This is a genomic window from Aeromonas sp. FDAARGOS 1402 (genome assembly GCF_019046925.1).
Taxonomy (GTDB): domain Bacteria; phylum Pseudomonadota; class Gammaproteobacteria; order Enterobacterales; family Aeromonadaceae; genus Aeromonas; species Aeromonas caviae.
The window spans coordinates 3,233,409-3,291,079 of record NZ_CP077201.1 but is presented as its reverse complement, the minus strand read 5'-3'; the positions used below and the strand labels follow the sequence as shown (position 1 = coordinate 3,291,079).

Sequence of the window (57,671 nt, the reverse complement as noted above, 5' to 3'; positions counted from 1 at the left end):
CCACTGGGACAAGCCATGACCCCCTGCTAAAATGCGCGGCTTCTACCTCAATCACTGTTCAACCAAGGTTCAATCATGCTGGAATGGATTGCGGACCCCTCCGCCTGGGTCGCGCTCGCCACCCTGACCCTGCTCGAGATCGTGCTCGGCATCGACAACATCATTTTCATCTCCATCCTGGTGGGTCGTCTGCCGGAAGCCCAGCGCCAGAAAGCGCGCATCCTGGGGCTGGGGCTCGCCATGGGCACCCGCATCCTGCTGCTGCTCTCCTTGGCCTGGGTGATGCGCCTCACCGAGCCCCTCTTCACCGTGCTGGGGGAAGCCATCTCGGGACGGGATCTCATCCTGCTGGTGGGGGGTCTGTTCCTCATCGCCAAGAGCACCCACGAGATCCACCAGAGCCTGGAAGGGGCTGCCGAAGAGGCGGGTGTGGTGAGCAAGACCGTGGGCTTCCTGTCCACTCTGGTGCAGATCGCCATCCTCGACATCATCTTCAGCCTGGACTCCGTCATCACCGCCGTGGGCATGGCGGATCATGTCCCTGTCATGGTGCTGGCCATCATCATCGCCGTCGGCGTCATGATGTTTGCCGCCAAGGCCATCGGCGACTTCGTCGATACCCACCCCACCATCAAGATGCTGGCCCTCTCCTTCCTTATTCTGGTCGGGGTCGCCCTGATGGCCGAAGGGCTGGATCTGCACATTCCCAAGGGTTACATCTACTTCGCCATGGCCTTCTCGCTGGTGGTGGAGATGATCAACATCCGCCTGCGCGGCCACCAGGAGCGGGCCAAGTAAACCGCGACCTGCCGAGAGATGGCCAAACAAAAAGCGCGACCCAGGGTCGCGCTTTTTTATTGCCCCGCCAACGGGGCGCCTTGGGCTCAGAGGGCGTTGCGAGCGGCCACGGCGTCCGCCAGGTTGCGCAGCAGCACCTCGGTATCGGCCCAGCCAATGCAGGCGTCGGTGATGCTCTGGCCGAAGGTGAGCTCGCACCCGTCCACCAGATCCTGACGCCCTTCCACCAGGTGACTCTCCACCATGACGCCGAACACCGCCTTGCTGCCGGCACGCAGCTGACCGGCCACGTCCTCGGCCACCAGCATCTGGTTCTTGAACTGCTTGCTGCTGTTGGCGTGGCTGAAGTCGATCATCACTTTCTGGGGCAGACCGGCCTTGTCCAGACCACTCACCACCTCATCCACGTGACGGGCGCTGTAGTTGGGCTCGCGGCCACCGCGCAGGATGATGTGACAGTCCGGGTTGCCAGCGGTCGAGACGATGGCGGAGTGGCCGTACTTGGTCACCGACAGGAAGTGGTGCGGGGCGCTGGCGGCGCCGATGGCGTCAATGGCCACCTTGATGGTGCCGTCGGTGCCGTTCTTGAAGCCCACCGGGCAGGAGAGACCGGAGGCCAGCTCGCGGTGTACCTGGGATTCGGTGGTACGAGCGCCGATGGCACCCCAGCTCATCAGATCCGCCACGTATTGCGGGGTGATCATGTCGAGGAACTCGGAGGCGGTCGGCAGCCCCATGTCGTTGAGATCCAGCAAGAGCTTGCGACCCAGGCGCAGGCCGTCATTGATCTGGCAGCTGTTGTCGAGGTAGGGATCGTTGATCAGCCCCTTCCAGCCCACTGTGGTACGGGGTTTTTCGAAGTAGACCCGCATCACGATCTCCAGCTGATCTTTCAGCTCGTCGCGCAGCACCTTGAGGCGCTTGCCGTATTCCAGGGCGGCGACCGGATCGTGGATGGAGCAGGGGCCGATCACCACCAGCAGACGATCATCGTCGCCGGCCAGGATGTTGTGGATGGCCTGACGGGATTCAAACACGGTGGCCGAGGCGGTGTCGGTCGCCGGAAACTTCTCAAGCACCGCAACCGGGGGCAATAACTCTTTGATTTCACTGATACGAACGTCGTCGGTTTGATGCTGCATGACCAAGTTTCCTGCTAGATGACTGCGATAAAGAGATCTCAATCTAGCCCTGTGCCGGGTCGGTGTAAATAGAAAATTACATTCTTCGACAAGGAATTTTATTATCGCACCTTGCAAGTTTGCATAATGCTGCTAGGAGGCATGAAAAAAGCGGGGGCCAGAGATGAAAAGGCCCGCACGAAGCGGGCCGAAAGGGCTCAGGCCTGACTGACGCTGGCCAGCTTGTCGAAGTAGTCCGGGAAGGTCTTGGAGGTGCAACCCGGATCATTGATGGTGACCGGCGTATCGGAGAGCGCCACCAGGGAGAAGCACATGGCGATGCGGTGATCGTTGTAGGTGTCGATGGCCGCGTGGGTCAGCTGTGCGGGCGGGATCACGGTGATGAAGTCGTGCCCCTCCTCCACTTCCACGCCCAGCTTGCGCAGCTCGGTCGCCATGGCGTGCAGTCGGTCGGTCTCCTTCACCCGCCAGTTGTAGATGTTGCGGATGGTGGTGGTGCCCTCGGCAAACAGCGCCGTGGTGGCGATGGTCATGGCCGCATCCGGGATGTGGTTCATGTCCATGTCGATGCCCCTGAGCGGCCCCTGCTCGGCCTCGATGAAATCATCGCCCCAGGTGATGCGGGCCCCCATCTTCTCCAGTACGTCGGCGAAGTGGATGTCCCCCTGGATGCTGTGCTTGCCGATGCCGGTAACCCGCACCTTGCCCTTGATGGCGCCCGCCGCGAGGAAGTAGGAGGCGCTGGAGGCATCCCCTTCCACCAGGAAGTCCCCCGGGCTGACATAGGTCTGGTTGCCCTTGATGTAGAACACCTTGTAGTCGTCGTGCTCGATGACCACCCCGAACTGCTTCATGATGTGCAGGGTGATGTCGATGTAGGGCTTGGAGACCAGCTCCCCCTTGATGTGGATGCGGGTGTCGCCGGCCGCCATGGGGGCCGCCATCAAGAACGCCGTCAGGAACTGGCTGGAAACGGAGCCGTCGATGTGGACATCGCCACCCCAGAGCCCCTTGGCATCCACCACCAGGGGCGGATAGCCATCTTTCTTCAGGTACTGAATGTGGGCACCCGCTTCGCGCAGGGCATCCACCAGGTGGCCGATGGGGCGCTCTTCCATGCGCGGCTCGCCGCCCAGGGTGTACTCGCCGGAGCCCAGGCACAGGGCGGCGCACAGAGGGCGCATGGCAGTACCGGCATTGCCGAGGAACAGGTTGACCGGCGCCGAGACCGCGAAGCTGCGACCCAGACCGTGCACGGTACACTCGGTCTTGTCGGCGGAGAGCTTGTACTTGACGCCGAGCTGGGTCAGCGCCGCCAGCATGTGGCGGATGTCATCGCTGTCGAGCAGGTTGGTCAGCCGGGTGGTGCCCCGGGCCAGGGCCGCCAGCAGCAGGGCCCGGTTAGAGACACTCTTGGAGCCGGGCAGATTGACCACCCCGGCCACGCTAGAAATGGGTTCCAAACGCAACGAATTCATAGACTTCCTGTTCGATCTCAATTAAATCACCTGACCGGACGTTAACAGCCCGCGTCCCCCGCGGCAAGTTCGACAGTGGCACGACCGCGGGAGAGGGTAGCCTGGGTCAGGATGGGTCTGAAAAACAGACGCCGGGGAGTCCCCGGCGTCTGGCAATGGGGAGACACGCCTCAACCGTGGCGTTTGGCAAAGTCATCCATAAAGCTGACCAGGGCCTTGACCCCTTCCAGGGGCATGGCGTTGTAGAGGCTGGCGCGCATGCCACCGACGATGCGGTGTCCCTTGAGGGCCAGCAGACCGGCCGCTTCCGACTCCGCCAGGAACAGCTTGTCCAGGGCCTCGTTTTTCAGCTGGAAGGGCACGTTCATGCGGGAGCGGCAGGCCACATCCACCTTGTTGCCATAGAAGCTCGACTGATCGAGGTAGCCGTAGAGGAAGTCGGCCTTCTCCTTGTTGCGTGCTTCCATCGCCGCCAGGCCACCCTGCTCCTTGAGCCACTCGAACACCAGACCGGCCAGGTACCAGGCGTAGGTGGGGGGCGTGTTGAACATGGAGTCGTTCTTGGCGGTGAGCTGGTAGTCGAAGATGGACGGCACATCGGCGCGGGCCTGGTTCAGCAGGTCATCGCGCACGATGGCGATGGCCAGACCAGAGGGGCCTATGTTCTTCTGGGCACCGGCGTAGAGGATGCCGAAGCGGCTCACGTCGAGGGGACGGGAGAGGATGGTGGAGGAGAGATCCGCCACCAGGGGCACATCGCCGGTGGCCGGGATGTCGAACATCTCGATGCCATCGATGGTTTCGTTCGGGCAGTAGTGCACATAGGCGGCATCCGCGCGAAACGCCGGCGTCGGCAGCAGGTGGGAGACCCCCTGCTCGTTCTTGGCTACCCCCTGGAAGGTCTGGATGTCACCGTATTTCTGGGCTTCATCCACGGCGCTCTGGGCCCAGACGCCGGTCACCAGGTAATCTGCCTTCTTGTTGGCGCCACCCAGCAGGTTCATGGGCACGGCGGAGAACTGGCCGCGGCCACCGCCGTGCATGAAGAGCACCTTGTAGTTGTCCGGCACCGCCAGCAGGTCGCGCAGGTCCGCTTCGGCCTTCTCGGCGACCGCCATATAGGGCTTGCCGCGATGGGAAAGCTCCATGACCGAGGCTCCCAGCCCCTGGAAATTACAAAATTCGCGCTGGGCGCGCTCCATGACTTCAACCGGCAACATGGCGGGGCCGGCGCAGAAGTTGTAAATCTGTTTGCTCATGACGCTTTCCGTGAATGGATGTGTGTGATCGGTGACTCGAACGTTTTTACACGACAGCCCCCGTGGGGGCAAAGGCTTTTTGGGATCCAGCGCAACCTTTTGCCCCGGCGCCACCGGGCACCCATCAGACAAAAGCCCTGAACGGGCCAGGGCTTGCAGAGAATATGCATGGAAACGGGGGCGAGACAGCACGGACGGCTTTGTTCGCCCCTTTGTGGCAAATTTACAGCTTGGCGGTGAGCTCCGGCAGCAGGGTGAAGAGATCCCCCACCAGACCGTAGTCCGCCACCTGGAAGATGGGGGCCTCCGCGTCCTTGTTGATGGCGACGATCACCTTGGACTCCTTCATCCCCGCCAGATGCTGGATGGCGCCCGAGATGCCCACCGCGATGTAGAGCTCGGGGGCCACCACCTTGCCTGTCTGCCCCACCTGCAGGTCGTTGGAGACATAACCCGCATCCACGGCGGCCCGCGATGCCCCGACGGCAGCCCCCAGCTTGTCCGCCAGTGCGTCGATGAGGGCAAAGTGCTCTTTCGAGCCGAGCGCCCGCCCGCCGGAGACCACCACCCGGGCCGCCCCGAGCTCGGGTCTGGCGGAGCGCACCGCACGCCGCTCGATGAGCCGGGTACGGCAGCGCACCTCGGCCACCGGCAGCGATTCCATCACGGCACGCTCCTCCCCGGACCCGGCCTTGGCGAACGCGGTGGGCCGCACGGTGAGCACCTTGACGGGGGCGCTGCTCGCCACCCGGGCGATGGCGTTGCCCGCATAGATGGGACGCAGGAAAGTGTCGGGCCCCTCGATGCCGGTCACCTCGGCGATCATCTCCACCCCGAGCCTGGCCGCCACCCGCGGCAGCAGATCCTTGCCCTGGCTGCTGGCCGCCATCAGGCAGTGCTGGTAATCCCTGGCCACCTCGGCGAGCAGTCTGTCTACCCCGTCGTTGAGCCCCTCCGCCAGCATGGGATGTTCCGCCAGCAGCACCCGGTTTACCCCCGTGAGGGCGGCGGCCTGCTCCCCCGCCTCCGTCAGCCCCTGCCCCAGCAGCAAGAGATGCACCTCGCCCCCCAGGCGCCCCGCCGCCGTGACCAGCTGGGCCAGGTTGTCGGCGATCCGCCCCTGATGATGTTCCGCAATCACAAGTACGCTCATGGCAGCACCTTCATGTCATCCATTGATCCCTTGCTCCCCCGGGCCGTTGCCCCATGCATGGCGCTCACGCCTGCGGGAGGCATCCCTCTCATGCCCCTGCCCATCAGAGCACCCGGGCTTCGTGCTTGAGCTTGTCCAGCAGCTCGTCCACCGAGCCCACCCTGATGCCGGCGCTGCGCACCAGCGGCGCCATCACCCCGAGCTGCCGTGTCTGGCCGGCCGGCACCACCCCGAGGGCGGCGAACGGCTGGCTCTCCAGCGGCTTGCGCTTGGCCTTCATGATGTTGGGGAGGGAGGCGAAGCGCGGCTCGTTGAGGCGCAAGTCCACGGTCACCACGGCGGGCAGCGCCATGCCGAGGGTCTCGAGGCCACCGTCTATCTCGCGGGTCACCTGCAATTCCCCCTCCACCAGCCTGATGGCGGAGGCGAAAGTGGCAAGCGGCCAGTCATTGAGGGCGGCGAGCATCTGCCCTACCTGATTGTTGTCGGAATCGATGGACTGTTTGCCGAGCAGCACCAGATCGGGCTGCTCCTGCCCGCACACCGTTTGCAGGGCCCGGGCCACGGTGAGCGGGGTCAGGGTCTCGCCGGTAACATAGTGCAGCGCCCGATCCGCCCCCAGCGCCAGGGCATGGCGCAACTGCTCGGCCGCCGCCTCGGGGCCGAAGGTCACCACCACCAGCTCGGATGCCACGCCGGCTTCCCGCAGCCTGACCACCTCCTCCACCGCGATTTCACAAAACGGGTTGATGCCCATCTTCACATTGGCGAGCTCCACATCGGAGCCATCCCCCTTGACCCGGATCCTGACGTTGTAATCAACGACCCGTTTGACTGCGACCAGCAGCTTCATGGCGGTCATCCCTCATACCTGTTGTGTGGGTCCACCTTGTCGTCACTCACTTTTCTGCTGACAAAGTGGTTTACGTTTACGTAAACTACCAGCACTACCCTAGGCCAAGTCGAGCGCAGAGGCAAGATGGAACGCGAAGCAATGGAATTTGATGTCGTCATCGTCGGTGGCGGCCCGGCAGGCCTGAGCGCCGCCATCGCATTGAAGCAGCAGGCCCCGGCCCTCTCGGTCTGCCTGCTGGAGAAGGGTGCCGAGATAGGCGCCCACCTCATCTCCGGCGCCCTGCTCGATCCCGTCGCCCTCAGGGAGCTGCTGCCAGAGAGCTGGCAGGAGGCCCCCCTCGGCGTGCCGGTGACGGATGATCAGGTCCATCTGCTGCAAAGCGACAGCCGCTCCCTGCAACTGCCCCACTGGGCGGTGCCACCCCGCATGCACAACAACGGCAGCCACATCATCAGCCTCGGCACCCTCTGCCGCTGGCTCGGCAAGCAGGCCGAGGCCCTCGGTGTCGAGATCTACCCGGGCTTTGCGGCGAGCACCCTCATCGTGGAAGAGGGCCGGGTACGCGGGGTGGTGACCGGCGATCTTGGTCTCGACAAGGAGGGCAACCCCAAGCCGGATCACGTGCCCGGCATGGCCCTGTATGGCCGCTATACCCTGTTTGCCGAAGGGGCGCGCGGCCACCTCGGCAAACAGCTGATCGCCCGATTCCATCTGGAAAATAGCGCCCAGCCGCAGCATTACGCCATCGGCTTCAAGGAGGTGTGGCAGCTCCCTCCCGGCCAGGGCAAACCGGGCCGAGTGCTGCACGGCAGCGGCTGGCCCCTTGGTGAGAGAAAGGGCAACAAGAGTCAGGGGGGCTTTTATCTCTATCATCTGGCCCAGGATCAGGTGGCGGTCGGCCTTATCGTCGATCTCAACTACCAGAATCCCTGGCTCAGCCCCTTTGACGAATTCCAGCGTCTCAAGCACCACCCCCTCATCGCGGCAACGTTGCAGGGGGGCGAGCGCATCAGCTACGGCGCACGGGCCATCACCAAGGGAGGCTGGCACTCATTGCCGCGCATGCACTTTCCCGGCGGCCTGCTCATCGGCTGTGACGCGGGCACCCTGGACTTCTCCCGCATCAAGGGGATCCACACCGCCATGAAGTCCGGCATGGTGGCGGCCGCGACGGTCGCCATGGCACTGCGAGGAGGGGATGAAGGGGGACGGGATCTGGCCGAGTTTCAGGACGCGCTGCAGCAAAGCTGGCTGACCCGGGAACTGAAGAGGGCCCGCAACGTTGGGGCCGCCCTGCACCGCTTCGGCCCCTGGCTCGGCGGCGCCTTCAACTGGCTGGAGCAGCGACTCTTTGCCCTGACTTCTCCTTTTACTCTGCTGGACAAGGAGCCGGATTACCGCCAGCTGCGCCTGGCCAGCCGTTGCCAGCCCATCGACTACCCCAAACCCGACGGCAAGCTCAGCTTCGACAAGCTCTCCTCCGTCTATCTGGCCAGCACCAGCCACGACGAGGATCAACCCTGTCACCTGACCCTTCAGGACGCGCGCATTCCGGTCGAGGTCAACCTGCCCACCTGGGCCGAACCCGCCCAGCGCTACTGCCCGGCGGGGGTGTTCGAGATCCTGGATGGGGATACCCGGCCAAGGCTGCAGATCAACGCCGCCAACTGCATTCACTGCAAAACCTGCGACATCAAGGATCCCAGCCAGAATATCGTCTGGACGCCGCCCCAGGGCGGCTCGGGCCCCAACTACCCCAATCTGTAACAGGCTTGCCCACGCACACCAGAGCAGATAACAAGGAGACGCAGCCCCGGAACACCGCCCGGAGACCGTTTCCTGCGCTTGGCCGGGGGCTGTCGCAGGGCGACCAGCAACCCGCCATTCCCGCCGGTGAGCCCGGGCCCTCCCCCACACCAGGGCGAACAAAGGAGGCGACGTCGGGATCGCCCGTTTCGAGGTCGCCACGGCTGATCCGACCTCGCCGATTTTTTGAGCGAACAGGCTGAACCCCTGATGAATAGGCCCTGACAAGCGGGTCCCGCCCCTGTATAGTTCGCCGCATTCAGGTTGTCCATCGGCCTCGTTATGCTATTTCATGGGATCGCTTTCCGTGCGATCTAAGGCCGCATGAACCTGTGCAACCATCCCTGATTACCCATGACTTCTTAAGGGGGGACAGATGATCACCGCCTACATTCTCAACAACAAGGTGCTGGACATAGTCACGCTCGGGCCGGATGACATCGTTCCCGACAACACCGTCTGGCTGGATGCCTACAAGCCGGACACTGCGGAGCGAGAATGGTTGACGGGCCTGTTCCTGGAGGAGGTGCCGGACAAGGAGGAGCTCGATGACATCGAGGCATCCGCCCGCTTCTACTGGGACACCGACGGTCTGCACATCCACTCCCTGTTTCCCCAGCGCATCGGTCGCGACACCAAGGGTGTGCACGTCTCTTTTACCTTGCGCAACAACCTGCTGATCAGCATCCGCGAGGATGACATCGGCCTGGTGCGTCTGCTGCGCCACTACATGCGCCAGGACAGGCTGGAGGTCGAAGACGCCCTCGACATCCTGCTGGAGGTGCAGAACCTCAAGGTGGAGTATCTCTCGGATCTCATCGAGGATGGGTACAAGACCCTGGAGAACACCGCCGATCAGATCTTCGAGCCGGACCAGATCAACCCCATGCTCAAGGAGCTGATGGCCCAGGAAGAGGCCAACGGCCAGATCCGTCTCTCCCTGCACGATACCCGCCGCGCCCTGCGCTTCCTCAAACGCAGTCTGCGCCAGCGCATGACAGGGGAGCAGAACAAGTGGATCGACGAGATGCTGCACGACGTGGAATCCCTGCTGCCCCATACCCAGTTCCTGTTCGACAAGATCAACTTCCAGCTGGAGGCCTCCATGGGGGTGACCAATCTGGAGCAGAACAAGGTGATCAAGATCTTCTCGGTAGCCGCGGTCATCTTCCTGCCGCCGACGCTTATCGCCAGCATCTACGGCATGAACTTCGGCCGCATGCCGGAGCTCGCCTGGGAATACGGCTACCCCCTCTCCCTGGTGCTGATGGTGATGTCATCGCTGGGCACCGGTCTCTTCTTCAAGCGAAAAGGCTGGCTGTGACGCCGGAACCCGGCAACTAAAGACTGCGGATTGGGGGGCATGGTCCCCCGATTAATTCCCGGCCGTTGCTGACCTTGCAATGGCCTGCCCTGTGCCCCATATCCCCTTCATCACTCGCACTGCATGAATGGATACCGGGCCACCATGACCCTCTACCCCGAACACCGTTACGACGATCACGGCCAGTTGCGCCCCCCGCTCTGGTTCTGGCCCATCGCCCTCTTGCTGACCCGCTCGGTCTGGCTGTTTCTGATGGCGGGGGTCACCCGGGAGAGTGGCAGCGCCATCCTGACTCTCTTCTACCCGGACAAGCTCACCCTCTATGTCAGCCTGCTGACGGACGTGCCCGCCATGCTGGCGCTGCTCGCCTGCGGCGGCACCCATCGCCAGACCCACAGTGCCAGAGCCTGGCTCAGACGCCACAGCCCCTTGCTGCTGCTCTGCTCTGCCGTCAGCGGCCTTCTGATGCAACTGCACAGCCTCAATCTGCAGCAGTGGTCGTTCAACTGGTCCACCGCCCTGGTGCTCATCGCCAGCCTCTGGGCGCTCTGGTATCTGCTGAGAAGCCGCCAGTTGCGGGATTACGCCCTGGATCAACCCCACTGACAGGCTGGTTCACTGGCGCGTGACCCGGATCTGCAAAGTCTGGCGTTCGCTGCCGCTGGCTCCGCCCATGCCTGATGGATTGGCGATCGCGGCCTCCCGGCTGCCTTGGGTTGTGGAAAGCTCCCCCACCGTCAGCCACTGGCCCGGGGCGCCGCTCACCTCGGTGGCACTCTGGCCGGTGTGTATGTTGCCTCGCTCCACTCTTGCCTGTTCACTGCTGAGGGCCACCTGCACCCTGTCCCCTATCAGGGTCGCGGTGGCGTAGAGACCGTTCATCAGCGGCATCATGCCCACCACCCTTCCCCCCTGCCACTGGTAAAAGGTGACCGGCTGATAGGACCCCATCTGCAACAACACGGGCCGCCCGGAGAGGCCACGCACCTGCCAGTTGTCACTCTGGCTGCGTTCATAGTGCCGGGCATCCCCCTCCAGCAGCCACTGCCGTTTGGCATCCAGGCCCAGCCCCACTCCGGCCTGCTGACTGCTGGAGGCGCCATCCACCCGCCACTCGATGAGCAGGCTTTGGGGCGGCTGGTTCACTTGCGCCAGGGTACGCTCGGCCTCCTGCAACTGGGCGGGGGTTCCGCTCAGTACCAGCTGGTTGCCCATGGCGCTCACCCCGAGATCCGGGTAGATCTCCTTGAGCGTCTGCACCGCGGCATCCGCCTCGAATACCGGTATGACCTTCACTTCGGCCCTCAGGGGCAATGCCAGCAACAGGCAGCACCCCAGCCCCCAATACCCTGATCCAGCGCGCATCTTCTCCTCCCGGCGTTCACCGCCACCCTCTCGCTTCCTGCCAGCATGGTCCATGGCGCCCCGATTGCAACGGGCCTGGTATGCAACCCCACACAGAGGCACCTGATAAAGACTCGTTAAGATACCAATCAATACAAATAAAAATGGTTATCATTTGTTGTCACAACAAAAACCCTCGGATACAATTCGGACTCATTTTTTCGAGTCAGCCTCTGATGAAGCCAGAATCCGTCGCATCCACCCCTGCCGCCATCCACCTGGCGCTGCTCATCAACATGCTCTCCATGGGCTGCATGATGATGGTGATGCCCCTTGGCCCGGAACTGGTAACCCGTCTGGGGATGCTGCCGGAGCAGACAGGTTACTTCAGCGGCGGCGCCACCCTGGGAGCCGCCCTGCTGGGTCTCCTGGCCGCCCCCTGGCTCGATCGGGTCAACCGCAAACCCGCCCTGCTGGTACTGCTGGTCCTGCGCTTCCTGCTCTTGATGGCTTGCGCCCTGGCCGAGGATAGCCAGACCCTGCTGCTGATCTTTATCCTGTCCGGCTGCGTGGCCGGCCCCCTGGGGGCCATCCTGATGGCGGCGGTGCTGGATCTGGTACCGCCCGCCGAGCGGGGCCGCCGTCTCGCCTACGTGGGCATGGCGTTTTCCCTGGCCGCCATTCTGATCGTGCCCGCGGCCCTCGTGCTGGCCCAGTGGTCTGGCTGGCAGAGCCCCTTCCTCTTGTTTGGTGCAGGCGGCCTGCTGCTGGCCCTGCTGTGTGCCATCTGGCTGCCGTCCCTGCCGGTCAACCGGGCCCCGGCAGGCCAGGGGATGCGCCAGTTGCTGGGGTCACCGCTCTGCCAGGGAGCCCTCTTCATCCTCTGCCTGCAGATGTTCGGCCACTTCCTGCTCATTCCGCACTTTGCCAACTACTTCCAGTTCAACCTGGGTTTCCCGCGCGAGCAGATCGCCAGCCTCTATCTGTGCGGCGGCCTTGCCAGCATGGCCACCATGCGCCTGTGCGGCGGCTGGATCGATCAGGGCCGCGCCCAGGGCGCCATCCTGCTCACCAGCCTGGCCCTGGCCCTGATCACCCTGGTGGGCTTTGCCTTGCCGGCAGGCCTGCCTCTCTATCTGCTGTTCACCCTCTTCATGGCCCTGAGCTCCGCCCGTGCCAGCACCACCCTCGCGGTCACGGCGGCCATTCCGGCCCCCCACCAGCGCGCCGCCTTCATGTCTTTCCAGGGCTCGGTCACCAATGTGGCCGCGGGCCTCGGCAGCCTGTTCTCCGCCAGATATCTGGTCTCCGACGAGGGGGGCGCCCTGCACGGTTTCCCCACCCTGGCCTGGATCAACATTGCGTGCACCCTGGTGGCCTGCGCCGGTGTCTGGTTCCTCATCCGGGGCCTGAAGCGCACAAGAGATAACAATAATCCTGCCTCTGGCACCGCCAGACAAGGAAGTCAGTGAGCACCGGATCAGAAGAATCCGGACCCCATAACCTCAGTTATATCCATGGAGTTTTTGACAATGCAGTTGCAGCACGGCCTCTTTAAACTGAACCCCATTCTGCTCTCCCTTGGTCTGCTGGCCGTACCGGGCCTGGCCCAGGCCGAGTCCGTCAAGGCCAACGAGACGGTGGTGGTCACCGCCACCCAGACCAAGCACACCGAGCTGACCGCCCCGGCCAGCGTCTCCGTGGTCACCCGCGCCGATCTGGACAAGATGAACGTCAACAACATCGGCGATGCCCTCAAGCACGTGCCCGGTGTCAACATCATCGGCACCAACCCCACGGGTCGCAACGAGATCAAGATCCGCGGCATGGGCGGTGACTACACCCTGCTGCTGGTCAACGGTAAGCGGGTCAACGCCCGCGAGACCCTGGGCAGCTCCTTTGGCAACGACTTCGACTTAAGCTCCATCCCCATGGCCGCCATCGAGCGCATCGAAGTGATACGCGGTCCCGTCTCCTCCCTGTACGGGGCCGATGCCCTCGGCGGCGTGGTCAACGTGATCCTGCGCCAGGCCAAGGAGAACACCGAAGCGGCCGTCGGCTACACCCACACCATGCCCACCAAGGGAGATGGCGGGGATGCCAACCAGGGTAGCGCCTTCGTCTCCGGCGCCCTCATCGACAACAAGCTGCTGGGCAGCGTGGTGGTGGAAGGCTATCAGCGGGATCGCTGGAAGAGCGATCAGTCCAATAACCCGGATGCCGACGCCCTGGAGAAACGGGAAGTGGTCAACGTGCTCTCCAGCCTGAAGTGGCTGGTGGCCGACAACCAGGACATCGACTTCGATCTGGGTTACAACCAGAACGACATGGACAGCTACTTCAACAACGTGCCCCGTGCCCCGACCGCACCGGCCACCCCCCACAACGTGCAGAAACTCGATCGCCTGAGCCTGGGGCTGACCCATAACGGCCGTTGGGAACACTTCGACAGCCGCGCTCGTTACTACTTCGAGCAGACCGATCTGATGGATGACTCCCAGCTCAACGGTGGTGCCGCCGACATCACCCAGACCAACAACACGGTGGATGGCCAGTTGAGCGGCTACCTCGGGGATCACCTGCTGACCTCGGGTGCAGAGTTCCGCAAGACCGAGCTGGAGCACAGCCGCAGCATCCAGAACGGCAGCGTGGATGCGAGCCAGAGCGCCCTCTACCTGCAAGACGAGTTCGGCTTTGGGGATCTGGCCCTGACGCTCTCCGGCCGTCTGGATCACCACGAGACCTATGGCAACGAGTTCAGCCCCCGTGCCTACGCCCTCTACTCCCTGAGTGACGAGTGGGTGATCAAGGGCGGCGCTGGCAAGGCGTTCAAGGCCCCGACCCTGGCCCAGTCCAGCGAAGGATTCGCCACCACCGCCTGCCGCGGCGCCTGCAAGGTGATAGGCAACCCGGATCTGAAGCCGGAAACCTCCGTCAGCTACGAGCTTGGCACCGCCTACAACGCCGATCGCTTCGGTGCAGGCGTGACTGGCTTCCACAACGAGATCGAGGATCTGATCCAGAGCGATCAGTGGGGCCCGGGCTACCGTCCAACCGTCATGACCTACCTCAACGTCAAGAAGGCCCGCATCAAGGGGCTGGAGCTGACCGGCTGGTTCGACGTGCTGGACAACGTACAGCTGACCGGCAACCTGACCCTGCTGGACTCCGAAGACAAGAGCACGGGTGACGATCTGGCCAAGACCCCGGATCACACCGGCAACATCGGCCTGGACTGGAAGGCGAGCGACGTGGTCAGCGCCAACCTGGCCTGGCAGTATGTCGGCAGCCAGGTGATCAAGGTGCCGGCCCGCAACGCCCAGGCATTCACCTCCAAGCACTACCAGACCCTGGACGTGAACACCAAGTGGACCGTCACGCCGGCCCTGGACTTCAAGCTCGGCATCACCAACCTCACCAACACCCAGCGTGACGAGGTGGCGACCGACGCCGACTTCATCCTGGAAGGTCGCACCGTCTACGCAGGGGTCGATTACAAGCTGTAATCCATCCTGTATGCGGGAGCCCCGGTCGCGGGGTTCCCTTTTTGCGTTTCTGCCTCCCCGAATTCAAGGAGTCATTGAGTGCTCAGATACCAAGCTCGGCTGTTCTGGCTCGGCGTGCTGCTCCTCTTCCTGCTGATTTGTCTGTCACTGGCCACCGGGGCCGGTGTCTATGGTGGCCGCGAGGTCGCCGGTTTCCTGATGGGCGATCCCACCTTCGTGGCCGATGAAAAGCTCGCCATGATAGTCCATACCCTGCGCCTGCCCCGCACCCTGGCAGCCCTGGTGGTGGGGGCATCACTCTCCCTGGCGGCCTCCATGCTGCAAAGTGCCACCCGCAACCCTCTGGCCGAACCCGGCCTGCTCGGGGTCAATGCCGGCGCCGTCTTTGCCCTGGTGATCGGCCTCACCTGGTTTGGCGTCGAATCCGCCTACGGGTATCTGCTCTGGTCCGGCATGGGGGCCCTGCTCGGCAACCTCATCGTGCTGGGCCTCGGCCTCATGGTGGGGCGCTCCAACCCCCTCAAGCTCATCCTGGTGGGGGTCGCCCTCTCCGCCACCTTCGGCGGTCTTTCCAACTTCCTGCTGCTCTCCAACCGGGTGGTGCTGGAGCAGTTCCGCTTCTGGAACTTAGGGTCCCTTGCCGCCTCCAGTCTGGAAGCGGTACTCACCGTGGTCCCCTTCGCCCTGGCCGCCCTGCTGCTGACCCTGGCGCTCTGTCGCCCTCTCACCCTGATGCAGATGGGGGATCACCAGTCCAAGGCCCTCGGCATCCGCCCCACCCGGGTGCGGATCGGCGTGCTCTTGGCCGCAACGCTCTTCACCGCCTGCGCCATCGCCATCGCCGGTCCCATCGGCTTTGTCGGCTTCCTCGCCGCCTACTGCGCCCGCCTGGTGGAGCCGCTTCGCCTCGCCATCCAGGTTCGCTTCTCCGCCCTGTTCGGGGTGCTCTTTCTGCTCGGTGCCGATGTGCTGGCCCGCTGGCTGATCCAGCCCTACGAGCTGCCCAACGGCGTCATTCTGGCGCTCATCGGGGCGCCCGTGCTCATCCTGGTGGTGCGCAGCGGCGGCTTCCGCTCCCTGCTGGCCGTCAAATAAGGTGCCACGCCCATGAAGAACTCTCTCTCACTCCCGAGCGGCACCCTCTGCCTTCATCTTGGCAGCCACACCCTGTTGCTGCACCGCCGCGCCTGGCTCATTACCCTGGGGCTCCTGGTCGCCCTCACCCTGCTCTCCCTGCTGGCCCTCACCTTGGGTTCCGGCAAGATCACCATGATGGGGGTGATCCAGACCCTGCTCGGGGAGGGAAGCCGACTCGATCAGGTAACCGTCTTCAAGATCCGACTGCCGCGCCTGTTGGCGGTGCTGGTAGCCGGCGCCGCCATGGGACTCTCGGGCTGCCTGGTGCAGACCCTGGTGCGAAACCGCCTCGCCACCCCGGACATGATCGGGGTCAACGAGGGGGCATCCCTGGCCATCATCATCTTCTCCCTCTATCTGACCCTGGGCACCTGGCCCTGGTGGGCCGCCCCCTTCGGCGCCCTGTTTGCCGCCGTCGTGCTCTATGCCCTGTGCAACAAGCCGGGGGAGCAGGGCTACCTGTTCGTGGTGATCGGCATCGGGGTCTCGGAGCTGATGAACGCCCTCGGCCAGTTCGTCATGTCCACCCAGTCCCTGGTGCACCTCACCAGCCTCTATCTGTGGAACATGGGCAACTTCGTCGGTCAGGGCTATGGCACCTTGCTGCCGGTAAGCCTGCTGCTCCTGCTCATCTGCCCCTGGACCGTCTGTCTCTCCCGCTCCCTCGGCGTGCTGCGCCTGGGACCGGTCACCGCCCGTACTCTCGGGGTCAACGTGAACCGGGTCCAGCTCGGGGTGCTGGCCCAGGCCATCATCGTCGCAGCCCTTGGCACCGCCATCGGCGGCCCCGTGGTTTTCATCGCCATGGCGGCACCCATCCTTGCCTCCTGGCTCAGCCGGGATCGCATCGTGCCGCTCTGGATTGCCGCCCTGTGCGGCGCCCTGATGCTGCTCGCCAGCGACACCCTGGTGCGGGTGCTGGCCAGCCCCCACGAAGTGGCCACCGGCATCATGACCCGCATTCTCGGCGGCCTGCTGCTGCTCTTCATCCTGCTCAAAGATCGCCAGAAGGCCGACTGACCATGGCATTCATCCATTTTCAATACAGACCGAGGGCCGCCCGATGACGCTCACCGTGAACCGACTCCAGTTCGGCTACCCGCAAAAGACCATCTTCAAGGAGATCTCCTTCTCCCTCCCCCGGGGCAAGCTGGTGGGGATCGTCGGCCCCAACGGCGGCGGCAAATCCACGCTGCTCAAGCTCCTTGCGGGACAGGAGCAGCCCCGGTCCGGGGAGATCCTGCTCAAGGAGAAGCCACTCGGTGCCTATGGCGCCAAAGCCCTGGCTCGGGAACTCGCCTATCTGCCCCAGCGCCCCCTGGTCCCCCCGGGTATCCTGGTGGAGCAGCTGGTGCAATATGGCCGCCATCCCCATCAGGGCTGGTTCAATCAGTGGAGCGAGGAAGATGCCCGCATGGTGGACTGGGCCCGGGAGCGGATGCAGCTCGATGCCATCTGGCACCAGAGCGCCAGTTCGCTGTCCGGCGGTCAGGCCCAGCGGGTGTGGCTCGCCATGGTGCTGGCCCAGGATGCGGACATCATCTTGCTGGACGAGCCCACCAGCGCGCTGGACATCGGCCACCAGACCGAGGTGATGGAAGCCATCCATCGGGTCGCCGCCGAGGGCAAGACGGTGCTTATCGTCATCCACGATCTCGCCACCGCCGCCCGCTACTGCGACGAGCTGATTGCCCTGGGGGATGGCGCCATCCAGGCCATGGGCCCGGCCCGGGAGGTGGTGACCAAGCCCCTCATCGATCGCCTCTACCAGACCGATGTGGACATACTGCACGCCCCCGGCGACGGGGCCCCTGTCATCGTGCCCCGCCGACGCGCTGACGAAGCGCCTCGCCTGCGCGCCGACCATGGCGTGTCGGCCTGAGCCATACCCTGTGCCAGAGAAAGAAACCGCCTGATGGCGGTTTCTTTCTCTGGGCTTTGCGTGGGCGTTATCCGGGCGCTGGCATCGTGCTCACAGCAGCAAGACGGTGAGCACGCCCCCCGGCAGGGCTTGCCAGTGCAGGGTGACGCGCCAGCCGGCGGGCAGGGTCGGTGTCAGCGGGCATTTGAGCTCCAGGGTGAGAGTCTGCGCCGTCATGGCGAGCCAGCGGGCATCGAGAAAGTCAAAGTAGCGCCCCACCCGGGGATAGAGCCCCTTGAAGAGGCTCTCCTTGGCGGAAAACACCAGGGTCACGCCCTCTGCCAGGCTCAGCTGGGTGTCGTGAACCCCCGCCTCCAGCCGCCCCCACTCCTCCCCATCCATGATGCCGGGCCAGAGCTGCGCCCCTTGGTCGCCATCGAGCCAGGCCTCCAGATCCAGCCCTATTCCCTCCTGGCCCAGGCGCACCGCACACAGGGCCACCCCCTCTCCCGCCAGCCGGCTGTGGCTGATGCTCCCCTCCACCCCTTCAGGCCAGAGTGGCTCCCGGGCCGCTCCGATGGCCACGCTGCATCCTGCAAGACCGAAGGGACGCAGGGCCTCACGGGCTGCGAGACGCCCCGCCAGAAACTCCCCGAGGCGCTTGGGGGCAGCCCCCTGCAATGAAGCAGGCAGGATGATGCCCTGGGCCCCAAAGCACTCCGGCGAGAAGGCGGCGGGATCAAAACTGACCCGATGAAGAGACAGCGTCTCCAGGCCCGGCAGGTACAAGGCATCGAATTGACGGACAAAGGATCCATCGAGTGAGGGACAACGAGGCAACATGCAAGGCTCCTGACAGGGGCCTGCGATGGTACCAAAGCAAGCCGAGGCCATGCCACAAATACAAATAACAACGCTTCTCACTTGCTTTGTGGTAGCATGTCCCCGCCCATTCGGGGCTGGCCGGGCGGCTCTCAGGCACTTTCCACAGACTCCGGCCCACCGATTTCACCCATAAGGATGTCACCATGAAGATCTTCTCCCCGCTGGCCACCTTGCTCATGCTGGCCAGCCTGACGGGCTTCCAGGCCCAGGCGGGCAGCCGCCAGGTCATCGATGCCAATGGCCAGCCCCAGAGCGTCCCCGATGCGCCCCGGCGGATCGTCGTGTTGAGCGAACTCGATCTCGACAGCGCCCTGACTCTGGGGGTGCAGCCGGTAGGCACCGTCAATGGGCGCGGCCAGTCCACCCTGCCCCGCTATCTGCTGGACAAGGCGGGCAAGGAGATCGCCGTGGTCGGGGATCTGGACAACCCCAATCTGGAGACCCTCATCGATCTGGAGCCGGACCTCATCCTCACCGGCCAGACCAAGCCCGAGCTCCTCGCCCTGCTCAAGGAGATCGCCCCCACCGTCGTCACCGGCAACTGGGGCGAGCCCTGGAAAACAGTATTCGGTCGCAGCGCCGACGCGATGAACCGGGGGGCCGAGGCCAAGGCGTTCCTCACCCGGTATGAGGCCCGCCTGGCAGAGGCCCGCAGCAAGCTCGCCCAGCATCAGGGGGAACAGATGAGCATAGTGCGCTGGAACCCCAAGGGGCCGAGCTACATGCACGGCGGCACCTTTGCCAGCAGCGTGGTCACCGAGATGGGGCTCACCCGCCCCTCCCACCAGATCGGTGACAAGAGCCCCCACTCCCCGGCCCTGAGCCTCGAATCCCTCAACCTGCTGGACGGTGACTGGCTGGTGATCGGCACCCTCAGCACCAGCGGGGATGCGGTGGATGCCATGAAGCAGGCCGAGCAGACCCCGGCCTTCCAGCAGCTCGGCGCCATCAAGGGCAAGCGCTTCGGCGCCGTCGACGGGTCACTCTGGACCTCCACCGGCGGCCCCCAGGCGGCCCTCAAGGTGATCGACGACGTCGAGCGCCTGCTCACCAAACCGGATGCCGCCCCCATCGCTCACTAAGCCCCCTCGGTTGACGGCCAACAAGAAGCCCGCATGATGCGGGCTTCTTTTTTATCCATCGTTCTTACCGTCCGGCAAGGCCGCCTACTCGGGCAATGGCAGCGCCTTTCTGTCGAGCTTGCCGCTGCCGGTCTTGGGCAGGGCATCCAGCAGGATGAGCCGCGCCGGCACCATGTAGTGCGGCAGCGTCGCCTGCAGCCCCTTGCGCAGGGCGAGGCGATTAAGGGTCACCCCGCTTTTCGCCTCCACGTAGCCCACCAGCATGGCCTCGTTCCCCTCGCCCACCAGGCGCACAGCCGCCTCCTGCACCCCGGCCTGGCGGCGCAGTCCCGCCTCCACCTCGCCGAGCTCGATGCGAAAGCCCCGCAGCTTGACCTGATCGTCGCGCCGTCCCAGATAGAGGAAGCGGTCCGCCCCAAGGAGGCGCACCCGATCGCCAGTGCGATAGAGGCGATGGGTGGCAAGGCGCAGGAAGGCGGCGCTGGTCAAGGCCGGCTTGCGCCAGTACCCCTCGCACAGGGCCGGACTCTCGATGCAGAGCTCGCCGCACTCCCCCTCTGCCACCGGCTGCCCCGCCTCGTCCAGCACCCAGTGCCGATAGCCGGGCAGGCTGTGGCTGATGGTGATCTGCCCGCCAACCGGCGGCCAGCGCACCTCGCTCACCAGGGACCAGACGGTAGCCTCGGTCGGCCCATAGCAGTTCCACAGCCGCCGGGTGCGGGCACAGAGCTGCTCGGCCAACCCTGAGTCCAGCGCCTCGCCACCGCACAGGGCGGTGAGGGTATTGCGCTCCTGCCAGCCAGCCTTGAGCAACATACGCCAGCAGGCCGGGGTGGCCTGCAGCCAGTTGATGGAGGAGTCGGCCTCGAGCAGGGCCAGCATCCCCAGGGGATCCTTGTTGTGCTCACCGCCGGCCACCGTCAGCCGGCCACCGCCCCAGAGCGGCCCCAGCATCTCCAGCAGTGAGATATCGAAAGCCGGGGTGGTGATGAAGAGCCAGTGGCAGCCAGGTGAAAGCCCGAGCCGCTCACGGATCCCGTCGAGGAAGCAGAGCAGGGCCCGCCGGCTGATGACCACCCCCTTGGGCTCGCCGGTGGAGCCCGAGGTGAACATCATGTAGGCAGCCAGGGCGTCATCCACCTGAGGCCAGGAGACCGGCCCTGCCGCTGCCGGCCCGTCGAGGGTACGCAGCGGACAACCGAAAGCGGGCACCGATCGATTGCCGTCGCAGATCACCGCCGACAGGCGCGCCTGGCGGGCGATCCCCTGCAGCCGCTCCACCGGAAAGTCCGGCTCGAGCGGCACGAAGGTGAGACCGAGGCGCAGGCAGGCCAGCAGGCTGGCCACCAGATCGGGGCTGCGGGGGAGATAGAGGCCGACCCGCTCCCCCACCGCCAGCCCCTGCAATCGGGCGGCAATCTCGCCGACTCTGGCATTGAGCGCGCCGTAGCTAAGCCACTGCTCATCTGATCCGCCCTCACTGATGCCCTCCCCGCCCATGCGAATGGCGGGGGCGAGCGGGCTGGCGGCCAGACAGGCCGCCAGCCGCGCACCCAGGTTGGCCGCGCCCTCACGGGGGGCAGGCCGGGTTTGCACGAGCGGAGCCTTATGCTTGATGGTCACCGTCATAGCGCGGCCTCCGTTTGGCGCACCAGCCAGTGCCGATAGAGCCGGCTGGGGGATGGGTGGGCTTTGAGCGTCTGCAGGGTAAGTGGCGCCCGCTCCTGCGCGAACGCCTCGTTGAGGGCCGCCAGCAGGGCGAGTTGCTGCACCGAATCTACCCCCAGATCCATCAGGGTTTGTTGCCAAATGCCGGGCACGCCGCACTGGCGCTCCCACAGGGCCACCAGCACGCGGGCCTCGGCCGGCGGCTGAGCCAGGCTGGGCTCCGCCCTGGTGGCTACCACCTGCGGCATCACCGGGGACTGTACCGCCGCCACGCTGGCCGGCTGGCTCAGATCCGCCTGCGCCAGCCAGTCGAGCTCGACCAGCCAGTCAGCCAGCACCGCCTCTGCCCGTGCCTCGGGGATCTGCTCGCCATCGAACTCGAGGCGCAGCTGGAGCGTCTCACCCCGGCTGCTGACCACCAAGGAGAGCGGCAGCTCCACCTTCTCCACCACGGTGCCAAAGCGTGGCACCAGCTGGTGGGGTTCGGGGGCGGCAGGGGTTGCCGGCATGGGATAGTTCTCGAACACGAACAGGCTCTGGAACAGACGCGACCGGCCTTTGGTCAGTGCCGCCAGCGACTGGGTGCCGTGCTCATTGAGCGCCATCAGATCGGCCTGCAACCGGGCGATATGCTCAGCCAGGGTCAGCTCGGTGCGCCACGCCAGGGCCAACGGCAGGCTGTTGATATAGAGCCCGACGCTCGCGGTGATCCCCTCAATGGGATAGTCCCGGCCCGGGGTCACGTTGCCCACCAGGGTGACGGCATCGTCAGAGCGGCGTGCCAGCAGACGATGCCAGGCATATTGGGCCAACAGGCCCGCAGTCACGCCCAGGTCGCGGGCACGATGGGCGAGCAAGGTCGCCACCTCGACCGGCAACGCCGTGGCGCACACCGCCGGCCGCTGCTGGGTATGGCGCCCGCTTGCGCTAGCGTCCAGCGTCACCCCGAACAGACAGGCGAGATCGTTAGGCTTTGTTAGCAGCTCGCCCCGCCCCTGCCAGTAAGCCTCGGCGCTGCGGGTTTGGCTGGCGATATGGCGGCCAAACTCGAGCCAGGCGGTATCCGGCTCGCGCTGCGGCAACAGGCCGTTCATCAGCGCCTGATAGCCGCGATGCAAGGAACCCAGCAACACGGGGCCGCTCCAGCCATCCAGCACGCCGTGATGGGCGCTGAAGATCACCTTGTGGTGATCGGGAGCCAATTTGAAGCAGACAAGGCGCAGCAGGGGCGCCTGCTCCAGCGGGATCGGGCGGGCCAGATCCTGCTCGCGGTAGGCCTGGACCCGTGTCTCTGCATGTTCCACTTCAGACAAATCCTCATAGTGGAACGGCAACTCGGCGCGCTTGAGGATGCGCTGCAGCGCCACCCCGTCTGCCAGCACCAGTTCGCTGCGAAGGGCTGGCCAGCGGGCGATCTGCCCCTGCCAAGCCTGACGGTAGACCGCCACGTCCAGCGGCTGGTGATAGTCCATCTCGGTCTGCAGGTGATAGGCGTGATCTCGGGGCAGCAACGCCCTGTGATGGAACATGCTCTGCTGAAGCGAGGTCATGGGCAGCAGGGTCTCCACTTCGCGTCCGCTCAGCACCCCATCGAGCGCGGCTTGCGAGAGGTCAAGCCCCGGGAAGTCGCTCGGGGTGTGACGCGGAGCCTTCACCGTGCAGCAGTGATCCACCAGCGCCGTCAGGTTGTCCGCCAGCCGAGCCATCAGGGCGTCGCTCGCCTGCTGGTTGAGGGCGCCCACCTGGCGCAGGGTGAGGCGGCCATCAAACACGCCCCCGTGCAGACTGACCAGCTCTCGCGGCAGGTTATCAGGGGAACTAGGTGCCCCCGGCGCCAGCGGCAGGGGCTGCCAGGGCTGAGCGGCCTCGCCCTGATGGCTGACCCCCAGGTAGTTGAAGACGACAAGGGCTTGCGGTAACTCCTGCCCACGGGGATGGTGCAGGCGCAGGGCGTTGAAGCCCACCCCCTTGTCCGGCACGGCGCGCAGCTGCTCCTTGGTGGCGCAGACCAGCGCATCCCACGCATCGGCATCCGCCAGTGCCAGCGGGTAGGTGCTGGTGAACCAGCCCAGGGTACGGCTCACGTCCAGTTCAGCATCGATGGCCTCACGGCCGTGCCCTTCCAGCATAACGCAGTGACGGCTGCCGTAACCCTGCTCGCTCAAGGTACGAGTCAGTGCCGCCAGCAGCAGGTCTGGCACCCGGGTGAAGTAGGCCTGGTTGGCGGTGTCGATGAGACGGGCAGTGGTCTCCTGACTCAGTTGCAGCAGGCTGGCGGCGGCGCGGCCATCGACGGAACGCGCCGCTTCCAGCAGGTGACCCTGGCTGCCTTCCCCCTGCGCCAGCCAGAAGCCAAGCTGATCCTCTTCCCGTTTGGCATAGGCCGCGAGCCCCTCGCCCCACTGGCGATAGCTGCTGCCCTTGGCGGGCAGCGGCTCACCCCTGCTCACCCGGGCCAGATCCTCGGCCAGGATGCGCCAGGAGACCGCATCGATGACCAGGTGGTGGAAGGCAAGGAAGAGCCCCTCCACCGTCTCGCCCTCCCGATCCCCCTCCAAGGAGAGATTGCGCAGGCGGGCCCAGGCCAGGGTGTGGCCGCTGGCAGGATCCAGATCTCCCTGCAGCTCGGTCAGGCGGGCTTGCAGCTCAGTCTCATCGAGATTGGCGGCATCCAGGGTCGGCAGCGGCGGCAATGCCAGCTCGGCCAGGTAGCGCTGGCCGGTCGGGGTCACCGCCAAGCGCAGGGCATCGTGGTGCTGGCGCAGGGCATTCAGCCAGCCGCGCAGGGCCTCATCGTCCACCCCGGCCGGCAGGCGCAGGATCACCCCCTGGTTCCAGTGACCGGATTTGGCAAAGCCCTGCTCGAAGAACCAGTGCTGGATGGGGTGGAGCGGGAACTCGCCCGTCAGGCTGCCCTGCTCGCTCCTGTGGCTGACCGCCTGCTGCTGGCCGAGCTGGCGGCAGAGGCGGCGCACCGTCTTGGCTTCGAACACGTCCTTCACGCTGCAGTGCAATCCCGCATCCCGCAACCGGGTGGTGAGCTGGATGCTGAGGATGGAGTCACCGCCCAACCGGAAGAAATCATCCTCCACCCCGAGCGGTTGCTTGAGCACCCCTTGCCAGATGGCGAGCACGGTCTGCTCCAGTTCGTTTTGTGGCTCGCCCTTGCTCTGCTGCCAGACGATGGCGGGCAGTCGGCGCAAGTCCAGCTTGCCGTTGGGGGTGAGTGGCATCTCGGGCAGCCAGCAGAGGCGCGCCGGCACCATGTATTCGGGCAGGCACTCGCCGGCCCGCTGCAGCAGGGCATCGCCGTCGGGCTCCCTTGCCCCGGCCTGCAAACAGGCGTAAGCGAGCAGGCGCCCCTCCTGCACCACCACCTTGATCTGGCGGATGGCCGGGCACAATTCGGCAAGCCGGGTCTCTATCTCACCCGGCTCGATGCGATAGCCGCGCAGCTTGATCTGCTCGTCTATCCGGCCCAGATACTGGATGTTGCCGTCGCGGCGCAGCAGGGCCCGATCGCCGGTGCGATAGAGGCGATGGGTTCGTGCCGCCAGCGCCAGCTCGATAAAGGCCTCCTGGGTACGCTGTGGCAGATTGAGGTAGCCGCGGGCCAGCCCCAGCCCCGCCAGGCAGAGCTCGCCGGGCACCCCCACCGGGCAGGGGTTGCCCGCCTCGTCCAGGATCAGCGCCTTCAGGTTGTTGACGGGTCGACCGATTGTGATGGGCACCCCCGGAGTGAGCCGCGCGCAGAGCGCGGTGACGGTGCACTCGGTCGGGCCGTACATGTTGAACAGCGCCACCCGCTCCCCCCAGCGCTCCACCAGGCTGCTCGGGCACGCCTCGCCGCCAAAGCCGATGGCCTTGAGGGAACCGAGATCCGTCGGTGGCAGCAGGTTGGCGAGCAGGGCGGTCGGCAAAATCATGTGGCTGGCGCCGCAAGCGATCGCGGCACTGATCACCCCCTCGCCCGGCTCGCCAAAGTGCAGGGCCGCGCCGCAGTAGAGCGGCAGTAAGCTGGTCATGTTGCCTGCATCGAACGAGAGGGACATGCAGTTGAACATGGCCCCATCCTGATCAAGGGCGATGCGCTCGCCGTGATCCGCCATCAGGTTGACCAGGCTGCCCTGCTCCACCATGACCCCCTTGGGCAGGCCGGTGCTGCCGGAGGTGTAGATGATCTGGGCCAGCATGGCGGCGTCCCGAGGCAGTGCAGGCGTGCTGGCTGGCATCTTGTCCAGCGCCAGCTGGTGCAGATCGTGATATTCGGCCGTCGTGCCCGCCAGCGCCTCGCCAAGCCGCGGATCCGGCACGCCACCCAGCACCAGGCTGATGGATGCATCGCCAAGGATATGGGCCAGCCGCTCGGCGGGATAGGCAGGATCCAGCGGTACATAGGCCGCCCCAGCCTTCCAGCAGGCGAGCAGGGCGATGACGAAGGCCACATCGCGCCTGGCCTGGATGCCGATGGCGGCGCCCGGGGTGACGCCCTGAGCCAGCAGCCAGTGGGCCAGCCGGTTGGCACGCGTTTCCAGCTCGCCATAGGTCAACGATTGCGCGCCGTCGCTGACCGCCAGCGCGTCCGGTAACTGAATAGCGCGCCGCTCGATATGACAGAGCAGGGTGTCGCGGCTCGGGTAGTCCGGCGGCAGGTCGGCAAGCTGTGCGGCCAGCGCGGCCTGGTCGGTGCCCGCCTCCAGCGGCAACTGCCAGATGTCGGTCTCGGGGGCCGCCACCACGGCGCGCATCAGGTGCAGCAGGCGATCGGCAAGAGCCTGGATGGTCTCTCGCTCGAACAGGGCGGTGGCAAACAGCCAGTCCACCCTGACGGAGTCCATCAGCTCGGTCACCTTGACCGAGATGTCGGTCTTGGCCGGCAGCACAGGCGAGGTCTCCTCCACCAGCTGGCAGCCGGGGATGAGATCGTTGAAGTCCACCTTGGCCTGATAGACCAGCATGATCTGGAAGATGGGGTTGATGGCGGTGGTGCGATCGGCGCCGATGGCCTCGGCCAGCGCCTCGAAGCGGTAGAGCTGGTGATCGAAGGCCGCCAGATCCTCCTCCCGGCACTGCTGCAGATAGTCGACAAAGCTGGGCTTGCCGCTGAGTTGAGTGCGCAGCACCAGGGTATTGACGAAAAAGCCCACCAGGGACTCGATTTCGTGACGCTCGCGATAGGCAAGCGGGGTGCCGATCACCACCTCCTTCTCGCCGCTCTGGCGCACCATCAGCAATGCAAACAGGGCGTGCAGACCGATGAAGTTGGAGGTGCTGTGGCGCTGGCACAAGCGCTTGAAGCTCTCCCACAGCGCGTTGTCGATGGTGGAGAAGACCAGCTCGCCGCCGCTGTCCTGATGGGCCGGGCGCGGCTTGTCGAGCGGTAGACCGTGCACCTCGGGGCTGCCACCGAGCCGGTCGACCCAGAACGGCTTGAACTCGGCGTGATAATCGAGAAAACGCGGTGAGTTGAACCAGCGGGCATAGTCGATGTAGGTGAGCGGCAGCTCGCTCACCTGCAGGGGCTCGCGGTTCTGATGGGCAAGAAAGGCGCGCTTGAGATCCGCGAACATGTTCTTGACCGACCAGCCGTCGGAGATGATGTGATGCTGGGTGATCAGCAGCACGTGCTCGCGGCTGCCCAGCCGAATAAGGTGCACTCGGCTCAGATCCCCCCGGGTCAGGGAGAAGGGGCGGCCTATCTCTTCGCGCACCCTGCGAGCCACATAGGCTTCGCGCTCGGCAGCGGGCTCTGCGCTCACGTCCTCAATCTGCAGCTTGAAGGGCGTGTGGGGCAGGATCTCCTGCGCCCCCCTGCCCGCCTCGTCCTTGATGAAGCGGGTGCGCATGCTGGGGTGGCGGGCAAACAGGTGGTCGAAGGCAAACTCCAGCGCCGCCGTGTCCAGCTCTCCCTTGACGCGAAAATAGACCGGCATGTTGTAGAGGTGGGAGGCCTCCTCGTACTGCTCGATAAACCAGAGCCCGCTCTGGGATGACGAGAGCGGCCCCTGCCGGGCGCCCTCGGCGACAATGGGTGCCTCGAAGGCGGCACGGGCCGCCAGGCAGCGCACCAGCTCATCCTTGTGGGCCTTGATGGTGGCGCCGATGGCCGGCGTCACCGCCTCCTTGCTCGACTGGGAGATAAGCTGGCCTTTCTCGTTCAAAGCCAGCTTCACTCCCTGCCGTTCCAGCTGTTTCAACAGCAAAATCATATTGTTCATCTGTTTCTCAAGCCTCAGGCACTCAGGGTGGCGCCGCCGTCGACGACCAGATCCTGCAGCGTGATGTGGCTGGCCAGATCCGAGGCCAGGAAGAGGACGGTATGGGCGATCTCCGCCGGGGTGGCGACCTTGCGCAGGGGGATGCCGAGCTTGAACTGCTCCGGCAGCCCGGCAATGGTGCGGGCCATGGCCTCCTCGCTTGGTAGCATGCAGCGCAGCATGGGGGTATCCGTCGAGCCCGGCGACACCAGGTTGGCGCGCACGCCGAAGGGGGCCAGCTCCAGCCCCACCGTCTGGGTCAGGCTGGTGACCGCCGCCTTGGAGGCGCAATAGGCCGCCATCTGCATGCGCGGCACATGGGCCGCGTTGGAGCCGATGGTGACGATGGCGCCGCGCCGCTGCCCCTTGAAGTGGGGCACCAGGGCCCGCAGCAGATAGAAGACGCCGCTGGCGTTGACCGTCATGCAGTCGTGCCAGTCGTCATCGCTTAAGGTTTCGGTGGGGCCGAGACGCAGTACCCCGGCCCCGTTGACCAGCACATCGAGCCCGCCGTCCGCCAGCAGCGCTGCGCAGCAGGCGTTGACCGCCTTCGAGTCGCCGATATCGAGCAGCCGGGTGGCATAGGGGTAGTCGGCTTCGGGAAACGCCAGATCAAGCCCCACCACGATTGCGCCGGCCGCCACGAACTGCGTTGCCACCTCGCGACCGATGCCGCGCCCGGCCCCGGTCACCCAGACCCTCTTGCCAGTAAAATCAAAGGCCATTGCTTGTTGCTCCTTATCCATCACCACACCATCTCCACGCTCTCTTCGTCCTCGGCAAGCAGGCCGTCGAGGAAACGGCAGAAGTCATCGAGGCGCGGGTGATCGAACACGTCGGAGACCTTGACCTGCACCCCGAACTCGGCGCCGAGCCGGTTCACTATCTGGATGGTCTGCAGGGACTGCCCCCCCAGTTCGAAGAAGTTGTCCGTGGGTGCCATGGTGGCGAGCCCCAGGATCTGCTGCCAGATGGCGCCGACCCGGTTCTCGGTCTCGCTGCCCAGGGTCAGGGCTTCGCCGCCCGCCTGGTAGGCGACCAGCAGGGCCTTGCGATCCAGCTTGTTGGAGCCGGTGCGGGGCAACTGGTCATAGTGGCGATAGTCGGTGGGGATCATGGCGGCAGGCAGCACCCTGGCCAGCTGCGCCTTGATGACCCGGCTGTCGCGCTCCGGCCCCGCCACGAAGGCCACCAGCCGGCGCACGCTGCCGATGCTCACCCCCTGCACGCAGGCCTCATCCACCCCCGGCAGGGCCAGCAGCTGAGCCTCCACTTCGCCGGGCTGGATGCGATAGCCGCTTATCTTGAATTCGTTGTCGCGCCGACCGAGGTAGACCAGCCGACCGGCCACCAGGCGTACCCGATCGCCGGTGCGATAGACGGGCAGATCCTCCTCACCGATCCGCAGGGTATCGAAGCTCCCTTGCACGCCCCCCACATAGCCGTTGGCCAGCTGTGGGCCGAGCAGCACCAGATCCCCCTCGCTGGCGGGTTGCTCCCCTGCCCCCAGAATGAGCGCCTGCATGCCGGGCAGCGGCAGACCGATGGGCAACTGGGCCTGACTCGAGTCTTCCTGCTGCAGCTCCTGAGTGGTCACCACCACTGTGGTCTCGGTGGGGCCGTAGGTGTTGAACAGGCGCACATCGGAGCGCCCCTGGCGCTGCCACTGGGCCAGCTGCTCGGGGTAGACCGCCTCGCCGCCGATAATGACGGTGGTAAGCCCGGCAGGGATGTGGGCCTGACCCGCCGTCAGCGCCACCACCCACTCGTTCCAGAACGCGGTGGGCAGGTCGAGGTGGGTGATCCCCATCTGCTCCACTCCGGCTGCAAAGGCGGGCATGGATTCGAGCAGGGCATCGGTACGCAGTACCAGGGTGGCGCCGGCGCTCAAGGTGGCGAACACCTCCTCGATGCTGGCGTCGAAGTTGAAGGGGGCGAATTGCAACATCCGCGCCTCTTCATCCAGGTGATAACGGCAGCGGGCGGCGGCGGCGAAGTGGTCCAGCGCGCCGTGGCTGATCGCCACCCCTTTGGGCAGGCCGGTCGAACCCGAGGTGAACATCAGGTAGGCGACGGCGCGACCGGCGGCCGGCTGGTTCAAGCGGTTATCGCTCACCAGATCCCCCGCCAGCAGCGTGCGCCCCTCAAACAGGCTGGCCAGCTTGTGACGGTACTCGGCCTGGGTGATCAGAGTCTTGACCTCCCCCAGCCGCAGGATATGGCCCTGACGCTCCAGCGGCTGCTCGGGATCGAGGGGCACATAGACGGCGCCCGCCAGCAGCACAGCCAGTTGGGCGAAGATGGCCTGGGGGGTGCGGGCCAGCATGACCCCCACCTTGTCGCCGGGGACGACGCCTGCGGCTTGCAGGGCGGCCGCCATCTGTTCGCAGCGGGCCAGCAGCGCCTCGTAGCTGAAGCGGACCTCTCCCTGCGCCGTGCTCTGAATCAAGGCAATCTTGTCCGGGGTCTGGGCGGCGAAGTGGCAGAGCGCCTCCAGCACGGGACGCACGTTGATCACTTCATGGGCGGGGCCGGCGATCAGGGCGCTGGCCCGCTGCTCGGCCAGCCAGTCGGCCTTGAGCGCCCCCAGGGTCTGGGTGGGCTCGGCCAGCCAGCGGCCCAGCAGGGCAAACAGGGTATCGGCGATGGCAGCCAGATCCCCCTGCTGGTAGCAGCCGGGGTTGGCGTCCAGATCCAGTCTGGGCTGGCCATCGACGCCGACCTGCACCTCGATGGTGAGATCCTCCACCGGCCCGGCGCTGATGTTGAGAATATGGGCAGATAGCGGCCCGAAGCGGCGAGCGTGATCAAACGGCATGATGTTGACCAGCGGGCCGAACAGCCGCTTGTCGCCCCCCACCAGGCCAAGGTCGCGGCGCAACAGCTCGTAGCGGTAGTGCTGGTGCTTGCGCACCCCGCGCTTGGCTTTGGCCACGGCGCCGGCGGCCCCCGCCAGACTCAGCCCCTCTTCGAGCTCCAGAGCAAGGGGGGTGATGTTCATCTGCATGCAGGGTACGGTCAGCGACGCCGAGCCGATGCGGTTCATCATCATTAGGCCGAGCAGGGTCTTATCCTGGCCGCTCGACAGCGACAGCTGGACAGAGAGACCGGCCAGCAGCAGATCGGGCCAACCCAGCTTGTGCTCGTCGGCAAAGCCGGTCAGGGATTGCCAGAGCGCCGCCGGCAGCGGACGGCTCTCGCGGATAAATTCGGCGGCAATCGGTGCGCGGGTCTCGCCAAAGGACTTCACCTCGGGCCAGCCTTGCAGCTGCTCCTGCCAGAAGGCGCGGGCGGCGTCGTTCTTGCCGCTCTGCTCGCGGCTCGCCTCTTCTGCCAGCACTTCAGCCAACGAGCCGAAGGGAGATGGGGAGTTCATCTCACCGGCCAGCCCCTCTGCATACAGTTCGGCGATGCGCTGGAACAGCAAGGTGGTGCCAAAGCCGTCGAGGGCGATGTGGTGCACGCAGCTGTAGAGATAATCGCGGCCGGGGCCGCGCAGCAGGGCGAAACGGCAGGGTGCCTCTTGGGTCAGCTCGAACGGGCGGCGCAGATCGGCCCAGGCCCAGGCGCGGGCCAGCGTCTCGTCATCGTGCTCGAGGGAGATTTCTTCATAGGCCAGGGGCAGCTCATGCGAGACGAAGCAGACCGCCTCCTTATCGTCTTCGAAGTGGCCCTTGAGCGCCTCGCACTCCCCTACCGCCTTGGCAAGGGCCGCGGCCAGCACGGCCGCCTCGACCTTGCCGTCGAAGGCGATGCACTCGGCGGTGTTGAACATCGCCTTGTCGTCGTTGAGCAGATGTCCGGACCAGAGCCCCTGCTGAGGTATGGTCAAGGGGAAGCGATTCATGGGGTCACCTCCAGCGCCTGGGCTGCCAGCCTGGCCTCGATCAGGCGCCACCAGCCGTTGAGGGTCGGCAACTTGGCGAGATCCACGAAGCCGAGCTCCACCCCGGCGGCGCGCCACTCGGTGAGCAGAGCCATGATCCGCACAGAATCCAGACCGTAGTCGATGAGGTTCTCATCGGGGTCAAACTCATCTTCGTCCTCGTCGATATGACTCAGCAGCCGCGCCTTGAGCCCCTCATACGTCAGCAACGGATTGCTCTGGACGGCAGAAGCGGCAACCGGCGCAAGGGCCAGCACCTCCTCGCAGCGGATCACCTTGCCGCAGCGGGTTGCCACATAGTCGAGCGCCATCTGGTGGTCGGCCAGGGAGAAGTCCGCCACCCCGTCCGCCAGGAAGAAGGGCTGGATGTCGCGCATGAAGGCGTCGCAGGCGGTCATCATGCAGCCAATATGGCCGTAGATGCCGCCGATGATCAGCTGATCCCGCCCCAGCGCTTTGAGCATCTGCTCCAGCTCGGAGCGCTGGAAGGCGCTGTAACGCCACTTGACCAGCACAGTATCGTCCCGCTCTGGGCGCAGGGCTGCCACCACCTGCTGCTGCTCGGGCCGCTTGTTGAGACCCGGGCCCCACATGTCGTTGAGCAGGGCGCGATCTTCAGGGGATTGATCCTTGGGCTGGGCGGTGTAGAAGACCGGGATGCCGAGGGCCTTGCACTGCTTGCGCACGGCGGCCAGCTGCTCGGTGAGCGCCGCGATCAGCGGGCTGTTTTCGCCATAGAAGGCGGTGAAGTACTCCTGCATGTCGTGGATCAGCAGGGCGGCGCGTTTGGGCTCCAGGGTCCAGTCGACCTTGTTGGCCTTCCATTGGCTGGGCATGGCGTAATTGTTCAGGGTTGGGATAGCCATAACGTCATGATTCCTTACTAGTTTTTATGCTGTAGAGGCTGGTTGGCGGCGATGGCGTGCGCAATGCGCGCCCGCAGCCCCTGCTTGTCAATCTTGCCCACCGCCGTCATGGGCAGGGCGTCCAGAGTTTCGAAACGGTCGGGCAGCTTGAAGTCCGCCACCCCGCGCTCGCGCAGAAACTTGCGCAAGGCCAGCGGCTTCAAGGCGGGATCCGTGCTGACGATAAAGGCGCAGCTCTTCTCCCCCATGGCGCTGTCAGGCATGGAGACCAGGGCCGCATGGGTAATGGCCGGATGGTGCAGCAGCTGGTTTTCCACCTCTTCCGCCGCGATCTTCTCGCCGCCCCGGTTGATCTGATCCTTCTGCCGCCCCACCACGGTGAGGTAACCATCGGCATCCTGTACCACCAGATCGCCGGAGCAGTAGAAACCCTCGGCATCGAACACCCGGGCGTTGTGGGCCGGGCTCTGGTAGTAGCCGCGGAAGGTATAGGGGCCGCGGGTGTGCAGGGCGCCAGGCTCGCCGGAGGCAACCAGATTGCCCGCCTCATCGAGGATGCGCACCTCGTCGTCCGGGCTCATGGGGCGGCCCTGGGTGTGAATGACCTTCTCGTCGGGATCAGAGAGCCGGGTGTAGTTGACCAGCCCTTCCGCCATACCGAACACCTGCTGCAGCCGGCAGCCGAGCAGCGGCCCAATCTTGCTGGCCACCGCCTCCCCCAGCTTGGCGCCGCCCACTTGCAGCAAGTCGAGGCTCTCGAGCTGAGTGCGCGCTGTGGGATCCGCTTCCGCTGCCTGCAGCCAGAGCGAGACCGCCGGCGGCACCAGCGAGGTGAGATTGACCCGGTGGCGGGCGATCAGCGGGAAGCAGCTGATGGGGCTGGGATCGGGTGCGAGCACCACGGTGCCACCCACCTCGAACACCCCGAGGGCGCCCGGGGAGCTCAGGGGGAAGTTGTGGGGCGCCGGCAGGGCGCACAGATAGCGGGTATGGGGGCCGAGGCCGCAAATTTCGTTGCTGCGGCGCACGCTGTACAGGTAGTCATCGTGGGTGCGGGGGATGAGCTTGGGGGTGCCGGTGCTGCCACCGGAGAGCTGGAAGAAGGCCACCTCGTTCGCCGGGGTCGGGGCAAAGGAGACGGACGGGGAGTCCCCCTCATCCCCCTCGCCGAACCAACGGGTCAGCCCCAGCGCCCCTGTGTCGCCATCCAGCAGCACCAACTCGGCGCCGATGCTTGCCAGCAGCTCGCTCTCGCGCCCCTTGCTCGCAAACAGTGGATGGGTCAGCGAGCCGATAAAGAGGCTCGGTGTGATCTGCTCGGCATAAGAGAGGAGTTCCAGCCGGTTGTGGCTAAAGAGCGCGTTGACCGGCGCAATACCGGCCTTGAGCAGGGCGAAGAACACCAGATAGAACTCGGCCACATTGGGGAGCTGCACCAGTGCGGTGTCCCCCACCCCCAGGCCGTGGCGGGCCAGATTGGCGGCCAGCCGGCTCGAGGCGGCGTCCAGCTCACGATAACTGAAGCGCCGCTCGCCGCAGAGGATGGCCTCGGCGTCGGGGGCCAGCTCGCACTGACGCGCCAGCATGGCGGTCAGCGGCTCGCCGCGCCAATAGCCCTTGGCGCGGTACAGCTGGGCCAACTCTTCGGGCCAGCGGGTATAGGGCAGGAAGCGGTTGGTATCGCTCATTGCGCCACCTCCAAATCCAGGCCCAGTGCCTTGAGCATGGTGCCCAGCTTGGTGCCGGTCTCGGCCCACTCCATGGCGGGATCCGAGCCCGCGACGATACCGGCGCCAGCAAACAGCTCCACCTGATGGCCATCGAGCACGCCGCAGCGGATCACCACGGCCCACTCGCCGTTGCCCTGGCTGTCGCACCAACCGACGATGCCGCTGAACAGGGCGCGCCGGAAGGGCTCCTGCTCGCGGATGAACTGGCGGGCCAGATCAGTGGGATAGCCGCACAGGGCCGGGGTGGGATGCAGCTGGCAGGCAAGTGACAGTACCGATGCCTCGCCGCCATTGAGCCGCCCGGCGATGGGGGTGCCCAGATGCCAGAGGGTATCCGTGCTCATCAGCGAGGGGCTGGACGGTATCGCCAGCTCGCGGCAGTGAGGGGTCAGCACCCGGCGGATCTCGTCGATCACCAACTTGTGTTCATGCTGATCCTTGCGAGAAGCCAGCAGCTCCCTGGCCACCATTTCGTCTTGCGCCGGCTCGCTCACCCGTCTGGCGGAGCCCGCCAGCGGGTGGGTAAACACCTCTCCCCCGCGGACCCGCAGCAGCAACTCGGGGCTTGCGCCCAGCAGGCGGCGGCCCTGGCCGAGCGGCAGGGAGAAGTGGAAGGCGTGGGGATTCTGGGCCATCAGACGGCTCATCACCCGCTTCGGATCGGCGGGCTGATGCAGGGTAAGGGTGAGTTTGCGCGACAACACCACCTTGGATAGCCGGCCTTGTGCAAATGCATCCAGCGCCGCACTGACCGAGGCCTGAAATTCGCTGGCCGGCGGGGTGCTCTGCACCGAGATGACCCGGTTGGCCTCGACGGTCTGCTCCACTTCTGTCGCCGGTGTCGGCTCTGTCGGGGCCAGTTTCTCGCCCCGCTCATAGCGGCCGGGCACATAGAGGCAGGAGGCCTCCGCCGGGTCGAACGCAAAAGCACCGATGAGCAGAGGGTTGGTCTGGCCGGCAGCCCTGGCAGCATCGAGGGCCAGGGTTATCTGCTGTGCCAGCAGGGGCCACTCGCAGGCGGGGGTGGTGATGGGTTGCCCCAGGTCAGTGGCACTGATCGTGCCCTGACACGAGGTAAACAAGAAATCAGGCGACATCTTCGCCTCGGCAGGTGCGCCATTTTCCATTACTCGAGTCTTCACGTCATACCCTCAAAGAAGATTCAAAATGATAATGATTATCAATTTGACTTTGTGCGGCGGTAAAATACTCGCTTTGAAATCGCGGGGTCAATGGGATTTTGCATCGTTAAAACAGGAGCTTGTCTGTGGGCATGTCGGGGATGACGCCAGGACGGGCCTGCTGGCCGTGAAGGGAAACAGATACTCGAATGAAAACGGATTGCCATCCCCATATGGGGGATGCGACAGAAACCGGTCAGGGCGGCCCCACTGGCGGCCAACCCGCTTTGCCTCTAAGATGGCGCCACCTCTTGTGACAGCCCCGAAAATGGAACCCTCCCATGTTGAAACACCTGCTTCTGCTTCCCTTCGCCCTGCTGCTGGCGGCCTGCTCGCTGACCCAGTACAGCGTCAGCGAAGGGGAGATCAACCAGTACCTCAAGGAGCGAGTCGCCTTCGAGAAACAGCTGGGGATCCCCGGCATCATGTCGAGCAAGATCCGACTCGATGACATGCAAAGCCGCATCGGCCGCAGCCAGGCCGACAAGGTCGAGCTGGATGCCGCCGGCGAGCTGCAGGTGGCGAGCCCGCTGGGCAGCCAGCAGATGAAGATCCGCCTCTCCCTGCGGGCACGCCCGGACTATGTGGCCGAGCAGGGCGCCATCTATCTGCGCGATCTCGAGCTCATCTCTGTCAAGACAGAGCCGGCGGACGTGGGCACCGCCCTCTCCCCGCTCTTGCCCACCTTCAACCAGTCCCTCTCCCTGTTCCTCTCCCAGACCCCCGTCTACCGGCTCGACGGCAGCCGCCAGAACGAGGCGCGGATCAAGGAGAAGGTCGAAGCCCTCAAGGTGGAGCCGGGCCGACTGGTCATCCCCTTCAAACTGATGTGACACCTGCCGCCGCGCCTCTCCTCTTCACCCCACCGGGGCGCGGTTTTTTTCTTCTCAAGCCCCGCCCTTTGCCCCATAATGCACACCATTCTCATTTAGATTCATGAGAAGCGTCATAATAAAATCAACAATATGGTGAGAAGGACATGAGAAAAACCGTACTGGTGCAGGCGATCGCCTGCGCACTCCTCAGCAGCGCCGCACAGGCTGCCGTCAAGGTGGAGGACAAGACGTTCAACACCGCCGCCAACATGCTGGCCTACACCGAATTCGAGCTCTCCGGCGAGCCGCTGGCCGAAGCCCTCGGTCTGGATCTGGATGTGCTGGACGCCAACCGCGCCGACGAGCCGACCCCGTTCGACTTCGCCGCCGGGATCGAATCCTATGAATACTCCGAAGAGGCAATGTACGCCCTCAACTACCAGTCCGGCATGGGCCCCCATCTGGTCAACGGGCCGCAAAACCAGGCCCGTGGCGGCACCCTGGCCGACCTGGGCAAACGGGTACTGGCCATGGCCGAGGCCGTCGGCTTCCCCGCCGATGAAATTCCCCAGGGCATGTATCCCCTCTCCCTGCCCTACGCCTCCGCCAACCCGGAGTTCGCCCAGGCCGTGAACGCCACCCCGGTCAACGGTGACCAGATCACCATCAAGACCGCCAAGGGCAACGAGAAGAGCGTCAAGACCCAGGTCCCCGCCTACTTCCGCGACTACGCCACCCTGCGCTGGAGCGGCAGTGACAACCTGCTGGTCCCGGCCGCCGTAGGCGGCATCCTGCTCAAGGAAGTGATGTGGTCCCAGGACTTCCTGGGGGGCATGCACGTAGCCGAGACCGATGAAGAGGTGGAAGCCGCGTCCGCCACCATGGATCAGGACGGCAAGCACAAGCTGGGGGTTTCTGCCGCCGACGGCTTCAACGGCATGATGCTGACCGAGCAGTCCATCGACAAGCTCGCCATCCTGCAAGGTCAGCTCGGCTTTGACGGCAAGACCCTGGGCGCCAAGATCACCCCGCAGTACGATCCGGCCAAGGGGGTTGTCTACTTCCCTCATCAGGTGAAGGTGACCGAGACCAGCAAGAACGACGCCGGTGCCATCGGCAAGCTGGAGGTCGTGGACGGCTCCGCCCAGTTGCGCGACGCCTGGATGCTGCTGTGGCCCCTCTCCGAGTTCTACGCCTTCAGCGATCAGCGCACGGCCAACACCAATCAGAACCCGGCCTTCCACGCCGTGTTTGACGGTGCCCCGTTCGCCGCCGCTCCGGCTGCCAACCAGACCAACGATCTGGGCAAGGCGGTGGCGGGCAGCGATGCCTTCTCCCTGGCCCTGAACCTCTCCAACCTCACCTTCAAAAACCTGCTGGCCCTGCACTTCGAGCCCAAGGCTGGCACCCTGGTCGACAGCTGGCAGGCTGGCAAACAGGCCGGGCACGTCACCACCTTCGACGCCACCTACGCCCTGGTCGCCCTGCAGATCTTCCAGCGCGCCCAGGATGCGCTGCCGGTGGGTTACGCCGCCGGTGACAATGGCGAGCTGAACCTCAAGACCCCACAGGGTGAGCAGGCGATAGCACTGGTCCGCAAGCAGGCCGATTTCATCCTCGCCAACCTCAAGGGCAAGAACGGCCTGGTCCATGACGGTCTGACCCTGGGCGGCAAGCTTGACGCCGGTCAGTCCATCGACGCGCAGTTCGCCGCCATCCGTGGCCTGACTGCCGCCTTCCTGGCCACCTCGGATGCCAAGTACCGCACCGCGGCGCGCGAGCTCTTCATCGCCGCCGACAAGGCCTACTTCAATGCCAAGGCCGGTACCTGGCTCGCCGGCAAGCAGGGTGAATACACCCCCTGGACCCAGGCCGCCATCTCCGGCGCCCTGCGCTCTGCCATGCTGAACCTGCGCAACGAAGGGGCCGAGAAGGCACCCGAGCTGGAGCTGGCACAGCTGACCCAGCGCTACGTGAGCTGGTTCCGCGGCACCGTCAACGGCGGCATGCAGATGGCCGAATGGGTCGGCGACTCCGGCGAGAACGTCATCGAAGGGGCCGGTGGTGACACCGACGAAGATGGTGTCCCCCAAGTGACCGCCGCCGGTGGCAAGCATGGCACCGCCATGGTGATGGCCGGCAAGGCCCTGGTCAGCGAGAAATAAATCGACCACCAATAGAAAGGGAGCCCAGGGCTCCCTTTTTTTGTCTGTGTCGACGAGGTTAGCCGAGCTTGGCCAGCATCGGCTTGGTCACCAGCACGATGCCCTGCTCGGAGCGGTAGAAGCGGCGTGCATCCTCGTCCGCATTCTCCCCCACCACCAGGCCGTCTGGCAGCTTGCACCCCTTGTCCACCACCACCCGGCGCAAGCGGCAACCAGCCCCGATCTCGACCCCGGGGAAGATCACCGCCTGGTCCAGGGTACAGAAGGAGTGTACCCGCACGTTGGTGAACAGCACCGAGTTGAGCACGAAGGAGCCGCTCACGATGGAGCCCCCCGCGAACATGGAGTTGATGGTCATGCCGTGCTGGCCGTTTCTGTCCTGCACGAACTTGGCCGGGGGCGACATGTTCTGGCTGGTCCAGATGGGCCAGTTCTCGTCATAGATGTCGAGCTCGGGCACCACGGAGGCAAGGTCCATGTTCGCCTCCCAGAACGAATCCAGGGTCCCCACGTCGCGCCAGTAGGGTTTTTGCCCCTCCTTGGCCCCGACACAGGACATGTTGAACGGGTGGGCAAAGGCCTTGCCCTCCCCCACGATGCGCGGGATCACGTCCATGCCGAAGTCGTGCTTGGACTCCTGGTTGTGGATGTCCTCTTCCAGCAACTGGTAGAGGTACTCCGCCTCGAAGATGTAGATGCCCATGGAGGCCAGCGAGCGATCCTCACAGCCCGGCATGGCGGGCGGATTGGCCGGTTTCTCCACGAAGGCGCGGATCTTGCGTTGCTCGTCGATGTCCATCACGCCGAAGGCCGATGCCTCGCAGCGCGGTACCTCGATACAGGCCACCGTCACTTTGGCACCGAGGCGCACGTGATCCAGCAGCATGGCGGCGTAGTCCATCTTGTAGATGTGATCCCCTGCCAGCACCACGATGTACTTGGGACCGTAGTCACGGATGATGTCGACGTTCTGGTAGATGGCGTCTGCGGTGCCGCGATACCAGTGCACCTCGTCCACCCGCTGCTGGGCGGGCAGCAGGTCGATGAACTCGTTCATCTGGTAGCGCAGGAAAGACCAGCCCGATTGCAGGTGGCGCAACAGGCTGTGGGACTTGTACTGGGTCACCACACCCACCCGGCGGATGCCGGAGTTGATGCAGTTGGAGAGCACGAAGTCGATGATACGGAATTTGCCGCCAAAGTGGACGGCGGGCTTGGCGCGGTTATCGGTCAACTGCTTCAGGCGGCTGCCCCGTCCCCCTGCGAGCACCAAGGCCATACTCTGATTCAATAGTTGCCGTGCTTTGGCGGTGTCTACGGGTTCTAGCAACATATCTACCTCTGCTCTGTTGGGGCTGTTTTCAACCCATCTTCGCTTTTTTTACAGACCATGAAAGTGTTTTCACTCACATTTAGTTGCATTCCGCCGGCGCTTTATCGTGGAGTTGCGTGAGTACTCATGTTTTGCGCCAGCGACTTGGTTAGAATTTCTACATCATGAACATCATCAAGGATGAAACGATGTTGAATAAACATGAGGGAAACCTGCTGCTGGTCAGCGCACTGGTCTGCATTCCCATGCTGCTGTTGCAGGGAGTGCTGCTCGCCTCCCCCGCCTCACCGCTCACCCTGCTGCTGGTCCTGATGACCACCCTGACGGGATTCGCCCTGCTGCTCTTTCTCACCCACAGCGTGCGCCGTGGGGAAAAGGCGAGGCAGGAGCAACGCTGGCTGCTGGCGCTGCAGCAGCGGGATCCCGCCATGCTCGACAGCGTACAGGCACAAACGGCTCTGCGCCAGCTCCTTGCGTCCTTCAATGAGGCCGAGATCGATGCCCACCGCCAGATCACCGAATTGCACAATCAGGCGACCCGGGACGAGATGACGGGCCTTGGCAACCGCCACGCCTTCCGGCGCGATCTGACCGAGCTGCTGCAACAGGAAAATACCCAGACCGCCATCCTGGTGCTTATCCGCGCCACCGAGCTCGGGACCCTCAACGCCCAGCGCGGCTTCCAGTCCGGGGATGCCTACATCCGGGACATCGCCGCCCTCATCAGCCACACCGTCAGCCGCTTCCCGGGCCACCGGGTCTATCGCATCTCGGGGGCCGATTTTGCCGTCCTGCTGCCTCCCCTGGCCCAGATCCCGCCCCATCTGCTGGGACGGGATCTGAAGCTCGCCTTCGATCGCTATCAGCACGATCACGAGCTCGAGAGCGCCGCCTACTCGGGCATGACCCGCCTGAGCAGCGAGCAGAAGATAGAGGCCATTCTGGCCCGGGCGGATCTCGCGCTGGCCCGTGCCCAGACAGAGGTGGTCAATGGCTGGGCCATCCAGCAGAACGACGAGGTGGTCGAGGTGCAGGGTCAGCGTCACTGGACCCAGGTGCTGACCGAGCTGCTGGAACAGGAGAGCATCAGCTTCACCTGCCAGCCCATCCAGCCCCTGCATCGCGGCATGCTCGCCTATCACGAGATCTATCCCCGTTTCAGCAGCAGCGACGGCACCGTGCTGCCAAGCGATACCCTGCTCGCCATGGCGCAGCGGCTGGACATGGTACTGCGCCTGACCCAGATGGTGATCCGCCACGTCATCCGCCAATACCGCGCCTTCGGAGGCCACAACAGCCGATGGGGTCTCAATCTGCCGGGCTCCCTGCTGCAAAACAGCGCCTTTCTCATCTGGCTGGATCACCAGTTGCAAAAAGACCCCGACATCGGGGCCAACCTGGTGTTCGAGCTCGACGAGGAGCACCTGGAGCGCAACCTGACCGGGTCCAGGCGGCTGTTCGAGCTGCTCAGGCGCCACGGCAGCCGCTCGGCCATCTGCAACTTCGGCAAGGGGATCGGCTCCTTCAGCCTGTTTCGCGAGCTCAAACCCGACTACATCAAGCTGGATCCCGGTCTCATCACCGAGCTGGAGCAGGATCTCACCAATCAGCAGTTCGTGCGGATGATCGTCGACGTCTCCCATCGCATGGGCTGCCTGGTGATCGCAGAAGGGGTGGAACAGATAGGCCAGAAGCAGATGCTGCAGAGCATGTATGTGGACGGCTTGCAGGGCTACCTCATCGCCCGGCCCCAGGAGCTGGGACCGGAGATCGGTCAGATGGGGATCTTCACGGAGACGGTTTCAGCTTCAACAGGGTCAGAATGATGTCGTTGAGCTGGCGATAGCGCTCCAGCTCCTTCTGATCGTAACGGGTCGCCAGCATGGTCGGGTTGTGGCGATGCTTGAGGTAGCGGTTGATCTGCAGGCGGTTGAACCCGGCCACCTTGTAGATCTGGCCGAGCAGGGCATTGAGCTCGTCGTCCGCCAGCCCGGCCCGGGTCAGGTAATCGGGTTGGGACGGGCTCTCCTGGCGGGCCGTGACCTTCTCCAGCTGGCCACGCTCCTGCAAATAGGTGAGCCACTGCTCCACGTAGAGCGGCTTGCAGCCCCCCAGCAGATTGAAGTACCCCACGGCATCGCAGCGGCACCCGCTCAGCAGCACCAGGGCCAGCTCGTCGCTGTCACACTGAAAGCTCACCGGGCCGCTCTGGCTCCAGTCCAGCGCCTGCACCTGGATCCTCCCCTGCGCCCCCGCCTTCGTGGTCACGTCAAAGACAAACATGGCACCTCCCGATCGGCAAAGGGTTGATGATGACCCATCCCCGGGACGGGTGCAAAGGCAAATCGCCTTTTCATGGCCCATGGCGGCCATAAAAAAACCGGCCCCCCGAAGGGGGCCGGTTCATCACAATCCGGCAGCACGGCTGACTCAGGCGTCCAGTTCCACCAGCGCCTTGGCCAGCTCGATGGGCTCGAGCTCCTGACCTTCCAGATCGGCGTTCCAGTTCGGGCCGACCAGCACGTCGTCCTCGTCCAGATCGTTGATCCAGATGTCCAGGAACTCTTCGAGCTCGATCACTTCCGGCTCGTAATCCGCCCACTCGTCCACGCAGTGCAGGCGGGCATCCCCTTCGGCGGACCAGAGCGGCATCACGTCCGCATCTTCGAACTCGGCGGAGCGGCACACCACCCAGTCTTCACCGTAGCGCAGACCCCACACCTGACCCGACTCGCGGACTTCTTCGATGAACAGCTGGAAATTGGCGTCAAGATTGTCAGTTAGTTTGCTCATGGGGTCTCTCTCTTGCAAAGCAATGGCAGGCTGTCGGCCAGGGCTGGCCGAGAATGGGGCAGATGGTGTCCCAAAAGCCCCCCAGACTCAAGCCTTATCCCGAAAAAGCGGGGAGAAAGGCCGTCAGATGCGATATTTCGCCACCAGGGCCCCCAGCTCGTCGCAGGCCAGCGCCAGTTGCCCGGATGCCTGCTCGGTCAGCCGGTTCTGGGCCAGGGCATCCGCCGCCAGCTGGGTGATGGCCACCAGCCGCTGGTTGATCTCCTCCGCCGCCCGGCTCTGCTCCGCCGCCGCCGTGGCAATCTGCCCATTCATGGCAGTAATGGTGTGGACGGATCCATCGATGGCATTGATGGCGACATCCGCATCGCCGGCCCTGTCCGCCGTCGCGCGGGAGAGCTGCTGCAACTGGCTGATGCCGCTGACCACCTTGCCGGCCCCCTCCTGCAGCCGCTGGATCATCTGCCGGATCTCGTCGGTGGAGCTGTGGGTGCGGGTCGCCAGGGTACGCACCTCGTCGGCGACCACCGCAAAGCCGCGCCCCTGCTCCCCGGCCCGTGCCGCTTCAATGGCGGCGTTGAGGGCCAGCAGGTTGGTCTGCTCCGCCACCCCGCGAATGACGTCGAGCACGGAGCCAATCTGCTGAGTCTCCTGCTCGAGGCGGCTCACCGCCTGTACCGTCTCCACCATCTCGTCCGCCAGCTGGCTGATGGACTCCCGGGTCTGGACCACCACCTCGCGGCCATGCTGGGCCAGATTGAGGGCCGAATCCGCCGCGTCGGCGGCCTGGGCCGCGTGCTGGCCCACTTCACGGCTGCTCACCGTCATCTGCTCCATGGCGCTGGCCACCCGCAGGGTATCCTGCTCCTGGCCGGTGACGATGGCGCCGGTACGCTCCACCACCTCGGCCAGCTGGTGGGCATGCACCCGGTTCTGATCCGCTATCTGCTGGCTGCGGGCCACCAGCTGCGCCATCTGGCTGGCGAAGAGGTTGAAGTTGATGCTGAGCTGGCTCAGCTCGTCACGCCCCGACTCCGGCAGACGTACCCGCAGATCCCCCTCCCCCCTGGCGATGTTGCCAAGGGCCGAGACCGAGCGGGAGAGGGGCACGACGATGCTGCGCACAATGAGGCCGACCACGGCAAACAGCAGGAGGGCCAGCACCAGCCCGATCCCCAGCAGGGTGTGCAGCACCTCCCGGTACTGGGCCTCGACGTCGTCCACATAGACGCCGGTGCCGATGATCCAGTCCCAGGGGGCGAAGCGCTTGATGTAGGAGATCTTGCGTACCGGTTCGTCCACCCCCGGCTTGGGCCAGTAGTAGGCCACCTCCCCCGCGCCCTGGGCCCGGGCCAGATCGGCGAAGGCGACGAACAGCCTGAGCCCCTGCTTGTCCTCCACCCCGGAGAGATCCTTGCCGTCCAGCTCGGGTTTCATGGGGTGCATCACCATGGTGGGGTGGCTGTCGTTGATCCAGAAGTAGTCATCGTTGCCGTAACGCAACCCCTTGATCAGCGCCAGCGCCTCGGCCTTGGCGCTCGCCTCGTCCAGCTCCCCCTTGCGCACCCTGGCTTCCAGCCCCGCCACCAGGCTGTAGGCGGTCTCCACCTGGGCCTGGGTCTGGCGGCTCTTCTCCCCCATCAACCCCTGCTGATAGATCTGCAGGCAGAAGAACAGCAGCAGTCCCAGCAGCGCCAGCACCATCAGGGTCACCAGCGACAGACGCCGACCGATACTCCATTGTCTCAACATACCCTCGCCCCGCAGCAGCTACATATCCTTAACACAAGGTATGCCGCCGCGACGCGGGCTGTCCACGATGTCAGCAAAAGCGATGCCAAAAACATGATCCAGCCCCAAAAACAAGAAAGGGTGCCCAGTGGCACCCTTTCTCGTGGTCGACAGGAAGAGGTATCACCGCTCCCAGTACACCTCTTCCAGGCTGTCTTCCTTCTCCGGCAACCCGCGGGAAAGGCGCGGGCTGCTCTGGGCCAGCACCTCGTAGCTCACCCGGTTGGCGTACTTGCACACCTGGGCCAGAGAGGAGTAGGTCAGGAATTCCGAGAGATGCTTGGCGGAGTTCGGCACGTTCATGCGGTGGTAGGCGTTCGCCACCATGTCGTGCAGCACGGCGGACAGCGCACCGTCCCCTGCCCCATTGGTGTTCTTGATCTTCTCCGGCCCGCCCATGTAGGGGGAGATGTGGGAGTAGATACGCGCAGGCTTGCGGCACTTGTCCCGGGCCATGGGGCGGCTGAACTCGTACATGTTGAACTCGGGGATGACGCCGGGCAGCAGGGTGTGGGTGGTCTCGCGCTTGTAGTCCTCGTCGGTGTAGCTCGCCATGTAGAGGCCGATGGGGCCGGCGGTGCAGAGCACCATGTCCGCCCAGTCCAGCGCCTTGTCGGCCGCGCCGAGGGGATCCTTTATCCCGGTCAGGGCCTCCGCCTCGTCCTCGTTCATGGCGAGCACGGTCACGTTCTCGCTGATGAAATCGCGCCACCACTGGGGATTCTCGTCGATGACGAAGCGGGTGCCCAGGGTCAGCACCACGGGCACCCCGGCCTCGCGGGCATAGCGCACCGCGGCCATGGCGGCCTCCTTCATGGGCGTGCCGTCGGCGCCGCGCACCAGATAGGCGGTGATCACCAGGGCCGAGGCCTCCTTGATGATGGTCTCGGGGATGTGCTCCACATCCAGGTGATCCATCTTGCCGGCGTTGATGCCAAAGCTGCGCTCTCCCCCTTCGGTGATGAAGGTGAAGCAGCGCCCGACCGGGCCGTCCACCGGCTGCAGGTAGTCGAGGTTGACCCGGGAGGAGGTGTTGCACAGATAGCGGTAGGCATAGCTGCCGATGCGGATGTCCTGGCTCATGACGCCAAGCAGGATGGAGTGGGAGTCCGCCAGCACGGAGTAGTTGTGCATGGTGTTGCCGATGGTGCCGCCGGCAAATTCGCTCACCACCATGTTGTTGGCCTTGAGCTCGTCGTAGACCAGCTCCGCCACCTCGTCGGAGATGAGCATGGAGTGGCCCTTGCTCAGGCCGTACCGGTTCAGGAAGTCTTCGTCCACATGGGCTTCGATATCCACCAGAGTCTGATCGATGCCCACTACATAGGCCTTGCCCAGTTCGGTGAGCTGGGAATTCTGCGGGATCAGGGGATCACGTCTGTCGACCGGGAAGTAGTGTTTGGACTTGCGCTGACCGGGAAATTTCATGGCAATCTTCTGTGCTCTGGGGAAAAGAGGGGCGGGATTTTAACACAATCCACCACGCCGAAAAGTCGCACGATTGAATTTTGAGGTCAGTATAGACAAGGGCTTGTGAGGAAAACGTTTGACTTGGCTGCCACAAAAAACCACCCCGTGGCGGGGTGGTTTTGCGGGATGACATTCAGCTTGCCGAGAGCCCCTGCACCAGGGCCAGCACCGAGAACATTCCCAGCGACAGCCAGAAGAAGAGGGTGCCGAAGAGGCGCGGCATGTTGGGAGCCCTGGGGATCTGGATGCCGATGGCATGCAGGATGCGACCCACCAGCAGCAGCACACCGCCCAGGTGCAGCCAGAGCGCCCCGACCCCCGCCAGTTCGCACAGGGCCATCAGCAGCAGGGTGAGGGGCACGTACTCGGCAAAGTTGCCGTGGGCGCGGATCGCGGCCAGCATCTCGGGGGCTTCCCCCTCCCCTATCATCACCCTGAACTGGGCGCGGCGCTTGACCACCCAGAAGGAGAGCAGCAGGAACAAGAGCCCGAGCAGGCCGGCGTAAATCAGCGTGATATGCATCATCAGGACACTCCTTTATCGTTGAATCCGAACGTCCGCCACGTCGGGCACCGGATGAGAACGGCCATCATGCCAGCTCGCGACAGATGAGGGAAACCATCATGCGGATATGGGCCTGATCGCTGTTGAGGGCCGGGATGTATTCAAACTGCTCGCCACCGGCGGCCATGAAGATCTCCCGGTTCTGTACCTGGATCTCCTCCAGGGTCTCGAGGCAATCCGCCGAGAAGGCCGGGCAGATGACATCGAGCCGCTTGACGCCGCGAGAGGGCAATTCGGCCACGGTCAGGTCCGTGTAGGGCTTGAGCCACTCCTCCTTGCCAAAGCGGGACTGGAAGCTCGCGGTCCACTGCTCCGGGGCCAGCCCCAGCGCCTCCGCCAGCAGGGCGGCGGTGCGTCTGCACTGATGACCATAAGGATCCCCTTCCCGCTCGTAGCGCTCGGGAATGCCGTGGAAGGACATCAGCAGATGCTCCCCCTGGCCGTGCTGCTCCCAGTGGCGACGCACGCTCATGGCCAGCGCCTGGATGTACTCCGGGTGGGCATGGTAATCGCGGATGAGCCGCACCACCGGCAGATTGCGCTCGGTTTTCATCGCCCTGGCCCAGGCGTCGAACACCGAGGCGGTGGTACTGACCGAATACTGGGGATAGAGCGGCAGCAGGATCACCCGGTTGACCCCCTGGGCCTTGAGGGCCTGCCAGCCATCGGCCAGCGACGGGGCGCCATAGGTCATGGCGAGCGCCACCGGCACCTCGACCCCTTCCCGCTTGAGCTCGTGCTCCAGGGCCGCGCGCTGCTGCTGGCTGATGACCATCAGGGGGGAGCCCTGCTCGGTCCACACCTGCTGATAGAGCTTGGCCACCTTGGGGGAGCGGGTCGGCAGGATGATGAAGTGAAGCAAGGGGCACCAGAGGTAGCGCGGCAGGTCGACGACCCGCTGATCGTGCAGAAACTGGCTGAGAAACGCCTTGACCGCCGCCGTGGTCGGCGCGGCCGGGGTACCCAGATTGACCAGCAAGATCCCGGTTTTCGTGGTCACGTTAGCATCCTGTCGTTCTGTGTCGTGGGAATGGAATGCAAGAAAGGGCCCGGTATGGACCCTTTTCTCACCCTCGTCGCCAGCCGGCGAACGGCTGCGTCCTGCCGGCCCTGAATGGCTTAACCGAGAATGGCGGCCAGTTGCTGGCTGACCAGATCCACCGGCTGGGTGCCGTCGATCTTGACGTAACGGGTGTTGCCCGCTTCCGCTTCCTTGCCGTAGAAACCGATGAGCGGCGCGGTTTGCTGATGGTACACATCCAGACGCTTGCGCACTGTGGTCTCTTCGTCGTCGGCACGGATCACCAGATCCTCGCCGGTCACGTCATCCTTGCCTTCCACTTTCGGCGGGTTGAACACCACGTGGTAGGTACGGCCGGAGCCGGAGTGCACGCGGCGGCCGCTCATGCGCTTGACGATCTCTTCGTCCGGCACGTCGAACTCCAGCACGAAGTCCACGGTCACACCGGCATCCTTCATGGCTTGCGCCTGGGGAATGGTGCGGGGGAAGCCGTCCAGCAGGAAGCCGTTGGCGCAATCCGGTTGCGCGATGCGTTCTTTGACCAGGCCGATGATGATGTCGTCGGAGACGAGCTGACCTGCGTCCATCACGGCTTTGGCCTTGAGGCCCAGCTCGGTACCCGCCTTGATCGCCGCACGCAGCATGTCGCCGGTGGAGATCTGCGGAATACCGTGTTTTTCCATGATGAACTGAGCCTGGGTACCCTTGCCGGCGCCCGGAGCTCCCAACAGAACAATGCGCATACACGCTCCTAGTTGATTGGTTATTCAATTCTTGAGAAGGCAAAAAACTACACGTTTTCGCCCGTATTAACAAGCTCGCCCCGTGTGAGTGGCCAGATTATCACCACACTCCCGCCCCGTCTCTGCGACCAAAGACGCAGACGACGACCACGAAAAATGATTGAAAATGCAGCAGCGCACCAGAGGGGAACGGCCAAAAAAAGGTTCTTCGCGGGATCTTGGGGAAGTGGAAGTTGACAGACAGGGTGCTGGTAAACTGGCTGTCTCCAAACACACCACCACCATCACCCTGCTGTCGCCGTGCATCATATTGATATTGCCTCCTTCTGGCCAGGTTATACCGTCATCGCCCAAGCGCTTTCTGCCAACCATCACACCCTGTTTACCCTTGAGCCTCGCGCCGACCTGTTGCCCCGTTGTCGCCGATGCCTGCAACCCACGCCATTGATCCACGACCAACGTATCCGCCGGGTGCGTGAGCGAGACCTATTTGACCGACAAGTCTGGTTACAACTGCCTGTTCGCCGCGTCGACTGTCTGCGCTGTGGTCGCGTCAGTGAACATATCGACTGGCTCCCCTCTGGCTCCCGCCTCACCCGGCGCATGCAGTGCTGGATTGAAGCGCTCGTTCAGTACCTCCCCATCCGCCATGTCAGCCAGCTCACCGGGGTCGGTTGGCACACCATCAAGGAGATCGACAAGCGCCGTTTGCAGACCAGTGTGGGCACCATCGAACTTGGGGAGGTGCGGCGGCTGGTGATGGATGAGTTTGCCCTGCACAAGGGACACCGCTATGCCACCGTGATCATGGATGCCGAGCGAACCCGCGTCCTGTGGGTGGGGCACGGCAACAGCCGGGCCGCTATCCGTCCCTTCTTCGAGCAGCTCGGCGAGCGATGCCAGCAGATTGAGGCGGTGGCGATGGACATGAACACGGCGTTCGACCTGGAGGTGAAGCAACACTGCCCGCAGGCGGAGGTGGTCTACGACCTGTTCCACGTGGTGGCTCGCTATGGCCGAGAGGTGGTGGACCGGGTGCGAGTGGAGCAGGCGAATGCACTGAAAAGCGATAAACCGGCGCGAAAAGTGGTCAAAAGTGCGCGTTGGTTGCTGCTACGTAATCGGGCGAAGCTGAGTGAAAAACAGGATGTGAAGTTGCAGGAGCTGTTGGCGGCGAATCAACCGCTGGCGATGGTGTACGTGCTGAAAGAGGCGTTGAAGGGCATCTGGTATGCGCCGAGCGTGTGGGAAGGATGGCGACGATGGCGGAGCTGGATGCGGCAGGTGAAGGAAAGCGGGCTAGCGCCGCTGCAACGATTTGGTCGAAATTTATCGAAATATATGCGGGGGATCCTGGCGAGTGCAAACTACCCGATGCACACGAGTGTGCTGGAAGGGGTGAACAACAAGATCAAAGTGATAAAGCGTATGGCATATGGATTTAGGGACTCAGAATACTTTTTTCTGAAAATCAAGGCGGCCTTCCCCGGAAAGCCGCGATGAACCCAAAAAAAAGCCCACTGTCATGCAGTGGGCCAATCACAATCACATCACGCCTGGAGTAGCAGACGGTTGATACGGGAGACGAAGCTCGCCGGATCATTGAGGCCGCCCTGCTCCGCTAGCTGGGCCTGCTCGTGCAGGAGGGAGACCCACTCGCCAAACAGGCTCTCATCCTCGATGGTGCCGAGCTTCTTCACCAGGGCATGGTCGGGGTTGAGCTCCAGGATGTACTTCTGCTCCGGCACCGGCTGACCGGCGGCGCGCATCAGCTTGATCATCTGGGTGCTCATGCCGTGGGCGTCGGTGACGATGCAGGACGGCGAGTCGGTCAGACGGTGGGTGACGCGCACCTCTTTCACCGCTTCACCGAGGCTCTTCTTGACCCGCTCAACCAGACCGGCGTTGGCTTTTTCGGCCTCTTCCTGCGCCTGCTTGGAGGCGTCGTCTTCCAGATCCCCGAGATCCAGTTCGCCACGGGTGACGGAGACCAGCTGCTTGCCGTCGAACTCGGTCAGGTGGCTCATCAGCCACTCGTCCACCCGCTCCCACATCAGCAGCACTTCGACGCCCTTCTTGCGGAAGATCTCGAGGTGCGGGCTGTTCTTGGCAGCGGCATAAGAGTCGGCGGTGATGTAGTAAATCTTCTGCTGACCTTCCTTCATGCGGCCAACGTAATCCTCGAGCGACACGGTCTGGGCTTCGCCCTCGCCGGCGGTGCTGGCAAAGCGCAAGAGCTTCGCGATCTCTTCCCGGTTGGCGTAATCCTCGGCCGGGCCCTCTTTGAGCACATTGCCGAACTCGCTCCAGAACTTGGCGTACTTCTCGCCATCCTCTTTCGCCAGCTTGTTGAGCATGGTGAGCACGCGCTTGGAGCAGGCCTTGCGCAGGGAGGCGGTCACCTTGTTGTCCTGCAGGATTTCACGGCTGACGTTGAGCGGCAGATCGTTGGAGTCCAGCACCCCTTTGACGAAACGCAGGTAGGTCGGCATGAACTGCTCGGCGTCGTCCATGATGAAGACGCGCTGCACGTAGAGTTTCAGGCCGTGCTTCTGCTCGCGGTTGTAGAGATCGAACGGCGCACGGGCCGGGATGTAGAGCAGGCTGGTGTACTCCTGAGCCCCTTCCACCCGGTTGTGACCCCACAGGAGCGGATCTTCGAAGTCGTGGGCGACGTGCTTGTAGAACTCCTGGTACTCCTCGTCCTTGATGTCCTTCGGGTTGCGGGTCCAGAGCGCAGTGGCGCGGTTGACCTGCTCCCACTCCCCCGGGGTGCCGACGATGGTTTCACCGTCTTCTTCCCGATCCGGCGTGCCCTCCTTGAACATCTCCACCGGCACGCTGATGTGGTCGGAATATTTGCTGACCACGGAGCGCAGGCGCCAGTCGTCCAGGAACTCCTCTTCATCGCTGCGCAGGTGCAGGATGACGTCGGTGCCGCGACCGGCTTTGGTCACGTCAGCCACGGTGAAGGAGCCTTCCCCTTGTGATTCCCACTGCACGCCCTGCTCCGGCGCGGTGCCTGCGGCGCGGGAGACCACGGTCACCTTGTCGGCCACGATGAAGGCGGAGTAGAAGCCCACCCCGAACTGGCCGATCAGCTGGGAATCCTTGCCCTGGTCACCGGAGAGGTTCTTGAAGAACTCGGCGGTGCCGGACTTGGCGATGGTGCCCAGGTGCTCGATCACCTGGTCACGGGTCATGCCGATGCCGTTGTCCGAAATGGTCAGGGTCTTGTTCTCTTTGTCCACCACCAGGCGCACGCGCAACTGGCCGTCGTTTTCGAACAAAGAGGCATCGGAAAGCGCCTTGAAGCGCAGCTTGTCCGCCGCATCGGAGGCGTTGGAAATCAGCTCGCGCAGGAATACTTCTTTGTTGGAGTAGAGGCTGTGAGCCATCAGGCTCAGCAGTTGTTTGACTTCAGTCTGAAAGCCGTGGGTTTCGGCGTGAACACTTTGGGTCATCGACCAGTCCTCAAAACGTCGGGTTGAACAGATTCCCAAGCTAGATGGGGTTGGCCTTTCAAATATCAAGGGGCTTGCGTGCAAACTTGAGAGCAAATTTGCACACCGGCCCCTCGCTTGGCCCACACAGGCAACCCCCTCACGGCCTCCCCCTTCACAAGGGGGAGGTGAACTGCCATCCCCTGTCTGGCGAAGGGGTCAGACTGGAATCGAGAGGGGTGACATATAGCGAGATCAGCCTTGCTCTCCCCTGCCAAGGGGAAGCATGAGGTGGGATCCGTTGCCCCCTCCTCTGCCAAAGGGAGGCATGAGACGGGATCCATTGCCCCCTCCCCTATCAAGTGGAAGGCCGGGGTGGGGTTCGTTGCTTTCTTCCCTGCCAAAGGGAGGAGTGGGGCAAGATCCATTGCTCCCTCCCCTATCAAGGGGAGGACCGGGGTGGGGTTCGTTGCTTTCTCCCTTGCCAAAGGGAGGAGTGGGGCAAGATCCATTGCTCCCTCCCCTATCAAGGGGAGGGCCGGGGTGGGGTTCGTTGCTTTCTCCCTTGCTAAAGGGAGGAGTGGGGCAAGATCCATTGCACCCTCCCCTGCCAAGGGGAGGGCCGGGGTGGGGTCCGTGGTGTCTTTAGCTCAGGCGCTGGCGCCCCATCAGGGAGTGGGAGAGCGTGGTGCCATCCACCAGCTCCAGCTCCCCGCCCACCGGCACACCGTGGGCGATGCGGCTCACCTCCACCCCGGCGGTGCGGGCCATGTCGGCGATGTACCAGGCGGTGGCATCCCCCTCGATGGTGGGGTTGGTGGCGAGGATCAGCTCCTTGATCTGCTCCTCTTGCAGGCGGCGCTCCAGGATATCGAGCCCCAGCTCCTCGGGGCCGATACCGTCAAGGGGCGACAGGTGGCCCATCAGCACGAAGTAACGGCCGGAGAACTGGCCGGTCTGCTCGATGGCCGCCACGTCCGCCGGGCTCTCCACCACGCAGAGCAGGCCGTTCTCCTCGCGCTTGGGATTGGCGCAGATCTCGCAGCGATCGTTCTCGGTAAAGGTGCGGCAGTGGCTGCAATGACCGATTTCGGTGAGCGCCCGGTTGAGCAGGGAGGCCAGACGCAGACCGCCGCTGCGCTCGCGCTCGAGCAGGGTGAACGCCATGCGCTGGGCCGACTTGGGGCCCACGCCCGGCAAGACCTGCAGCGCCTTCATCATCTCATCGAGCAGGGGACTGAATTTCATGGGGATATCCTTTAAAGCCGCGCCGAAGGAGTGATTCGGCCCGCTTGCCTGAAGCGGTGCCGACGCCTCCATCCGAACCTATCTTGTTGGCGCAGGACTATACCCGAGCCGGCCCCGGGCGCCAATGGCCGATCCCGCCATAGTGCCTGACGGCCCAACATCACCCCGGTCGGGGCGCAGCACTGAGCGGCAACCTCCCTTTCCCCTCTTCCCACAACCCAGATCACGCCATGATTGCCAAACCAATTCCGGGGAAACCGGGAAACCCTCCCAGATTGCCCCAACTCACTCCCCACCAGCCTCCAGACAAGCCAGCACGGCCAGAAACCAGGCCCACATTGTTTGGTTTTTCTATTCGAAAACCAGTTATCGTTTAACAAAACCAAACAATAAATGCCCTCTTGAGGTCCCGATTTATGACGTTGCGCCGGTTTTCAACGGCTCCCCCTTCTGTTTTTTCACCGGCCGATTAGTATGACTCACGCGACAACCAGCTCCGTTGAGGCCGTTACTAGGGAACGGCAAGATTTTGCAGTGCAGACTAAAGGCGCGGGCTGTGGGAATGAACTTAGGAGCAATAGTAAAAATTGGACACCATCATTACTTCCTTTCTTCATAATATACAACCATTAAAAATATTTAATAAGGAAACGAAAATTGCTGTTATCAAATACAAATAATCTTCAAGCGGAGCATCTAAAACGTATCATTCAAAACTGTGGTGACCGAGTTATTATCGTTTCGCCATATCTTGCAGATGACATGAAGTCATTTCTCAACCATTTTGATTTTTCATCAACCAAAAAAATAGAATTAATAACCACATTCAAGCCAAGAGATATCGAACAAATAAAAAAACCATTTCAACTAAGAGACTTCTATAGTTTTTTCGATGAGAAACATCCGAATATTACCTGCAAAGTACATATTGATAACAATCTACATGGTAAATTATATTTTTCACTTGGCATAAATAAAGAACTAATACTAACATCAGGAAACTTCACCACTAACGGTATATTTAACAACCATGAATGGGGAGTGCTTATTAAAGATGCTAGCCTAATAGAAGACGCATTGAACCAAGTATTCGATTTGATTGAATACCCCGATGTTACTCGTTTCCAAGTTGAACGAGCATGCCAATTTGCAGATGTGTATTTAGGAAACAATCCTCATTGGATAGAAAAAGATAGTATTAGCTATGATATATTAAGCTCTGTATACTCAGATTCCGATTCAAATAACTACGAAACAAAATACTATCTGAAACCTATCGGCCATAAAGATTCCCCAATCACGTTGGATGACAGACGTGATTTTTCAGATTTACATCAAAATTTACACTTTTCAAAAAAGAAACCCAAAGGAATAAAGAAAGGTGATGTCATCATTACAACAGCTATCGGAGCTGGATCATTATTGTCCTATTTTAAAGTTACTAGCGGCTTGCAAAGTGTAACTGACTCTCAGGTTAAAATTAATCCATGGATGGAACGCTGGCCATGGTACCTAGAGGGGAAAAACAACAGCGTTAATTTTGGAAGAAAATGGTGGGAGTATAATTTAAGAAGACAAGATATGTTATCCGAATTCCATGATAAATACCCAGGAAAGTCTGTAACTTACGCTGGAGGATTAACTCTTGGAACTATTAACATGGGTAGTGATAAGGTTCAGCTTTCTGAAGTATTTGCAAAATTCTTGATATCTAAGATTGAAGAGTATAATAATTGATGTTTTGGGGAGTGTAATAAGTGAATTTCATTTCAGCGCTAATAATGGTGCATTTCACTTCGTTCATTGCCCCCTACATTCCCACCCTCTATTTATGCCCTCACTTTATAGTGGCTGTCTTTACTGCGGTCACTTCTCTTCCCGACGATTCTCCATCCAGCCGATGAAATAAAGACTCCATTGCTACCCAAGCCTTCCCTCTCTGTCGCTCCTGCCGATAATTTATTGGTCAACATTTTATCGCCCGTTTTTCAACCCGTTTGATTGAAAAGACTGGCTAAAAATGGCTGCTTAGCAAAAACAAACACTTGCTCGCTGCACGGGGGCCTATTTCAATCAAGGAGTAATTAATAACCTCGTTCAAAAGTCTTTTTTGATTATTTATACCTGAACATACTCCCACAGACTCTGTGTCATCATAAGCTGAATCGCAGATAAACAGACTGTGTCCATGATGAGCCTCCTATTTATATCCAGCTAACCCCCGCTCCCATCGCAATCCTGAAGATCCTCCCGAACGACTATCCGTGAACTCCCGGTAGTACGGGGCCCCTGTGTTGGCAGCCATGCCACCGGCAATCTGACAAGATAATTTCATGAACTGTACTAACAAACCCGCCCTGTCCGGCGTCATGCTGGCGGCGATCGGCGTGGTCTATGGCGACATCGGCACCAGCCCGCTCTATACCCTACGCGAGTGCCTCTCCGGCCAGTTCGGTTTCGGGGTGGAGCCCGCCTCCATCCTGGGCTTTCTTTCGCTTATCTTCTGGCTGCTGATCCTGGTGGTCTCGGTCAAGTACCTCTCCTTCGTGATGCGGGCGGACAACGCGGGCGAAGGGGGCATACTCACCCTGATGTCGCTCGCGACCCGCAACACCCCGGAAAAATGGACGCCGGTGCTGATCATCCTGGGGCTCGTCGGCGGCAGCTTCTTCTATGGCGAGGTGGTGATCACCCCGGCCATGTCGGTGATGTCGGCCATCGAGGGCCTGAAGATAGTGGCGCCTTCCCTGGACGCCTACATAGTGCCGCTCTCGGTGCTGGTGCTGACCCTGCTGTTTGCCATCCAGAAGCACGGCACCGCCGCCGTGGGCAAGCTGTTTGCCCCCATCATGCTGATCTGGTTCCTGACCCTGGCGGTGCTTGGCCTGAATAGCATCCTCCAGCACCCCGAGGTGCTGGGGGCGCTCAGCCCGGTCTGGGCGCTGCGCTTCTTCATGACCTATCAGAGCGCCTCCTTCTTTGCCCTGGGCGCCGTGGTGCTGGCCATCACAGGGGTGGAGGCGCTCTATGCGGACATGGGCCATTTTGGCAAGAGCCCCATTCGCCGCGCCTGGTTCATGGTGGTGCCGTCCCTGGTGCTCAACTACTTCGGTCAGGGGGCCTTGCTGCTCGGCAATCCCGAGGCCATCGCCAATCCCTTCTTCCTGCTCGCGCCCAAGTGGGCCCTGCTGCCCCTGCTGCTGCTGGCGACGCTCGCCACCGTCATCGCCTCCCAGGCGGTCATCTCCGGGGTCTTCTCCCTCACCCGGCAGGCGGTGCGGCTCGGCTATCTCTCCCCCATCCGCATCGTGCACACCTCGGAGCAGGAGTCCGGCCAGATCTATATTCCGGTCATCAACTGGCTGCTCTATCTCTCTGTGGTGATCGTCATCATGAGCTTCGAGCACTCCAGCAACCTGGCGGCGGCCTATGGCATCGCCGTGACCGGCACCATGGTGCTCACCTCCATCCTCTCCTGCTCGGTGGCCCGCCACAGCTGGCACTGGCGCAAGCCGCTGGTGGCCACCCTCTTCGCCCTGCTGCTCGCCATCGACGTCCCGCTGTTTGCCGCCAACCTCGCCAAGATCTTCTCCGGCGGCTGGCTGCCGCTCACCCTGGGGGCCGTCATGTTCACCCTGATGACCAGCTGGAAGAGCGAGCGCTTCCAGCTTATTCGCCGCCTGAACGAGCACGGCAACTCGCTGGAGCCGATGATAGCGTCGCTCGAAAAATCCCCGCCGACCCGGGTGGCGGGCACGGCGGTCTATCTGTCGCGGGTGGTCAACGTCATCCCCCATGCGCTCTTGCACAACCTCAAGCACAACAAGGTGCTGCACGAGCGCGTCATCCTGCTCACCCTGAAGGTGGAGGATGTGCCCTATGTCCACAACGTGCGCCGGGTCTGCATCGAGCAGCTCTCCCCCACCTTCTGGCGGGTGGTGGCGAGCTATGGCTGGCGCGAGACCCCGAACGTGGAGGAGATCTTCCACCGCTGCAACGCCGAGGGGCTGAGCTGCCGTATGATGGAGACCTCCTTCTTCATGGCCCACGAGTCCCTCATCATGAAGGAGCGCCCCTGGTACCTCTATCTGCGCGGCAAGCTCTTTATGCTGCTGCAGCGCAACGCCCTGCGGGCGCCGGATCAGTTCGAGATCCCGCCCAACCGGGTGATCGAGCTGGGATCCCAGGTGGATATCTGATGGCGGGCGCCGGGCCCAAGGTCATGGCACGCAAGAGGGAGGCAACCGCCTCCCTCTTTCATTGCTGAGCGCCTCTCTCTTCCGCCCGGGATCTCGAGCCGCCAGGAGACGTGGCGCCCCTCACAGGATCGCAAAGAAGCGCCGCGTCTGGCACTCAAACCGGTGCGAGATCAAGGTAATGGGGACCGGGGCCCCGGTAAACTTGGCCCCCGTGACAGGGCGAGGGCCTCCTCTGCCTGTCAAGGCTACGCCCCTTCTATCGCGACGCAGCCCGTTGCCCCCCGTTCGTTGCACCCGATGGCCCATGCCGTGGCGGCAGGCCAGCAGATGGGAGTTCGATATCGCATGACATCCCCCAGGATGATCGCCGGATGGCCGCCCCTGTCGGCCCTCCCCAGCCCCCCTGTCATGAGGGAGGATTCCCTGCCCCCCGTTTATCAGGGAGGGGCGCTGGCCCCTCTTTGGATGGCGCCATGACCACGTCGACACGCCTTCGACTGCGCCGGGAATTTCATATCGACGGTATCGTGCAGGGGGTCGGTTTTCGCCCCTTCGTCTATGGGCTGGCGCTGCGCCACGGCCTTGCCGGCTATGTATTGAACGACGCGAGCGGCGTCACCATCGGCGCCGAAGGCTCCGCCGAGCAGCTCGCCGCCTTTGCCCTCGAACTGCGGGAACTGGCGCCGCCCCTTAGCCGCATCGATCATTTCAGCGAGCGGGAACTGCCCCGAGATCAGGATCCCGACTTCGATGGCCAATTTCATGGCCAGTTTCGAATTAAAGCGAGCCAGCAGCAGAGCGCCGCCACGGTCGCCATCTCGCCGGATCAGGGAATGTGTGAGGCCTGCGCCCGGGACGTGGCCAAC

Annotated in this window: 41 protein-coding genes (1 of these 41 only partly in view); 17 read left to right on the top strand and 24 right to left on the bottom strand. The window is 63.6% G+C overall.

Features of this window, described 5'->3' with window-relative positions:
• Positions 1 to 75 precede the first annotated feature (75 nt).
• Entirely contained in the window at positions 76 to 798 is a 723-nt protein-coding gene (locus I6L32_RS15665) for a TerC family protein (protein ID WP_128314060.1), read from the top strand.
• An 86-nt stretch (positions 799 to 884) separates the two neighbouring features.
• Here the strand turns inward: I6L32_RS15665 and aroG are convergent, their stop codons facing one another.
• The 5 genes from aroG to I6L32_RS15640 form a co-directional block, all read right to left on the bottom strand.
• Positions 885 to 1,940, bottom strand: a complete 1,056-nt coding sequence (gene aroG, locus I6L32_RS15660; protein WP_041212942.1) for a 3-deoxy-7-phosphoheptulonate synthase AroG — start codon at positions 1,938 to 1,940, stop codon at positions 885 to 887.
• Positions 1,941 to 2,137: 197 nt separating this feature from the next.
• Positions 2,138 to 3,418 carry a 3-phosphoshikimate 1-carboxyvinyltransferase gene (aroA, locus tag I6L32_RS15655; RefSeq protein ID WP_128297467.1) on the bottom strand — a complete coding sequence of 427 codons (1,281 nt, stop codon included), beginning with the start codon at positions 3,416 to 3,418 and terminating at the stop codon, positions 2,138 to 2,140.
• A 170-nt stretch (positions 3,419 to 3,588) separates the two neighbouring features.
• Positions 3,589 to 4,677 carry a 3-phosphoserine/phosphohydroxythreonine transaminase gene (gene serC, locus I6L32_RS15650; RefSeq protein ID WP_010674452.1) on the bottom strand — a complete coding sequence of 363 codons (1,089 nt, stop codon included), beginning with the start codon at positions 4,675 to 4,677 and terminating at the stop codon, positions 3,589 to 3,591.
• Between the two features lie 223 nt (positions 4,678 to 4,900).
• Positions 4,901 to 5,830, bottom strand: coding sequence for an electron transfer flavoprotein subunit alpha/FixB family protein (locus I6L32_RS15645; protein ID WP_042017251.1), 930 nt, complete (start codon positions 5,828 to 5,830; stop codon positions 4,901 to 4,903).
• A 103-nt stretch (positions 5,831 to 5,933) separates the two neighbouring features.
• Positions 5,934 to 6,683, bottom strand: coding sequence for an electron transfer flavoprotein subunit beta/FixA family protein (locus I6L32_RS15640; RefSeq protein ID WP_216944134.1), 750 nt, complete (start codon positions 6,681 to 6,683; stop codon positions 5,934 to 5,936).
• Between the two features lie 126 nt (positions 6,684 to 6,809).
• Here I6L32_RS15640 and I6L32_RS15635 point away from each other — a divergent pair, with 126 nt between their 5' ends.
• The 3 genes from I6L32_RS15635 (at position 6,810) to I6L32_RS15625 (ending at position 10,422) form a co-directional block, all read left to right on the top strand.
• Entirely contained in the window at positions 6,810 to 8,453 is a 1,644-nt protein-coding gene (locus I6L32_RS15635; protein ID WP_216944133.1) for an electron transfer flavoprotein-ubiquinone oxidoreductase, read from the top strand.
• Positions 8,454 to 8,868: 415 nt separating this feature from the next.
• Positions 8,869 to 9,816 (top strand): magnesium/cobalt transporter CorA, encoded by a 948-nt coding sequence (gene corA / locus I6L32_RS15630; RefSeq protein WP_005301617.1) that lies wholly within the window; start codon positions 8,869 to 8,871, stop codon positions 9,814 to 9,816.
• Positions 9,817 to 9,960: 144 nt separating this feature from the next.
• Entirely contained in the window at positions 9,961 to 10,422 is a 462-nt protein-coding gene (locus I6L32_RS15625) for a DUF2919 domain-containing protein (RefSeq protein WP_128313917.1), read from the top strand.
• 9 nt (positions 10,423 to 10,431) lie between these two features.
• Here the strand turns inward: I6L32_RS15625 and I6L32_RS15620 are convergent, their stop codons facing one another.
• Entirely contained in the window at positions 10,432 to 11,181 is a 750-nt protein-coding gene (locus I6L32_RS15620; protein ID WP_041212937.1) for a hypothetical protein, read from the bottom strand.
• Positions 11,182 to 11,396: 215 nt separating this feature from the next.
• Here I6L32_RS15620 and I6L32_RS15615 point away from each other — a divergent pair, with 215 nt between their 5' ends.
• From I6L32_RS15615 to I6L32_RS15595, 5 genes are all read left to right on the top strand, one after another.
• Entirely contained in the window at positions 11,397 to 12,632 is a 1,236-nt protein-coding gene (locus I6L32_RS15615) for an MFS transporter (protein ID WP_128313919.1), read from the top strand.
• A 60-nt stretch (positions 12,633 to 12,692) separates the two neighbouring features.
• The gene (locus I6L32_RS15610; RefSeq protein WP_042017256.1) at positions 12,693 to 14,666 is read left to right on the top strand and encodes a siderophore amonabactin TonB-dependent receptor; all 1,974 of its coding nucleotides are present in this window, start codon (positions 12,693 to 12,695) and stop codon (positions 14,664 to 14,666) included.
• A gap of 78 nt (positions 14,667 to 14,744) precedes the next feature.
• A complete protein-coding gene (locus I6L32_RS15605; protein WP_128313920.1) occupies positions 14,745 to 15,761 on the top strand; it encodes an amonabactin ABC transporter permease subunit 2 in 1,017 nt (338 codons plus the stop codon).
• 12 nt (positions 15,762 to 15,773) lie between these two features.
• Positions 15,774 to 16,823, top strand: coding sequence for an amonabactin ABC transporter permease subunit 1 (locus tag I6L32_RS15600; protein WP_128313921.1), 1,050 nt, complete (start codon positions 15,774 to 15,776; stop codon positions 16,821 to 16,823).
• Positions 16,824 to 16,866: 43 nt separating this feature from the next.
• The gene (locus I6L32_RS15595) at positions 16,867 to 17,685 is read left to right on the top strand and encodes an amonabactin ABC transporter ATP-binding protein (protein WP_039038896.1); all 819 of its coding nucleotides are present in this window, start codon (positions 16,867 to 16,869) and stop codon (positions 17,683 to 17,685) included.
• Positions 17,686 to 17,775: 90 nt separating this feature from the next.
• On the opposite strand, the gene I6L32_RS15590 is transcribed toward I6L32_RS15595, so the two are convergent.
• Positions 17,776 to 18,507 carry a 4'-phosphopantetheinyl transferase gene (locus tag I6L32_RS15590; RefSeq protein ID WP_216944132.1) on the bottom strand — a complete coding sequence of 244 codons (732 nt, stop codon included), beginning with the start codon at positions 18,505 to 18,507 and terminating at the stop codon, positions 17,776 to 17,778.
• Positions 18,508 to 18,692: 185 nt separating this feature from the next.
• On the opposite strand from I6L32_RS15590, the gene I6L32_RS15585 reads away from it, so the two are divergent.
• Entirely contained in the window at positions 18,693 to 19,631 is a 939-nt protein-coding gene (locus tag I6L32_RS15585; RefSeq protein ID WP_069784847.1) for an iron-siderophore ABC transporter substrate-binding protein, read from the top strand.
• An 84-nt stretch (positions 19,632 to 19,715) separates the two neighbouring features.
• Here I6L32_RS15585 and amoH read toward each other — a convergent pair whose 3' ends face one another.
• The 7 genes from amoH to I6L32_RS15550 are packed head-to-tail and all read right to left on the bottom strand — an operon-like array spanning position 19,716 to position 35,180.
• Positions 19,716 to 21,260 (bottom strand): amonabactin biosynthesis glycine adenylation protein AmoH, encoded by a 1,545-nt coding sequence (gene amoH / locus I6L32_RS15580; RefSeq protein ID WP_069784846.1) that lies wholly within the window; start codon positions 21,258 to 21,260, stop codon positions 19,716 to 19,718.
• Positions 21,257 to 27,517 carry an amonabactin biosynthesis non-ribosomal peptide synthetase AmoG gene (amoG, locus tag I6L32_RS15575; protein ID WP_216944131.1) on the bottom strand — a complete coding sequence of 2,087 codons (6,261 nt, stop codon included), beginning with the start codon at positions 27,515 to 27,517 and terminating at the stop codon, positions 21,257 to 21,259. Before amoG ends, amoH begins: the two co-directional genes overlap by 4 nt.
• Positions 27,518 to 27,531: 14 nt before the next feature.
• Entirely contained in the window at positions 27,532 to 28,281 is a 750-nt protein-coding gene (gene amoA / locus I6L32_RS15570; RefSeq protein ID WP_069784844.1) for an amonabactin biosynthesis protein AmoA, read from the bottom strand.
• A gap of 20 nt (positions 28,282 to 28,301) precedes the next feature.
• Entirely contained in the window at positions 28,302 to 31,403 is a 3,102-nt protein-coding gene (amoF, locus tag I6L32_RS15565) for an amonabactin biosynthesis non-ribosomal peptide synthetase AmoF (protein WP_128313923.1), read from the bottom strand.
• Positions 31,400 to 32,308 (bottom strand): amonabactin biosynthesis bifunctional protein AmoB, encoded by a 909-nt coding sequence (gene amoB / locus I6L32_RS15560; RefSeq protein ID WP_069784842.1) that lies wholly within the window; start codon positions 32,306 to 32,308, stop codon positions 31,400 to 31,402. The genes amoF and amoB overlap by 4 nt, the downstream gene beginning before the upstream one ends.
• A gap of 17 nt (positions 32,309 to 32,325) precedes the next feature.
• Positions 32,326 to 33,996 carry a (2,3-dihydroxybenzoyl)adenylate synthase gene (locus I6L32_RS15555; RefSeq protein WP_069784841.1) on the bottom strand — a complete coding sequence of 557 codons (1,671 nt, stop codon included), beginning with the start codon at positions 33,994 to 33,996 and terminating at the stop codon, positions 32,326 to 32,328.
• Positions 33,993 to 35,180, bottom strand: coding sequence for an isochorismate synthase MenF (locus tag I6L32_RS15550; RefSeq protein ID WP_069784840.1), 1,188 nt, complete (start codon positions 35,178 to 35,180; stop codon positions 33,993 to 33,995). The genes I6L32_RS15555 and I6L32_RS15550 overlap by 4 nt, the downstream gene beginning before the upstream one ends.
• Before the next feature lie 320 nt (positions 35,181 to 35,500).
• Here I6L32_RS15550 and I6L32_RS15545 point away from each other — a divergent pair, with 320 nt between their 5' ends.
• Together I6L32_RS15545 and I6L32_RS15540 are read left to right on the top strand one after the other, a co-directional pair.
• Positions 35,501 to 36,052 (top strand): lipoprotein, encoded by a 552-nt coding sequence (locus tag I6L32_RS15545; protein WP_069784839.1) that lies wholly within the window; start codon positions 35,501 to 35,503, stop codon positions 36,050 to 36,052.
• A gap of 146 nt (positions 36,053 to 36,198) precedes the next feature.
• On the top strand, positions 36,199 to 38,199 hold the full coding sequence (locus tag I6L32_RS15540) for a hypothetical protein (protein WP_069784838.1): 2,001 nt from the start codon (positions 36,199 to 36,201) through the stop codon (positions 38,197 to 38,199).
• Positions 38,200 to 38,257: 58 nt separating this feature from the next.
• On the opposite strand, the gene glgC is transcribed toward I6L32_RS15540, so the two are convergent.
• Positions 38,258 to 39,532: a glucose-1-phosphate adenylyltransferase gene (glgC, locus tag I6L32_RS15535; RefSeq protein ID WP_039038908.1), complete on the bottom strand. Its 1,275-nt coding sequence runs from the start codon at positions 39,530 to 39,532 to the stop codon at positions 38,258 to 38,260.
• Between the two features lie 188 nt (positions 39,533 to 39,720).
• Between glgC and I6L32_RS15530 the strand changes: the two genes are divergently transcribed.
• On the top strand, positions 39,721 to 41,358 hold the full coding sequence (locus I6L32_RS15530) for an EAL domain-containing protein (RefSeq protein ID WP_216944130.1): 1,638 nt from the start codon (positions 39,721 to 39,723) through the stop codon (positions 41,356 to 41,358).
• On the opposite strand, the gene I6L32_RS15525 is transcribed toward I6L32_RS15530, so the two are convergent.
• The 7 genes from I6L32_RS15525 to adk form a co-directional block, all read right to left on the bottom strand.
• The gene (locus tag I6L32_RS15525; RefSeq protein ID WP_010674428.1) at positions 41,321 to 41,815 is read right to left on the bottom strand and encodes a hypothetical protein; all 495 of its coding nucleotides are present in this window, start codon (positions 41,813 to 41,815) and stop codon (positions 41,321 to 41,323) included. The two genes, I6L32_RS15530 and I6L32_RS15525, sit on opposite strands and share 38 nt — an antisense overlap.
• Before the next feature lie 147 nt (positions 41,816 to 41,962).
• Complete coding sequence (locus I6L32_RS15520; protein ID WP_010674427.1) at positions 41,963 to 42,325, bottom strand: DUF2750 domain-containing protein; 363 nt, start codon at positions 42,323 to 42,325, stop codon at positions 41,963 to 41,965.
• A 123-nt stretch (positions 42,326 to 42,448) separates the two neighbouring features.
• A complete protein-coding gene (locus tag I6L32_RS15515) occupies positions 42,449 to 44,077 on the bottom strand; it encodes a methyl-accepting chemotaxis protein (RefSeq protein ID WP_039038910.1) in 1,629 nt (542 codons plus the stop codon).
• 162 nt (positions 44,078 to 44,239) lie between these two features.
• Positions 44,240 to 45,544: an inosine/guanosine kinase gene (locus I6L32_RS15510; RefSeq protein ID WP_069784835.1), complete on the bottom strand. Its 1,305-nt coding sequence runs from the start codon at positions 45,542 to 45,544 to the stop codon at positions 44,240 to 44,242.
• Between the two features lie 175 nt (positions 45,545 to 45,719).
• Positions 45,720 to 46,112, bottom strand: a complete 393-nt coding sequence (locus I6L32_RS15505) for an MAPEG family protein (RefSeq protein ID WP_104455791.1) — start codon at positions 46,110 to 46,112, stop codon at positions 45,720 to 45,722.
• A 64-nt stretch (positions 46,113 to 46,176) separates the two neighbouring features.
• The gene (gene hemH / locus I6L32_RS15500) at positions 46,177 to 47,151 is read right to left on the bottom strand and encodes a ferrochelatase (protein WP_042863721.1); all 975 of its coding nucleotides are present in this window, start codon (positions 47,149 to 47,151) and stop codon (positions 46,177 to 46,179) included.
• A 119-nt stretch (positions 47,152 to 47,270) separates the two neighbouring features.
• Positions 47,271 to 47,915, bottom strand: coding sequence for an adenylate kinase (adk, locus tag I6L32_RS15495; protein WP_010674422.1), 645 nt, complete (start codon positions 47,913 to 47,915; stop codon positions 47,271 to 47,273).
• Between the two features lie 300 nt (positions 47,916 to 48,215).
• Here adk and I6L32_RS15490 point away from each other — a divergent pair, with 300 nt between their 5' ends.
• Positions 48,216 to 49,418 (top strand): ISL3-like element ISAeme19 family transposase, encoded by a 1,203-nt coding sequence (locus I6L32_RS15490; RefSeq protein ID WP_084865641.1) that lies wholly within the window; start codon positions 48,216 to 48,218, stop codon positions 49,416 to 49,418.
• 47 nt (positions 49,419 to 49,465) lie between these two features.
• Here the strand turns inward: I6L32_RS15490 and htpG are convergent, their stop codons facing one another.
• The gene (gene htpG, locus I6L32_RS15485; RefSeq protein WP_069784832.1) at positions 49,466 to 51,379 is read right to left on the bottom strand and encodes a molecular chaperone HtpG; all 1,914 of its coding nucleotides are present in this window, start codon (positions 51,377 to 51,379) and stop codon (positions 49,466 to 49,468) included.
• A gap of 624 nt (positions 51,380 to 52,003) precedes the next feature.
• Complete coding sequence (gene recR / locus I6L32_RS15480) at positions 52,004 to 52,606, bottom strand: recombination mediator RecR (protein WP_010674419.1); 603 nt, start codon at positions 52,604 to 52,606, stop codon at positions 52,004 to 52,006.
• 657 nt (positions 52,607 to 53,263) lie between these two features.
• Between recR and I6L32_RS15475 the strand changes: the two genes are divergently transcribed.
• The 3 genes from I6L32_RS15475 to hypF all read left to right on the top strand — a co-directional run.
• Positions 53,264 to 54,343 (top strand): phospholipase D family protein, encoded by a 1,080-nt coding sequence (locus I6L32_RS15475; RefSeq protein WP_158657314.1) that lies wholly within the window; start codon positions 53,264 to 53,266, stop codon positions 54,341 to 54,343.
• 596 nt (positions 54,344 to 54,939) lie between these two features.
• The gene (kup, locus tag I6L32_RS15470; RefSeq protein ID WP_069784829.1) at positions 54,940 to 56,805 is read left to right on the top strand and encodes a low affinity potassium transporter Kup; all 1,866 of its coding nucleotides are present in this window, start codon (positions 54,940 to 54,942) and stop codon (positions 56,803 to 56,805) included.
• 473 nt (positions 56,806 to 57,278) lie between these two features.
• Positions 57,279 to 57,671: the beginning of a carbamoyltransferase HypF gene (gene hypF / locus I6L32_RS15465; RefSeq protein ID WP_216944129.1), read on the top strand. The gene runs 2,022 nt beyond the window's last position; the window shows 393 of its 2,415 coding nt (coding positions 1-393); the start codon lies at positions 57,279 to 57,281; its stop codon lies beyond the right edge, outside the window.

Coding starts and splice junctions, on each gene's coding strand:
- I6L32_RS15665 (WP_128314060.1), top strand. CDS start 76: ATGCTGGAATGGATTGCGGACCCCTCCGCCTGGGTCGCGCTCGCCACC.
- aroG (WP_041212942.1), bottom strand. CDS start 1,940: ATGCAGCATCAAACCGACGACGTTCGTATCAGTGAAATCAAAGAGTTA.
- aroA (WP_128297467.1), bottom strand. CDS start 3,418: ATGAATTCGTTGCGTTTGGAACCCATTTCTAGCGTGGCCGGGGTGGTC.
- serC (WP_010674452.1), bottom strand. CDS start 4,677: ATGAGCAAACAGATTTACAACTTCTGCGCCGGCCCCGCCATGTTGCCG.
- I6L32_RS15645 (WP_042017251.1), bottom strand. CDS start 5,830: ATGAGCGTACTTGTGATTGCGGAACATCATCAGGGGCGGATCGCCGAC.
- I6L32_RS15640 (WP_216944134.1), bottom strand. CDS start 6,683: ATGAAGCTGCTGGTCGCAGTCAAACGGGTCGTTGATTACAACGTCAGG.
- I6L32_RS15635 (WP_216944133.1), top strand. CDS start 6,810: ATGGAACGCGAAGCAATGGAATTTGATGTCGTCATCGTCGGTGGCGGC.
- corA (WP_005301617.1), top strand. CDS start 8,869: ATGATCACCGCCTACATTCTCAACAACAAGGTGCTGGACATAGTCACG.
- I6L32_RS15625 (WP_128313917.1), top strand. CDS start 9,961: ATGACCCTCTACCCCGAACACCGTTACGACGATCACGGCCAGTTGCGC.
- I6L32_RS15620 (WP_041212937.1), bottom strand. CDS start 11,181: ATGCGCGCTGGATCAGGGTATTGGGGGCTGGGGTGCTGCCTGTTGCTG.
- I6L32_RS15615 (WP_128313919.1), top strand. CDS start 11,397: ATGAAGCCAGAATCCGTCGCATCCACCCCTGCCGCCATCCACCTGGCG.
- I6L32_RS15610 (WP_042017256.1), top strand. CDS start 12,693: ATGCAGTTGCAGCACGGCCTCTTTAAACTGAACCCCATTCTGCTCTCC.
- I6L32_RS15600 (WP_128313921.1), top strand. CDS start 15,774: ATGAAGAACTCTCTCTCACTCCCGAGCGGCACCCTCTGCCTTCATCTT.
- I6L32_RS15595 (WP_039038896.1), top strand. CDS start 16,867: ATGACGCTCACCGTGAACCGACTCCAGTTCGGCTACCCGCAAAAGACC.
- I6L32_RS15590 (WP_216944132.1), bottom strand. CDS start 18,507: ATGTTGCCTCGTTGTCCCTCACTCGATGGATCCTTTGTCCGTCAATTC.
- I6L32_RS15585 (WP_069784847.1), top strand. CDS start 18,693: ATGAAGATCTTCTCCCCGCTGGCCACCTTGCTCATGCTGGCCAGCCTG.
- amoH (WP_069784846.1), bottom strand. CDS start 21,260: ATGACGGTGACCATCAAGCATAAGGCTCCGCTCGTGCAAACCCGGCCT.
- amoG (WP_216944131.1), bottom strand. CDS start 27,517: ATGAACAATATGATTTTGCTGTTGAAACAGCTGGAACGGCAGGGAGTG.
- amoA (WP_069784844.1), bottom strand. CDS start 28,281: ATGGCCTTTGATTTTACTGGCAAGAGGGTCTGGGTGACCGGGGCCGGG.
- amoF (WP_128313923.1), bottom strand. CDS start 31,403: ATGAATCGCTTCCCCTTGACCATACCTCAGCAGGGGCTCTGGTCCGGA.
- amoB (WP_069784842.1), bottom strand. CDS start 32,308: ATGGCTATCCCAACCCTGAACAATTACGCCATGCCCAGCCAATGGAAG.
- I6L32_RS15555 (WP_069784841.1), bottom strand. CDS start 33,996: ATGAGCGATACCAACCGCTTCCTGCCCTATACCCGCTGGCCCGAAGAG.
- I6L32_RS15545 (WP_069784839.1), top strand. CDS start 35,501: ATGTTGAAACACCTGCTTCTGCTTCCCTTCGCCCTGCTGCTGGCGGCC.
- I6L32_RS15540 (WP_069784838.1), top strand. CDS start 36,199: ATGAGAAAAACCGTACTGGTGCAGGCGATCGCCTGCGCACTCCTCAGC.
- glgC (WP_039038908.1), bottom strand. CDS start 39,532: ATGTTGCTAGAACCCGTAGACACCGCCAAAGCACGGCAACTATTGAAT.
- I6L32_RS15530 (WP_216944130.1), top strand. CDS start 39,721: ATGTTGAATAAACATGAGGGAAACCTGCTGCTGGTCAGCGCACTGGTC.
- I6L32_RS15525 (WP_010674428.1), bottom strand. CDS start 41,815: ATGTTTGTCTTTGACGTGACCACGAAGGCGGGGGCGCAGGGGAGGATC.
- I6L32_RS15520 (WP_010674427.1), bottom strand. CDS start 42,325: ATGAGCAAACTAACTGACAATCTTGACGCCAATTTCCAGCTGTTCATC.
- I6L32_RS15515 (WP_039038910.1), bottom strand. CDS start 44,077: ATGTTGAGACAATGGAGTATCGGTCGGCGTCTGTCGCTGGTGACCCTG.
- I6L32_RS15510 (WP_069784835.1), bottom strand. CDS start 45,544: ATGAAATTTCCCGGTCAGCGCAAGTCCAAACACTACTTCCCGGTCGAC.
- I6L32_RS15505 (WP_104455791.1), bottom strand. CDS start 46,112: ATGATGCATATCACGCTGATTTACGCCGGCCTGCTCGGGCTCTTGTTC.
- adk (WP_010674422.1), bottom strand. CDS start 47,915: ATGCGCATTGTTCTGTTGGGAGCTCCGGGCGCCGGCAAGGGTACCCAG.
- htpG (WP_069784832.1), bottom strand. CDS start 51,379: ATGACCCAAAGTGTTCACGCCGAAACCCACGGCTTTCAGACTGAAGTC.
- recR (WP_010674419.1), bottom strand. CDS start 52,606: ATGAAATTCAGTCCCCTGCTCGATGAGATGATGAAGGCGCTGCAGGTC.
- kup (WP_069784829.1), top strand. CDS start 54,940: ATGAACTGTACTAACAAACCCGCCCTGTCCGGCGTCATGCTGGCGGCG.